The sequence below is a fragment of the Maricaulis maris genome (assembly GCF_036322705.1).
Lineage (GTDB): Bacteria > Pseudomonadota > Alphaproteobacteria > Caulobacterales > Maricaulaceae > Maricaulis > Maricaulis maris_B.
Window position 1 is genome coordinate 457,806 of record NZ_AP027270.1, and the last position, 55,510, is coordinate 513,315.

General features: G+C 65.0%; 54 protein-coding genes and 1 other RNA gene (2 of these 55 only partly in view). 38 read left to right on the forward strand and 17 right to left on the reverse strand.

What is annotated here, in order from left to right; genetic code table 11:
• Positions 1-1,110, forward strand: the 3' portion of a protein-coding gene (locus AAA969_RS01965) for an OprO/OprP family phosphate-selective porin (protein ID WP_338243055.1). 90 nt of this gene lie to the left of the window's left edge; 1,110 of the gene's 1,200 nt are visible here — the last part of the coding sequence; the start codon falls outside the window, past its left edge; its stop codon occupies positions 1,108-1,110.
• A gap of 57 nt (positions 1,111-1,167) precedes the next feature.
• Complete coding sequence (locus AAA969_RS01970; RefSeq protein WP_338243057.1) at positions 1,168-2,223, forward strand: substrate-binding domain-containing protein; 1,056 nt, start codon at positions 1,168-1,170, stop codon at positions 2,221-2,223.
• Between the two features lie 135 nt (positions 2,224-2,358).
• Here the strand turns inward: AAA969_RS01970 and AAA969_RS01975 are convergent, their stop codons facing one another.
• Positions 2,359-3,426 (reverse strand): glycosyltransferase family 4 protein, encoded by a 1,068-nt coding sequence (locus tag AAA969_RS01975; RefSeq protein ID WP_425325022.1) that lies wholly within the window; start codon positions 3,424-3,426, stop codon positions 2,359-2,361.
• Between the two features lie 474 nt (positions 3,427-3,900).
• Between AAA969_RS01975 and putA the strand changes: the two genes are divergently transcribed.
• The 4 genes from putA (at position 3,901) to AAA969_RS01995 (ending at position 11,561) form a co-directional block, all read left to right on the forward strand.
• On the forward strand, positions 3,901-7,026 hold the full coding sequence (gene putA / locus AAA969_RS01980) for a bifunctional proline dehydrogenase/L-glutamate gamma-semialdehyde dehydrogenase PutA (RefSeq protein ID WP_338243061.1): 3,126 nt from the start codon (positions 3,901-3,903) through the stop codon (positions 7,024-7,026).
• A 286-nt stretch (positions 7,027-7,312) separates the two neighbouring features.
• On the forward strand, positions 7,313-9,223 hold the full coding sequence (locus AAA969_RS01985) for a ribonucleoside-diphosphate reductase subunit alpha (protein WP_338243063.1): 1,911 nt from the start codon (positions 7,313-7,315) through the stop codon (positions 9,221-9,223).
• Positions 9,224-9,471: 248 nt separating this feature from the next.
• Entirely contained in the window at positions 9,472-10,299 is an 828-nt protein-coding gene (locus tag AAA969_RS01990; protein WP_338243065.1) for a lipid A-modifier LpxR family protein, read from the forward strand.
• Between the two features lie 227 nt (positions 10,300-10,526).
• Entirely contained in the window at positions 10,527-11,561 is a 1,035-nt protein-coding gene (locus tag AAA969_RS01995; protein ID WP_338243067.1) for a ribonucleotide-diphosphate reductase subunit beta, read from the forward strand.
• A gap of 684 nt (positions 11,562-12,245) precedes the next feature.
• Here AAA969_RS01995 and AAA969_RS02000 read toward each other — a convergent pair.
• Positions 12,246-14,819, reverse strand: a complete 2,574-nt coding sequence (locus AAA969_RS02000) for a bifunctional aspartate kinase/diaminopimelate decarboxylase (RefSeq protein ID WP_338243070.1) — start codon at positions 14,817-14,819, stop codon at positions 12,246-12,248.
• A 167-nt stretch (positions 14,820-14,986) separates the two neighbouring features.
• Between AAA969_RS02000 and AAA969_RS02005 the strand changes: the two genes are divergently transcribed.
• Positions 14,987-16,453 carry an AMP nucleosidase gene (locus AAA969_RS02005; RefSeq protein ID WP_338243073.1) on the forward strand — a complete coding sequence of 489 codons (1,467 nt, stop codon included), beginning with the start codon at positions 14,987-14,989 and terminating at the stop codon, positions 16,451-16,453.
• A gap of 98 nt (positions 16,454-16,551) precedes the next feature.
• On the opposite strand, the gene AAA969_RS02010 is transcribed toward AAA969_RS02005, so the two are convergent.
• A complete protein-coding gene (locus tag AAA969_RS02010) occupies positions 16,552-17,505 on the reverse strand; it encodes an IS481 family transposase (RefSeq protein WP_338243076.1) in 954 nt (317 codons plus the stop codon).
• A 247-nt stretch (positions 17,506-17,752) separates the two neighbouring features.
• Between AAA969_RS02010 and AAA969_RS02015 the strand changes: the two genes are divergently transcribed.
• The 4 genes from AAA969_RS02015 to AAA969_RS02030 all read left to right on the forward strand — a co-directional run bounded on the left by AAA969_RS02015 (position 17,753) and on the right by AAA969_RS02030 (position 21,374).
• Positions 17,753-18,385: a hypothetical protein gene (locus AAA969_RS02015; RefSeq protein WP_338243078.1), complete on the forward strand. Its 633-nt coding sequence runs from the start codon at positions 17,753-17,755 to the stop codon at positions 18,383-18,385.
• A gap of 107 nt (positions 18,386-18,492) precedes the next feature.
• Positions 18,493-19,263, forward strand: coding sequence for a tyrosine-protein phosphatase (locus AAA969_RS02020; RefSeq protein ID WP_338243080.1), 771 nt, complete (start codon positions 18,493-18,495; stop codon positions 19,261-19,263).
• 12 nt (positions 19,264-19,275) lie between these two features.
• On the forward strand, positions 19,276-20,574 hold the full coding sequence (gene pabB / locus AAA969_RS02025) for an aminodeoxychorismate synthase component I (RefSeq protein ID WP_338243082.1): 1,299 nt from the start codon (positions 19,276-19,278) through the stop codon (positions 20,572-20,574).
• Entirely contained in the window at positions 20,571-21,374 is an 804-nt protein-coding gene (locus AAA969_RS02030) for an aminotransferase class IV (RefSeq protein WP_338243084.1), read from the forward strand. Before pabB ends, AAA969_RS02030 begins: the two co-directional genes overlap by 4 nt.
• A gap of 10 nt (positions 21,375-21,384) precedes the next feature.
• On the opposite strand, the gene AAA969_RS02035 is transcribed toward AAA969_RS02030, so the two are convergent.
• Genes AAA969_RS02035 through AAA969_RS02045 form a run of 3 tightly spaced genes read right to left on the reverse strand, consistent with a single transcriptional unit; the run spans position 21,385 to position 22,987 of the window.
• A complete protein-coding gene (locus AAA969_RS02035) occupies positions 21,385-21,924 on the reverse strand; it encodes a TadE/TadG family type IV pilus assembly protein (protein ID WP_338243086.1) in 540 nt (179 codons plus the stop codon).
• Positions 21,917-22,474: a TadE/TadG family type IV pilus assembly protein gene (locus AAA969_RS02040; RefSeq protein ID WP_338243087.1), complete on the reverse strand. Its 558-nt coding sequence runs from the start codon at positions 22,472-22,474 to the stop codon at positions 21,917-21,919. The genes AAA969_RS02035 and AAA969_RS02040 overlap by 8 nt, the downstream gene beginning before the upstream one ends.
• A gap of 54 nt (positions 22,475-22,528) precedes the next feature.
• On the reverse strand, positions 22,529-22,987 hold the full coding sequence (locus tag AAA969_RS02045; protein WP_338243089.1) for a pilus assembly protein N-terminal domain-containing protein: 459 nt from the start codon (positions 22,985-22,987) through the stop codon (positions 22,529-22,531).
• Positions 22,988-23,259: 272 nt separating this feature from the next.
• On the opposite strand from AAA969_RS02045, the gene AAA969_RS02050 reads away from it, so the two are divergent.
• From AAA969_RS02050 to AAA969_RS02100, 11 genes are all read left to right on the forward strand, one after another.
• A complete protein-coding gene (locus AAA969_RS02050; RefSeq protein WP_338243091.1) occupies positions 23,260-23,418 on the forward strand; it encodes a Flp family type IVb pilin in 159 nt (52 codons plus the stop codon).
• Positions 23,419-23,543: 125 nt separating this feature from the next.
• Positions 23,544-24,041 (forward strand): A24 family peptidase, encoded by a 498-nt coding sequence (locus AAA969_RS02055; RefSeq protein ID WP_338243093.1) that lies wholly within the window; start codon positions 23,544-23,546, stop codon positions 24,039-24,041.
• Between the two features lie 161 nt (positions 24,042-24,202).
• Positions 24,203-25,039, forward strand: coding sequence for a Flp pilus assembly protein CpaB (gene cpaB / locus AAA969_RS02060; protein ID WP_338243095.1), 837 nt, complete (start codon positions 24,203-24,205; stop codon positions 25,037-25,039).
• A gap of 11 nt (positions 25,040-25,050) precedes the next feature.
• Positions 25,051-26,511 carry a type II and III secretion system protein family protein gene (locus AAA969_RS02065; protein WP_338243097.1) on the forward strand — a complete coding sequence of 487 codons (1,461 nt, stop codon included), beginning with the start codon at positions 25,051-25,053 and terminating at the stop codon, positions 26,509-26,511.
• Positions 26,512-26,522: 11 nt separating this feature from the next.
• Positions 26,523-27,203: a CpaD family pilus assembly protein gene (locus AAA969_RS02070; RefSeq protein ID WP_338243099.1), complete on the forward strand. Its 681-nt coding sequence runs from the start codon at positions 26,523-26,525 to the stop codon at positions 27,201-27,203.
• A 12-nt stretch (positions 27,204-27,215) separates the two neighbouring features.
• Positions 27,216-28,730, forward strand: a complete 1,515-nt coding sequence (locus tag AAA969_RS02075; protein WP_338243101.1) for an AAA family ATPase — start codon at positions 27,216-27,218, stop codon at positions 28,728-28,730.
• A 7-nt stretch (positions 28,731-28,737) separates the two neighbouring features.
• On the forward strand, positions 28,738-30,267 hold the full coding sequence (locus AAA969_RS02080) for a CpaF family protein (protein WP_338243103.1): 1,530 nt from the start codon (positions 28,738-28,740) through the stop codon (positions 30,265-30,267).
• Between the two features lie 4 nt (positions 30,268-30,271).
• Positions 30,272-31,267, forward strand: a complete 996-nt coding sequence (locus AAA969_RS02085) for a type II secretion system F family protein (protein ID WP_338243105.1) — start codon at positions 30,272-30,274, stop codon at positions 31,265-31,267.
• A 7-nt stretch (positions 31,268-31,274) separates the two neighbouring features.
• On the forward strand, positions 31,275-32,270 hold the full coding sequence (locus AAA969_RS02090) for a type II secretion system F family protein (protein WP_338243107.1): 996 nt from the start codon (positions 31,275-31,277) through the stop codon (positions 32,268-32,270).
• A 62-nt stretch (positions 32,271-32,332) separates the two neighbouring features.
• Positions 32,333-32,842, forward strand: coding sequence for a hypothetical protein (locus AAA969_RS02095; protein WP_338243109.1), 510 nt, complete (start codon positions 32,333-32,335; stop codon positions 32,840-32,842).
• An 82-nt stretch (positions 32,843-32,924) separates the two neighbouring features.
• Positions 32,925-33,362, forward strand: a complete 438-nt coding sequence (locus AAA969_RS02100) for a hypothetical protein (RefSeq protein ID WP_338243111.1) — start codon at positions 32,925-32,927, stop codon at positions 33,360-33,362.
• Here AAA969_RS02100 and AAA969_RS02105 read toward each other — a convergent pair.
• Positions 33,359-34,153, reverse strand: coding sequence for a tetratricopeptide repeat protein (locus AAA969_RS02105; RefSeq protein ID WP_338243113.1), 795 nt, complete (start codon positions 34,151-34,153; stop codon positions 33,359-33,361). The genes AAA969_RS02100 and AAA969_RS02105 overlap by 4 nt on opposite strands.
• A gap of 102 nt (positions 34,154-34,255) precedes the next feature.
• On the opposite strand from AAA969_RS02105, the gene AAA969_RS02110 reads away from it, so the two are divergent.
• From AAA969_RS02110 to AAA969_RS02120, 3 genes are read left to right on the forward strand one after another with little or no spacing between them, the layout of a single operon-like run.
• Entirely contained in the window at positions 34,256-35,620 is a 1,365-nt protein-coding gene (locus tag AAA969_RS02110) for a leucyl aminopeptidase family protein (RefSeq protein WP_338243115.1), read from the forward strand.
• A gap of 33 nt (positions 35,621-35,653) precedes the next feature.
• The gene (locus tag AAA969_RS02115; RefSeq protein ID WP_338243117.1) at positions 35,654-36,055 is read left to right on the forward strand and encodes a MarR family transcriptional regulator; all 402 of its coding nucleotides are present in this window, start codon (positions 35,654-35,656) and stop codon (positions 36,053-36,055) included.
• Entirely contained in the window at positions 35,995-36,846 is an 852-nt protein-coding gene (locus tag AAA969_RS02120) for a C40 family peptidase (RefSeq protein ID WP_338243120.1), read from the forward strand. The genes AAA969_RS02115 and AAA969_RS02120 overlap by 61 nt, the downstream gene beginning before the upstream one ends.
• A 102-nt stretch (positions 36,847-36,948) precedes the next feature.
• On the opposite strand, the gene AAA969_RS02125 is transcribed toward AAA969_RS02120, so the two are convergent.
• Positions 36,949-37,620 (reverse strand): c-type cytochrome, encoded by a 672-nt coding sequence (locus AAA969_RS02125; protein ID WP_338243122.1) that lies wholly within the window; start codon positions 37,618-37,620, stop codon positions 36,949-36,951.
• A 150-nt stretch (positions 37,621-37,770) separates the two neighbouring features.
• Positions 37,771-38,691: an NAD(+) diphosphatase gene (gene nudC / locus AAA969_RS02130; RefSeq protein ID WP_338243124.1), complete on the reverse strand. Its 921-nt coding sequence runs from the start codon at positions 38,689-38,691 to the stop codon at positions 37,771-37,773.
• A 136-nt stretch (positions 38,692-38,827) separates the two neighbouring features.
• On the opposite strand from nudC, the gene AAA969_RS02135 reads away from it, so the two are divergent.
• From AAA969_RS02135 to AAA969_RS02160, 6 genes are all read left to right on the forward strand, one after another.
• Positions 38,828-39,049, forward strand: a complete 222-nt coding sequence (locus AAA969_RS02135) for a hypothetical protein (protein ID WP_338243126.1) — start codon at positions 38,828-38,830, stop codon at positions 39,047-39,049.
• 44 nt (positions 39,050-39,093) lie between these two features.
• Positions 39,094-39,192: signal recognition particle sRNA small type (gene ffs, locus AAA969_RS02140), an RNA gene on the forward strand.
• Between the two features lie 65 nt (positions 39,193-39,257).
• On the forward strand, positions 39,258-41,090 hold the full coding sequence (locus AAA969_RS02145) for a DNA polymerase III subunit gamma/tau (protein WP_338243128.1): 1,833 nt from the start codon (positions 39,258-39,260) through the stop codon (positions 41,088-41,090).
• A complete protein-coding gene (locus AAA969_RS02150; RefSeq protein WP_338243131.1) occupies positions 41,087-41,410 on the forward strand; it encodes a YbaB/EbfC family nucleoid-associated protein in 324 nt (107 codons plus the stop codon). The genes AAA969_RS02145 and AAA969_RS02150 overlap by 4 nt, the downstream gene beginning before the upstream one ends.
• 16 nt (positions 41,411-41,426) lie before the next feature.
• Positions 41,427-42,032 carry a recombination mediator RecR gene (gene recR / locus AAA969_RS02155; RefSeq protein ID WP_338243134.1) on the forward strand — a complete coding sequence of 202 codons (606 nt, stop codon included), beginning with the start codon at positions 41,427-41,429 and terminating at the stop codon, positions 42,030-42,032.
• Positions 42,033-42,102: 70 nt separating this feature from the next.
• Complete coding sequence (locus tag AAA969_RS02160; protein WP_338243136.1) at positions 42,103-42,822, forward strand: queuosine precursor transporter; 720 nt, start codon at positions 42,103-42,105, stop codon at positions 42,820-42,822.
• 21 nt (positions 42,823-42,843) lie between these two features.
• On the opposite strand, the gene AAA969_RS02165 is transcribed toward AAA969_RS02160, so the two are convergent.
• Both AAA969_RS02165 and AAA969_RS02170 read right to left on the reverse strand, forming a co-directional pair.
• The gene (locus AAA969_RS02165) at positions 42,844-43,971 is read right to left on the reverse strand and encodes a PQQ-dependent sugar dehydrogenase (RefSeq protein WP_338243138.1); all 1,128 of its coding nucleotides are present in this window, start codon (positions 43,969-43,971) and stop codon (positions 42,844-42,846) included.
• Positions 43,972-44,070: 99 nt separating this feature from the next.
• Complete coding sequence (locus tag AAA969_RS02170; RefSeq protein ID WP_338243140.1) at positions 44,071-45,189, reverse strand: GNAT family N-acetyltransferase; 1,119 nt, start codon at positions 45,187-45,189, stop codon at positions 44,071-44,073.
• A 188-nt stretch (positions 45,190-45,377) separates the two neighbouring features.
• On the opposite strand from AAA969_RS02170, the gene rmuC reads away from it, so the two are divergent.
• Entirely contained in the window at positions 45,378-46,841 is a 1,464-nt protein-coding gene (gene rmuC / locus AAA969_RS02175; RefSeq protein ID WP_338243142.1) for a DNA recombination protein RmuC, read from the forward strand.
• Positions 46,842-46,872: 31 nt separating this feature from the next.
• Entirely contained in the window at positions 46,873-47,397 is a 525-nt protein-coding gene (gene def, locus AAA969_RS02180; protein WP_338243144.1) for a peptide deformylase, read from the forward strand.
• 35 nt (positions 47,398-47,432) lie between these two features.
• Here def and AAA969_RS02185 read toward each other — a convergent pair whose 3' ends face one another.
• Both AAA969_RS02185 and AAA969_RS02190 read right to left on the reverse strand, forming a co-directional pair.
• Positions 47,433-48,407 (reverse strand): glutathione S-transferase family protein, encoded by a 975-nt coding sequence (locus AAA969_RS02185; protein WP_338243146.1) that lies wholly within the window; start codon positions 48,405-48,407, stop codon positions 47,433-47,435.
• A 90-nt stretch (positions 48,408-48,497) separates the two neighbouring features.
• Positions 48,498-49,349 carry a pirin family protein gene (locus AAA969_RS02190; protein WP_425325023.1) on the reverse strand — a complete coding sequence of 284 codons (852 nt, stop codon included), beginning with the start codon at positions 49,347-49,349 and terminating at the stop codon, positions 48,498-48,500.
• 157 nt (positions 49,350-49,506) lie between these two features.
• Here AAA969_RS02190 and AAA969_RS02195 point away from each other — a divergent pair, with 157 nt between their 5' ends.
• From AAA969_RS02195 to truA, 3 genes are read left to right on the forward strand one after another with little or no spacing between them, the layout of a single operon-like run.
• Entirely contained in the window at positions 49,507-50,079 is a 573-nt protein-coding gene (locus AAA969_RS02195) for a hypothetical protein (RefSeq protein WP_338243150.1), read from the forward strand.
• A 49-nt stretch (positions 50,080-50,128) separates the two neighbouring features.
• The gene (fmt, locus tag AAA969_RS02200) at positions 50,129-51,058 is read left to right on the forward strand and encodes a methionyl-tRNA formyltransferase (protein ID WP_338243152.1); all 930 of its coding nucleotides are present in this window, start codon (positions 50,129-50,131) and stop codon (positions 51,056-51,058) included.
• The gene (truA, locus tag AAA969_RS02205; RefSeq protein ID WP_338243154.1) at positions 51,058-51,807 is read left to right on the forward strand and encodes a tRNA pseudouridine(38-40) synthase TruA; all 750 of its coding nucleotides are present in this window, start codon (positions 51,058-51,060) and stop codon (positions 51,805-51,807) included. Before fmt ends, truA begins: the two co-directional genes overlap by 1 nt.
• Here the strand turns inward: truA and AAA969_RS02210 are convergent.
• Together AAA969_RS02210 and dapE are read right to left on the reverse strand one after the other, a co-directional pair.
• On the reverse strand, positions 51,804-52,379 hold the full coding sequence (locus AAA969_RS02210; RefSeq protein ID WP_338243156.1) for a hypothetical protein: 576 nt from the start codon (positions 52,377-52,379) through the stop codon (positions 51,804-51,806). The genes truA and AAA969_RS02210 overlap by 4 nt on opposite strands.
• A complete protein-coding gene (dapE, locus tag AAA969_RS02215; protein ID WP_338243158.1) occupies positions 52,376-53,545 on the reverse strand; it encodes a succinyl-diaminopimelate desuccinylase in 1,170 nt (389 codons plus the stop codon). Before dapE ends, AAA969_RS02210 begins: the two co-directional genes overlap by 4 nt.
• 50 nt (positions 53,546-53,595) lie before the next feature.
• Between dapE and AAA969_RS02220 the strand changes: the two genes are divergently transcribed.
• On the forward strand, positions 53,596-54,060 hold the full coding sequence (locus AAA969_RS02220) for a cupin domain-containing protein (protein ID WP_338243161.1): 465 nt from the start codon (positions 53,596-53,598) through the stop codon (positions 54,058-54,060).
• Here AAA969_RS02220 and AAA969_RS02225 read toward each other — a convergent pair.
• Positions 54,054-54,533: a GNAT family N-acetyltransferase gene (locus AAA969_RS02225; RefSeq protein WP_338243163.1), complete on the reverse strand. Its 480-nt coding sequence runs from the start codon at positions 54,531-54,533 to the stop codon at positions 54,054-54,056. The genes AAA969_RS02220 and AAA969_RS02225 overlap by 7 nt on opposite strands.
• A 20-nt stretch (positions 54,534-54,553) precedes the next feature.
• Entirely contained in the window at positions 54,554-54,895 is a 342-nt protein-coding gene (locus AAA969_RS02230; protein ID WP_338243166.1) for an aspartate decarboxylase, read from the reverse strand.
• A gap of 127 nt (positions 54,896-55,022) precedes the next feature.
• Between AAA969_RS02230 and AAA969_RS02235 the strand changes: the two genes are divergently transcribed.
• Positions 55,023-55,510, forward strand: partial view of a TIGR03862 family flavoprotein gene (locus AAA969_RS02235; RefSeq protein ID WP_338243170.1) — the 5' portion only. 751 nt of this gene lie beyond the right edge of the window; 488 of the gene's 1,239 nt are visible here — the first part of the coding sequence; it begins with the start codon at positions 55,023-55,025; its stop codon lies off the right edge, out of view.

Genomic DNA, 55,510 nt, shown 5'->3' on the forward strand with positions numbered 1-55,510 from the left:
TGGGAATTTGACGGCGTACCGTCCTGGTCGAACCCGGACAGCGGTGACAGCTTCACCTTCCGTGGCCGCGTCTTCCTCGACTATGGCGATATCGATTTCACGTCGGGTGGCACCCGCACCGGCTTTAACGACAGCGAGCTGCGCACTGCCCGCCTCGGCGTCACCGGCAGCTTCCGCGGCGTTGACTACGTGGCCGAGTTTGACTGGATCAACGAGGAAATCGCTGCCAACGACGTCTATCTGACGTTCGATGCGGGCAATTTCGACGTGATGGTCGGTCACATGAAGACCACCAACTCGGCCGAGGAAATCACCTCCTCGCGCTACATCACCTTCATGGAGCGCGGCCTCGGCACCGACCTGTTCGGCCTTGATCGCCGGGTCGGCGTCACGGTGATGCACAGCGGTTCCAATTACAGCCTCGCGGCCGGCATCTATGGCGGCCGTCCGGGCGATCTGTCCCAGACCCTGGAGCTTGGTGACAGCTCGGCGATCTCGGCCCGGGCCACCCGTGCCTTCGTCGGCGAGGGGACCACGGTCCATCTCGGCGCTTCGGTTCGTCACCTTGATTATGGCGGGGCCGGGACCCGCGTCCGCGTCCGTCCGCAGACCCATATCACCGACCGCATCGTGACCGCCGACTTCCGCCCGGGCCGTCCGCTCGGCGAAGCCGACACCTCCTTCTTCTGGGGCCTCGAAGCCGCCGTCATCCACGGACCCTTCCATGCGGAAGCCGAGTGGATGAACATGACGGTCGACGGCCCGGCCGGTAATCCGGACTTCAACGCCCAGTTTGCCAATTTCGGCTGGTTCCTGACCGGCGAGACGCGCAGCTATTCGGCCGGCTCCGGCAAGTTCGGCCGCACCCGTCCGACGACCACGGTGTCGGAAGGCGGGCCGGGCGCCTGGGAAGTCGCCGTCCGTCTGGACCGCGCCGACCTCGACACCGTCGCGGCCGGCGAACTCACCAATTTGACCCTGGGTGTGAACTGGTACCTTGAGGACCATTTCCGCATCATGGCCAATCTCGTCGATGGCACGCTCTCGGTTCCGGGCGCGAATGACACCGACGTGTCGGGCGCACAAGTTCGACTGCAATGGGATTTCTGATCAACGCGGGCCCGGTCATGCCGGGCCTGCATCGTTTAGTGGCAAGGAATTGAAGACATGAAACTCCACGCTCAACTCGCCGTCGCTGTGGCGGCCCTGGCGATCGCCGGTGGTGCCCAGGCACAGCAGCGCGACCAGATCCGCATCGTCGGCTCGTCGACCGTATTCCCGTTCTCGACCGCCGTGGCTGAAAGCTTCGGCGCCAAGACCGGCTTCGCCACCCCGGTTGTCGAATCGACCGGGTCGGGCGGCGGTCTGCGCCTGTTCTGCTCCGGTGTCGGCACCGAGCACCCGGACATCGTCAACGCCTCGCGCCGCATGCGCGGCTCGGAATACGAGCGCTGCCAGGACAATGGCGTGCGCGAAATCACCGAAGTGCGTATCGGTTTCGACGGGATCGTCCTGGGCTCCGCCGACCGCTCCATGTCGGAAGTGGACATGACGCTCGAGCAGGTCTGGCTGGCCCTGTCTGCCGAAGTGCCGGCGGACGAAACCTGCTCCAGCTTCATTCCCAACCCGTATGAGCGCTGGTCGGATATCGACCCGTCGCTGCCGCGTCAGCGGATCGAGGTCTTCGGCCCGCCGCCGACGTCCGGAACGCGCGATGCCTTCGTCGAGCTCGGCATGCAGGACGGTGCCCGTCATGTCGCGTGCATGGATGCTCTGCGTGACAGCGACCGTGACCGTTTCGAGCAGATTGCCAGCCGCATCCGTGAAGATGGTCGCTGGATCGATGCCGGCGAGAATGACAACGCCATTGTCCAGACGCTGGTCAACACGCCGACCGCCTTCGGCGTCTTCGGCTTCTCCTTTCTCGACCAGAACTCTGACCGCATCTCCGCGGTTTCGATCAATGGCGTTCCGCCGGAGTTCGAAAACATTGCCGATGGCAGCTACCCGGTCTCCCGCTCGCTCTTCTTCTACGTGAAGAACCAGCACGCGGCGATCATCCCGGGCCTTGTCGAATACGTCGAGGAGTTCACCTCCGAGGACGCCTGGGGCGAGTTCGGCTACCTCACCGACCGCGGCCTGATCCCGCTCCCCGATGGTGTGCGCGACGAGACCCGTGACCGCGCCGTCAACCTCTCGGCGATGACGCAGTCTCCGGAATAGACCTGTCCTTTTGACGGGTGTGCAAGCGGGGATGGCCAGATGGCCGTCCCCGTTTTCACGTCTGGTCCAAGGCAAAATGGGGCCAGAGCAAATGGGGACAGGTCGGCCTAACCTGTCCCGACTGCGTCGGTGGCCCTAGTAGAGGGACTTCTGCCGCCTCAGGCGGCGCCAGAAGCGACGGCGCTCGGGCTTGGGGTGCGGTGTCAGGTTCTGCACGAAATCGATCGCGCACTGGCGCCAGGAGTGTTTCTCGGCGTGGGCGCGCGGCGCGGCGCGATCAATCTCGAGACAATCGAGGCAGGCCTGGCGCAGGTCATCATTGATGAAGCCGCCGCCGGAGCCGGGGATGATGTCCTTGGGACCATGCGCCGGGAAGGCCGCGACCGGCGTGCCGCAGGCCATCGCCTCCAGGTTGACCAGACCGAACGTGTCGGTCCAGCTGGGGAAGACGAAGACGTCGGCGTCGGCGAACCAGCGGGCGAGGTCATCGCCGAATTTCGGTCCCGGGAAGACAGCGTCGGGATATTTCTCCATCAGCTCTTCGCGCTGCGGGCCGTCGCCCACCACCACCTTGGTGCCGGGCAGGTCGAGCTTGAGGAAGGTCTCGATATTCTTCTCGACCGCGATCCGGCCGACATTGACGAAGATCGGGCGCGTCAGGCCGGCAAAGACATCCTCGCCGCCGACAAAGCGCTTGTCCGGATTGAACATGTCGATGTCGACGCCGCGGGCCCAGGCCGTCAGGTTCTTGAAGCCGCGCGCCGCCAGATCATCACGCATGGACGGCGTGGTCACCATGATCCGACCCGAGGCGTTGTGGAACCAGCGCATGAAGGCATAGCCGGCGGACAGCGGGATGAAGGGGAAGCGGGCGTTGATGTATTCGGGGTATTTGGTGTGATAGCTCGTGGTGAAGGGAAGCTTCCACTTCACGCAAATGCGCCGGGCCGCCATGCCGAGCGGACCTTCCGTGGCAATGTGGATGGCTTCCGGCTCAAAGGCCTTGAAGCGCTGTGCGATATCCTTGCGGGCGCCGAGCGCCAGCTTGATTTCCGGATAGGTCGGCATCGGGATGGTCTTGTAGCCGAGGCCGGGATGGATGACCTCGACCTGATGGCCCATGGCCCGGCATTCCTCGACCGTGCGCGACAGGGTCCGCACCACGCCGTTGACCTGCGGCTCCCAGGCGTCCGTGACCAGCATGATGCGCTGGGGGCGGTCTTCGCCCTCCTGATGGGGTTCCGGGGCCTCGGGCGGCGTTTCGATTGCGTCGGTCATGGCATCCTGTGTTGTGTCGGGCGCCCAGGGCGCCGGGTCGTTCGGGGCACGGTTCTGCGCGTGTAGCGGAGCCGGCCGACAAAGTCAGCCTTTAACATACTGGTGAATGGCGCGGCTTGAAGCGAAGAAAGCGGTTGCCCCGGCTTGCGCCAAAAAAGCAGTGCCGGCGGGGTGGCAGACTTGCTCGGCAGCGCTAGCTGGAGACGCAAGGAAATTGTTGCGGAGCCGGGCTTGCGCCGCGTGCCGCGCAATGTTTGGTTCATAGACGAAGAGCGTTCCCTGTTTGGACCGCTCAAGGTAATTGTGCGCGAAGACAAGAGCGCGGAAGACTTCGCTTGCTCTTGTTAAAAGGCTGGACCATCGTCCGCGCGTTTCATTTGCCGGGTAAGGAGCTCAGCCATGAACATTCAGGCTCGTGAGATGCTGCGGTGGGACGACCTCGACACCGGGAAGTTCGCCGACGAGACGGCAAGCGTGCGCGATCTTGCTGCTGCCACAGGCCTCGACGAGGAGGCGCAGGCGCGTATCCGCGAGGCGGCGATCGCCCTGGTCACGACCGCGCGCAAGACCGTCAAGGCGCGCGGGCTGATGGACAGCTTCCTGCAGGAGTTCTCGCTGTCCAATCGCGAGGGGCTGGCGCTGATGTGCCTGGCCGAGGCGCTCCTGCGTGTGCCCGACGCCGCCACAGCCGACAAGCTCATCGCCGAGAAGATCTCCGACGGCGCCTGGTCCGAGCATATGGGCCGGTCCGAAAGCTGGCTGGTCAACGCCTCCACGCTCGGCCTGATGCTGACCGGCAGCCTGATGGATGTGGACCCCGAGGCGCGCAAGAGCCCGGGTAGCTATCTGCGCAAGCTGACGCACAAGATGGGCGAGCCGGTGATCCGCGCCGCGGTCTATCGCGCCATGGGCATCATGGGCGAGGAGTTCGTTCTTGGCCGGAGCATCAAGGAAGGCCTCAAGCGCGCCGCCAAGGGCGAGGGCGAGCTGTGCTCCTTCGACATGCTGGGCGAGGCGGCCCGCACGGCCAAGGATGCAACGCGCTACTACAAGCGCTACCAGGACGCGATTGCCGCCGTCGGCAAGGCCCGCGGCAAGGGCAGTGTCGAAGCCGTCCATGGTGTCTCGGTCAAGCTGTCGGCGCTCCACCCGAAATACCTCGCGGTCAAGGAAAAGCGCATCCTCGAAGAGCTCTATCCCCAGGTGCTCGAACTGGCGATCGCAGCGAAATCACACGATATCAGCTTCTGCCTCGACGCCGAGGAGGCCGACCGTCTGGTCCTGTCCCTGAAGCTGCTCGACAAGCTGGCCCGGGCTCCCGAGCTGGCCGGCTGGAACGGGCTGGGTCTGGCGGTCCAGGCCTATCAGAAGCGCGCACGCCGGGTCATCGAACAGCTCATCGAGCTGGGTCGGGCCACGGATCGCCGCTTCATGGTGCGCCTGGTCAAGGGCGCCTACTGGGACAGCGAGATCAAATTCGCGCACCAGAATGGCTGGCCGGACTTTCCGGTGTGGACCACCAAGCCGGCCACCGACCTCAATTTCCTGGTCTGCTCGCGGGTGATGCTCGGTGCGCCGGACGCCATTTACGGTCAGTTCGCCACCCATAATGCCCACTCGCTCGCCGCGGTGCGCGAGCTCGCGCAGCAGGCGGGTGTGGAGTCCTATGAGTTCCAGCGCCTGCACGGCATGGGTGATGCGCTCTATGACGCCGACGCCCAGCTCAATGCCGAGGTTCCGGTGCGCGTCTATGCGCCGGTCGGCAGCCATGATGACCTGCTGCCCTATCTGGTCCGTCGCCTGCTCGAGAACGGCGCCAACACCTCCTTTGTGCACTCCTTCCTCGATCCGGACGTCCCGGTCGAGAAGGTGGCGAGCGGTCCGTTCGAGGCTGCCGAGACCATCGACCGTCACAAGTCGATTGCCCTGCCCAAGGATCTTTATGGCGAGGAGCGTGACAACTCGGCCGGTCTCGACCTGTCACAGGCCGCCGCCCGCGAGCGGGTTGCCCGCGCCTTCGAGGCCTTCAATCGCGAAGACCAGCTGATGGCGTCACCCTTGGTGGCCGGCCATGCCGTGGATGGCGCGGCGCACCAGGTCATGTCGCCGGTGGACCTGGCGCGCCAGGTCGGCTCTGTGGTCGATGCGTCCGTGGATGATGTGAATACGGCCTTCGACAGCGCCGTCGCGGCCCAGCCCGGTTGGGACCAGCGCGGCGGCAAGGCCCGCGGCGCCATCCTGCGCGCCATGGGCGATGCGCTCGAGGCCGACATGGACCGCCTGCTGGCGATCATGTCGATCGAGGCGGGCAAGACCCTGGCCGACGGTATTGCCGAAGTTCGCGAGGCGGTCGACTTCTGTCGCTATTATGCGGCCCAGGCCGAGCGTGAATTCGATACGGACATCCGCCTGCCGGGGCCGGCTGGCGAGACCAATCATTTCGGCATGAAGGGGCGCGGTGTCTTCGTCACCATCAGCCCGTGGAACTTCCCGCTGGCCATTTTCACCGGTCAGGTTGCGGCCGCCCTGGCGGCCGGCAACACGGTGCTCGCCAAGCCGGCCGAGCAGACGCCGCTGATTGCCTTCGAAGCCGTGAAAATGTTCCAGGCGGCGGGTCTGCCGGCTGATGTTCTGCATCTGGTGCCGGGGCGCGGCGAAATTGTCGGCGCGGCCCTGACCACCGACCCGCGGACGGCCGGCGTGGCCTTTACGGGCTCGACCGAGGTTGCGCGCCTGATCAACCGCTCGCTGGCGGCCCGTGAAACGGCAATTGCGCCATTGATCGCGGAGACCGGCGGGCTCAACGGCATGTTCGTCGATACGACCGCGCTCAAGGAGCAGGTCATCGACGATGCCATCAACTCCGCCTTCGGGTCGGCCGGTCAGCGTTGTTCGGCGCTGCGCATCATCTTCCTGCCGGAGGATACGGCCGACGACATCATCGAGGGCCTCGCCGGCGCCATGGACGAGCTCCAGATCGGTGATCCGAGCGATCCGGCCACCGATGTCGGTCCGGTAATCGACAATGAGGCGCGCGAGATCCTGCTGCGTCATCTCGAGCGCATGGAGGCGGGCGCCAAGGTGATCAAGCAGATCGATATCGGCGACAAGTTCGAGAGCGGCTGCTTCTTTGGCCCGACCCTGGTGGAGCTGCCGTCACTCGACCTGCTCGAGCGGGAGGTGTTCGGACCGATTCTTCACGTTGTGCGCTACAAGCGGAAGGAATTGTCGGCCATTGCCGCGGAGCTGGCGGGCAAGGGCTATGGCCTGACCCTCGGGGTGCATTCCCGCCTGACATCTTTCCACAGGCAAATACAGTCGCTGGTTCCGGCCGGGAATATCTACGTCAACCGCAACATGGTGGGGGCCGTGGTCGGGGTCCAGCCATTCGGTGGCGAGGGCTTGTCCGGCACGGGTCCCAAGGCCGGTGGCCCGCACTATCTGCATCGCTTTGCCGGCGAGCGGACGGTCACGATCAACATCGCGGCCCAGGGTGGCGACCCGGAATTGCTGAACCTCGACTAGGGCCAGGGTTAACGACTGTTAAGCCTTGTTGGATGCGGCGATGCGCCCCGTTAACCAAGTGTGACGGGGCGCATTTCTTATTAGCAGTTCGTTAACCAAAAAATCCGCTCAAGGACCATTCTCCCCGTTGACCAGTGCCCCGCCTTTGATCCACTATATGTTGGGTCGGCTGGTAACGGCGACACACTATACAGATTTTTAAACGACCTTTGGGTTTGTTCGGTGCGCCGCATTGGGGCTGGCGCAACAGGGATTTTTTGCCTCGGGCTTGGGGAGTAGACTGACCATGACGCCACTGGATACAGCCGCGAAACAAACACCGGACACGGCCCGGCAGACGGTATCGACGACTCGTCGCGGCAAGCCCAAATCGGCTGGCGCCAAGGGCGAGGCGGCGACCCATCTGCGCGTCGTCGAAAGCGTCAAGGTCGACCGCTCGCGCGATGCGCTGCTCACCGAGTTCGGCAAGAAGACGATGGAAGATCGCTACCTCCTGCCGGGCGAAAGCTATCAGGACATGTTTGCCCGGGTGGCGACGGCCTATGCCGACAATACCGAGCACGCGCAGCGTCTTTATGATTACATCTCCCGCCTGTGGTTCATGCCCGCCACGCCGGTCCTGTCCAATGGCGGCGCCGATCGCGGCCTGCCGATTTCCTGCTTCCTCAATTCGGTCGGCGACAGCCTCGACGACATTGTCGGTACCTGGACGGAAAACGTCTGGCTGGCCTCCAATGGCGGCGGCATCGGGACCTATTGGGGTGACGTCCGTTCGATCGGCGAGAAGATCGGCGAGATCGGCCAGACCTCCGGCATCATTCCCTTCATCCGCGTGATGGACAGCCTGACCCTGGCCATTTCCCAGGGCTCGCTGCGCCGCGGGTCGGCAGCCGTCTATCTCGACGTGCACCACCCGGAAATCGAGGAGTTCCTCGAAATTCGCAAGCCGTCCGGCGACTTCAACCGCAAGTCCCTCAACCTGCACCACGGCCTGAACATCTCCGATGCCTTCATGGAAGCCGTCCGCGATGATGCCGAGTTCGAGCTGAAGTCTCCGAAGTCCGGCGAAGTCGTCAAAACCGTCAATGCCCGCAAGCTGTGGCAGAAGATCATCGAGCTTCGCCTGCAGACCGGCGAGCCCTACATCATCTATTCCGACACGGTAAACCGCGCCCTGCCGGCCCACCAGCGCAAGCTCGGTCTCAAGGTCCGCCAGTCCAACCTGTGCGCCGAGATCATGCTGCCGACCGGCTTCGACAATAATGGCAAGGAGCGCACCGCTGTGTGCTGCCTGTCCTCGCTCAACGCCGCGAAATACACCGAGTGGAAGGACGAGCCGGACTTCATCGAGGACATCTACCGCTTCCTCGACAATGTCCTGCAGGACTTCATCGACCGCGCGCCGGCGGAAATGGACCGCGCCGTCTATTCGGCGATCCAGGAACGCTCGGTGGGTCTCGGCCTGATGGGCATGCACACCTTCCTGCAGCAGATGAATGCGCCATTCGAGAGCGCCATGGCCAAGTCCTGGAACCTCAAGCTCTTCAAGCATATCCGTACGGCGGCCGATGCCGCCTCGGTGAAGCTGGCCGAAGAGCGCGGGGCCTGCCCGGACGCCGAGGCCTCTGGTGTGAAAGCCCGCTTCTCGCACAAGCTGGCGATTGCCCCGACGGCATCGATCTCGATCATCTGCGGCGGTGTCTCCGCCGGCATCGAGCCGATCCCGGCCAATGTCTACACCCACAAGACCCTGTCCGGTTCGACCACGGTCAAGAACCCGCAGCTGGAAGCCCTGCTCGAGAGCAAGGGTCTCAACACGCCGGGTATCTGGGCCTCGATCCTGGAAGCGGAAGGCTCCGTCCAGCACCTCGATTGCCTGGACGAATTCGAGAAGGCGACCTTCAAGACCGCCTTCGAGATCGACCAGCGCTGGGTCATCGAGCATGCGGCGGACCGCACGCCCTATATCTGCCAGTCGCAGTCGCTGAACATTTTCCTGCCGGGCGATATCAACAAGTGGGACCTCCACATGCTGCATTGGACGGCCTGGGAGAAGGGCGTGAAGTCGCTCTACTACTGCCGCTCCAAGTCGATCCAGCGGGCCGCCTATGCCGGCTCGGAGAAGAAGGCCGACGTCGAAGTCTCGATGGCCGACGCCGCGCCGACCGACTACGAGGAATGCCTCGCCTGCCAGTAGGCGGGACCCAACACCGCCGGTCCTTCGAGGGGGAGAGACCGGCCGAAAAAGGAGCGCGGCAAGGCGCTCCTTTTTTGTATCCGGACCCGGCGGGACGGAGACGTCCTTGTCGCACCGCAACACGCCTTTCATTGGACCGCTGCGCCGGCCGCCATTAACCTTTTCGCGTGAGGGGTGAATCAGCATGCGCAACCCGCACTGATCTGCACTCTGATGCGCTGGGGCAGTCACGCGAGGGGAGAGGCGTGATGAGAATGGGACGGACCGCAGAGGTCATGACTGCCGGGCTGATAGCGCTCGGCGGCGTGTCCTGGGTGTTCATGCAGGCGGGGGAAGCCGAGTCTGACTGGGTGAGCACGTCGCAGATGATCCGCCAGAGCCTGGCGGCCGAGGGCGAGGTCCAGCCACTGTCGCCGGAAGCGGCGCGGGTGGCCCTGTCAGCCCTGGCACTCGATGAGGACCCGCTCGCGGGCGCTTCCCTGGCCGGCCTGACCCCGAGCGGAGGCACTCGCTTTGATCTCGGCCGCGCCGGCGTGATCGAAGTTGCGGTGCTCGAGGATGACCGGCCCGACCGGGCCAACCGGCTCTTCGCGGCCCGGGCCAATACCTATTCTCCGGTCGTGCTCGAGCGCGGCCAGCGCGAGGCGACGGTGGCTGTCGCCTATCAGCGCGCCTTCGAGGCTGCCGGGGCCGGCTCGGAGCTTGATGTCAGCATCACACCGCGCGCCGCCGTCAGTCTGGGTCCGGATGGCTCGGCCACCAGTGCCGGTGCCGAGGTTCGGATCGGTCAGTATCTGCGGAGCAGCCTCGCGGAAAGCCCGTCCTGGTACGTCTTTGCCGGTGCCGACCGCCGGACCCTGCAATATGACCCGGGCGCCGGGGTCGATTTCCGGAACGCCATGTCGCTGACCCAGCGCGAGGTCGTCGGCGACGCCCAGGCCGGTATCGCCCTGCGCCTCGGCGAGGCGGATCTGTCGCTCGCCTATGTCCGCCGTGAATACCGCCATGTCGCCGGTGTCCGCGCCTTCGACGAGAGCGAGGAATTCGCTGCCGTCACGGTCAATTGGCGCTGGTAGCGACTGGACCGCGCCGGACCGGGATCTATCTGCTGACTGACAGAAAACGTGATGCGCCCAAGCCTGCCCGCAGGCTCGGGAATCTGGCACAGTCCACAGGTGAGGCGTCTGGCCACATCATCAAGCTGTAGACGATTTGGAAACCACGACCACAATATGTGGTGTACATCGCATTGATTCGGGCGCGGGCCATTTGGGTTGCCGTCGCCAGGCAGGAGAGCTGAGACATGAGCACTGAAACCGCCACCCTTCCGGGCCTGCTGACGACCAGTCATTCCTACAAGCCGTTCCGCTATCCGTGGGCCTATGACTTTTGGAAGAAGCAGCAACAGGTCCACTGGATGCCGGAAGAAGTTCCGCTCGGCGAGGACTGCAAGGATTGGGCGACCAAGCTCAATGATGGCGAGCGCAACCTCCTGACCCAGATCTTCCGCTTCTTCACCCAGTCCGATGTCGAGGTGAACGACAATTACATGGAGCGCTACAGCCGCGTCTTCCGCCCGACCGAGGTGAAGATGATGCTGTCCTCCTTCTCCAACATGGAGACGATCCACATCGCCGCCTACGCGCTCCTGCTGGAGACGATCGGCATGCCGGACAGTGAGTTCTCGGCCTTCATGGAATACCAGGCGATGGCCGACAAGCATGACTACATGCAGCGTTTCGGCGTCGAGGACGATGCCGACATCCTGCGCACCGTGGCCATGTTCGGCGCCTTCACCGAGGGTCTGCAGCTCTTCGCCTCCTTCGCCATGCTGATGAATTTCCCGCGCTTCAACAAGATGAAGGGCATGGGCCAGATCGTGACCTGGTCGATCCGCGACGAGAGCCTGCACTGCGAGGGCATGATCAAGCTCTTCCACGCCTTCGCCGAGGAGACCGGCGCCCTGACCCAGGAGGTCAAGGACGACATCACCGAGTGCTGCCGCACCGTGGTCGGCCTGGAAGACAAGTTCATCGATCTCGCCTTTGAAGCCGGCGAGATCGAGGGCATGACGCCGGACGACATCAAGAACTATATCCGCTACATCGCCGACTGGCGCCTCGGCCAGCTCGGCCTGCCCAAGATCTACGGCGTCAAGGAGCACCCGCTGCCCTGGCTGTCGGAAATCCTCAACGGCGTCGAGCACGCCAACTTCTTCGAAGCCCGCGCCACCGAATACTCCAAGGGCGCCACCAAGGGCGACTGGCACGGCGATGAAGGCGTGTGGGGCATGTTCGACAAGATGAAGACGGAGAAGACGGAAGAGCCGGCGGAGTAGTCGGAGCTCTACGGCTGACACATGATCAAGGCCCTCGGCAGATGCCGGGGGCTTTTTTCATGTTGGCGCCAACGCGCACAACCACCCATAAACCTCATGCCAGCAAGCGGGCCGTATCGGGTTCTTCAGGTCAAGGGCGCGTCGCGCCGCTTCGCGGTTGAAACCCTTGAGCTGAAGAACCCGATACGGCGAACTCCCGGCAAGGGGTTCAAGGCTGGGACCGCGCCGTGCGCGCCTGTCCCGAAACCCGAACGTCTCCACACCATTTTTCCCGGACGCGCGGCAGCGCGATCCGGGACCCACGGGAGACTCATCGCTCGCCGGCCAGGCCGGTTGGTCCCGGCTCTGCGCCCCGCTGTTGCGGGGCTTCGGCCGGGAAAAATGGTTTTCGGTGTCGGGATGTGAGCGTGGTGGGACGGTGAAAGCTGGCATCACGAACTTCCGGCGAGCGGTTTAAGGTGCAGCTCGCCCCGCGCGCGCCTCTTCCGAAACCAGTCCCCATTCATTTTTCCCGGACGCGCGTCCGCGCGATCCGGGACCCACGGGAGACTCATCGCTCGCCGGCCAGGCCGGTCGGTCCCGGCTCTGCGCCCCGCTTTCGCGGGGCTCCAGCCGGGAAAAATGGTTTTCGGCGTCGGGGTGTGAGCATGGCGGGACGGTGAGAAAAGACGGGAAGGTCGCCCCCTAAATCACCGCCTCACCCGCGGGCTCGCGCATGTTGTAGCTCGATGCCATGACGCGGCCATAGGCGCCGCCATTGCCGATCAGGATGACATCGCCCTCCTGGGTTTCCGGCATCAGGCGCTGGGCGCCGAGGCGGTCGGCGGTTTCGCAGATCGGGCCGACAATGTCGGCGACATAGGCCGCCGGCTCGTCGAGCCGTGTCAGGTTCACGATCTCGTGGCGGGCGCCGTAGAGCGCCGGGCGGATCAGCGAGTTCATGCCGGTATTGATGCCGACAAAGCGCGCATCCGGCGTGTGCTTGAGCTGGGTCACCCGGGCCAGCAGCACCCCCGATTCCGCCGAGATATAGCGGCCCGGCTCGATCCAGAGCTGGTAATCCGGGTGCGCCGTCTTGAGGTCGGTGAGGACCTGGTCGAGCGCGGCCATGTCGATCCGGCGTACGCCGGAGGCCTCGTCGACCGACAGACCGCCGCCCAGATCGAGGATTTTCACGTCCGGCATGTCGCGGGCGGTCTCGACCAGGAAAAGGCCGACGCGACGCCAGTGGTCCGGGTCGGAAATGCCCGAGCCGGAGTGCACGTGCAGACCGTTGATGATGGCCCCGGCATCAGCGGCCAGCTTGCGGGCTTCGACCAGCTCGTCGGCATGCAGGCCGAACTTGGCTTCCGGCCCGGCCGTGCGGACATGCTTGTGATGGCCTTCCGGGCGCTGCGGATTGATCCGCAGCGTGATCTTGCGGCCCTTGAAGATCTCCGGCCAGGCGCGCAGCGGGTGCAGACCGTCGAGCGTGACATGCACACCCATCTCGAGGGCTTCGGCGTATTCAGCCTTGGGTGCGAAATTCGGGGTGAAGACGATGCGGTCGGCATCCAGTCCCGGCACAGCCTTGCGGGCGGCATGGACCTCATTGATCGAGACGCATTCGACGCCGAGCCCGGCTTCGACCGCGGTACGGATCATGTCGGGATGGCCATTCGCCTTCATCGCATACCAGCCGCGATCGAGATCCTTCAGGCCGGCGACCGCCAGGGCCCGCTCGCGGACGGTGGCGAGGTCATAGACATACAAGGCCCCATCGACCGGGCAGAGATCGAGCAGGGCCTGGCGCTTGGCGCGCCACCAGGTGCCGGTACCGACGGGGGTGGTCCCGGTGAGGTTCTCGCCGATCTCGCGCCAGGACGGGCCGAAAGTCTTGTCCAGCGGGCGCGGCTGGATCAGCTGGTCATGCAGGCGGCGACAGAGCGGCTTGCCCTGGTCGCCATCGACGACGACGGTGAGGTTGAGGTCATTGGCAGCCTGGGAGACCAGGCGCACCGGATAGTGGGCGAAGGCCTCCATCGCCGGGCCGAACTGGGCCAGCAGGGCGCGCACGCCGCGTCCGACCAGGCTGACCGCGGCACAATTCTCGATGATCTCGACACGCGCAATCTTGCCAAGATCATCCTCCAGCGCCGCGAGCACGTCGGGCGTCAGGCCGGGATCATCGTCCAGCGAGACCGTGACCGAGGTCTCCGAAGTCGAGACCAGGTCGATCGACACGCCATGGCGGGAAAAGGGTTCAAAGGCCGTCGCCAGGAAGCCCGAGGCGCGCCACATGCCGTCGGTCTCCAGCGTGATCAGGCGCACGCCCTGTTTGACCGAGACCGCTTTCAGCCGCGGCGCATCTTCCGACGGCGTCTCCGAGATCGTGGTGCCCGACATGTCCGGGCGATGGGTACACAAGACCTGCATCTCGATCCCGGCCTTGCGTACCGGGCTGATGGCGCGGGGATGCAGCACGCCGGCGCCCATCGAGGCCAGCTCCTGGGCTTCGGCATAGGCGAGGGAGCGGATCTGCCGGGCAGCGCCGGTCAGCCGTGGATCGGCCGAGAAAAAGCCGGGCACATCGGTCCAGATCTCGATCCGCTCGGCGGCCAGCTTGGCGGCGAAATAGCTCGCCGAGGTATCGGATCCGCCGCGACCGAGCAGGGCCGTGTCGCCATCCTCGCGCCGGGCAATGAAGCCCTGGGTCACGACAGCGCCGGCCAGACCGGCGCACTGATCGCGCAGACGGTCATCCCGATCATGGGCACAATCTACCGCCAGATAGCCGCGCGCGCCTGAAGCGGGCAGGGCGGCGAGATGGTCGCGGGCGTCGAGCCAGGCCGAGGCGACCCCCGTCGAGGCCAGCCAGGCCTGGCCAAGCCGGGTCGCCATCAGTTCGCCCTGGGCCATGATCCGCGCTTTCAGGCGCGGGCTGGCATCGCCGGTCAGGGCGAGGCCGGCGCGCAGCCGGGTGAGGGCGTCGAAATGCGGCGCCAGCAGGGCCTCGCCGTCGACACCCAGCTCCTCGGCCAGCGCCAGATGACGCGCCTTGATGGTCTCGAGTTCAGCTTCGCCTTCGCCGGAAACCGCCTTGGAAACAAGCGTGTCGAGGAGATCGGAGATGGTCGCGATGGCCGAGTGCACGACGAAGGCGCGCTTGCCCTCGGCCTGCACGGCTTCGATGCGTTTGGAGATCACACGCCAATCAGCCAGCGATTTAACGCTGGTGCCGCCAAATTTCAGGACGACCCAATTTTGCGCATGTTCCATGTCCAACTCTCCAATTCCCTGCCCCTGTGGGGCAAGGCGCGTGCATATCTGCTTGCAGTCGGATCGCCAATCCCCTGCAAGACTTGTCATGGAGTTTTGGCAGTCTGCAGACGCGGGGCGCGGGTTTGCCCTTTATCCGCGACGCAAATTCAGGCATGAGAGCGGCGATGAAAAAAGACTATAAGGTCGCAAAGACACCCGCTGAAGCGGTGGAGCAACTCGAAGCGCTCTACCAGACGTCCGTTGAACGCCTCCAGATCGCGTTGAAATCCTTCCTCGATGGCGGACCGCCGCCATCCGACGAGGAACGCAAGTCGGGGGCGTTTGTCTATCCCGAACTGCGCGTGACCTATTTGCCGGACGGCCCGCCGCCGCCGGTCAGCCGCGCCTTCGGCAAGTTCACCGATACCGGCTTCTACGCCTCCACCATCACCAATCCGGCCCTGTTCGCCGATTACCTGATCGAACAGCTCACCCTGCTGCTCGACCAGTATGAGATCACTATCGAGACCGGGCCGTCGGACACCGAGATCCCCTTCTCCTACGTGCTGGACGGGGCGGATGACCTGGACATGGATGCGGCCTCGCCGGCCGAGCTGGTCCGTCACTTCCCCTATGCTGACCTGTCCAAGGTCAATGATGACCTGCCCAACGGGCTCAAGGTTAGCCAGCAGGAAGCGGTCAAGCCGCTCTCCCTGTTCGAGGCGCCGCGGGTCGATTATTCGCTGCAGCGCCTGCGCCACTACACCGGCACGCCGTATGAGGACACGCAGCAATTCATCCTCTTCACCAACTACCACCGCTATGTTGACGCTTTCACGGCCTGGGCCATCCGCCAGCTGAAGGAAGACAATCACTACGAGGCTTTCTCGGCGGCGGGCAATGTCCGCGTCGATGCCTCGACGCCGAACGCTCATGCCGTTGTCGAGGGCGCGCCGTGGCGCCGCTTCCAGATGCCGGCCTATCACCTGATCGCCCCGGGCGGTCGCGGCATCACCCTGGTCAATATCGGCGTCGGCCCATCCAATGCGAAGACGATCACCGACCACCTCGCCGTGCTGCGCCCGCAGTGCTGGCTGATGATCGGCCATTGCGGCGGCCTGCGCCACTCGCAGCGCCTCGGCGACTACGTGCTGGCCCACGCCTATCTGCGCTATGACGCTGTGCTCGACGAGGATTTGCCGCTGGAAGTCCCCATCCCGCCGATCGCGGAAATCCAGATCGCCCTGGAGCAGGGCGTCGCCTCGGTCTCCGGTGATAGCGGCGAGACGCTGAAATCCCGCCTGCGCACCGGCACGGTCGCCACCTATGCCGACCGCAACTGGGAACTGCGCTACGCCGCACAGGCCAAGCGCATCAACCAGTCACGCGCCATCGCGGTGGACATGGAATCGGCGACCATCGCCGCCAATGGCCTGCGGCTGCGGGTGCCGTACGGGACCCTGCTGTGTGTCTCCGACAAGCCGCTGCATGGCGAGCTGAAACTGCCCGGCGCGGCCAATCTCTTCTACCAGCGCTCGGTGTCCGAACACCTCGCCGCCGGGATCGAGACCATCGAGATCCTCAAGCGCGATGAGGGGGCAGCCCTGCACTCGCGCAAGCTGAGAAGCTTCGACGAGCCGCCGTTCAGGTAAGGAAGCCGCCTCCGACGTCACCCTCCACCGCTTCGCGGTTCCCCTCCCCATGAAATGGGGAGGAAAGGTGGGGCTGGCTTTTGGCGCTAATCCGAGCGCTAGGTGTCGTTTCTCAAGACGTTGTTCAGCAGGTCGTTGAGCCTATTGGCTGGCGATTGCTTGGCGAGAGCATAGTGCGGTCTGGCGGTGTTGTACCAGTCGAGATAGCGCTGGAGATCGAGATTTCGGCTGTCCGATGAGCGGTAAGGGATGGCATAAGCCCATTCTCTGAGCAGGGTCTGGATAAAGCGCTCGGCCTTGCCGTTGGTGCGCGGGGTGTAAGGCCGGGTACGGATGTGGCGGATCTTGAGCCAGCCCAGCACCTTTGCGAACAGGCGCGAGACGTAGGGGCTGCCATTGTCTGTCATGATGCGTTCGACGATGATGCCGCGCGCCTTGAACCAGCGCAGCGCCCGGACCATGAAGCCGGTCGTGGTGGCGCGTTTCTCGTCGGGCAGGACCTCGACATAGGCCAGCCGGGTCGCGTCATCGATGGCGACGTGGACACACTCCCAGCCGGCACCGCGATTGCGGTTGCCCTTGCGCTGTCCGGTGACGCGATGACCCGGTTTTTCGAAGCGTCCCAGCTTCTTGATGTCCAGATGGATGAGCTCGCCAGGCCTTTCGCGCTGATAGCGGATTACCGGCGCACGCGGTGTCAACGCGCCCAGCCGGCCCAGGCCGAGCCGCTTGAGCCAACGGGCCACGGTCGAGCGCGCCAGCCGCAGCCGCTCGGCGATCTCGGACGCCGTCATGCGGTAATCCCGGCGCAGCTGCGCGGCCGCCTCAACCCACCAGTTATCGTAAGCCCCGGCAGGCCGGGCGGGCGCGCTTGCGCCATCTTCAAGCGCCGCGCACCCGCCCTCGCGGTGACGCGAAATCCACTTGTAGACGGTGCGGACGGAGATGCCCAAAGAGGCGGCAATCACCTCAACACTCTCGCCCGACAGTCGGCGTTCGACAATCAGGGCTCGCGAAAACGGTGTGGTTCTGGCATTTCTATGGCTGTTCATCGGGGGCGATCCTCCTGCTGATTGTGTCGCAACAACCAGTCTCAAGGACTCAATCCCGATGAACAACCTTATGAGAGTTCACAGCTAGGGCGCACACCTGACCTCAAGAACCGGAGACGGCCCGCTGGCTGACAAGCGATTTAAGGACGCCTCTGCGCCGGGCGCAGTACGAGCACGCAGCGTCCTTCCGGTTGTTGTCACACCGCAAGTCTGCGTAGTCTTGCCTGAAACAACACCGGACCTGCCCATGTCGACCACCAAGACACCCTCCCTGCCATCCTGGTTCGGCCGCGCCGTTGTCGAGGCGGCGCTCATCGTGTTTGCGGTGGTGCTCGGTTTCATTGTGAATGAATGGCGCGAGGGGGTGGCCGACAGGCATGCCGCCAATGCGGCGATGGTGCGCGTGGTCGCCGAAATCGAGGGCAATATCGAGCAGCTGGAGTCCGTGGTCGATTATCACGAGGCCGTGGTGCAACGGATTGATGAGCGGCTGGCCGAGATCGCGCTGGCGCCGGAGACCGGCCGGGGCGTTCTGTTTGACGCGTTTCCGGTGATCCTGCCGCGCGGGGTCAACGCGCCCGGCCTGAGCCGCTTTGCCTGGGACCATGCCCAGCAGCATGGCAAGCTGGATGTCCTGCCCTATGAGCAGGTCGCCGGCATTGCCCGGGTCTATGCCCTGCAGGACAGTGGTGTCGAGGCGACCTGGCGGCAGATTGTCGAGCTGATTTTCGCGGGTCCCCAGGTGATGCGCGAGCAGGAGCTGGAAGCCAGCCTGCGCTTCACCCGCATCGGTTTCGTCGAACTGGCCGCCCAGGAACGCTTCCTGATCGAGCGATCCGGCAGGCTGCTGGACGACTTGCGCGCGCAGATCGACAATTAGGTCCTCCTCGCCGCAAGCCTGCTCGAACGGGCCGCAAAGCGGTGTCTCAACGGCAAAAACGCGGTTCCGGACTTGCCGGATACGGAGTGAGTGCGTACCTCCGTGGCATGACCCGTATTACTCCGCTCGCAGGCGTTCATAATTTCCGGCACTTCCATGGCTATGACGGCCTCGATGGCGCGCGGGTGAAAGAGGGGCTGTATCGCTCCGGTCATTTCAGCCGCGCCAGCGAGGAAGACTGGAGCCATATCGGCGGGCTGGGTATCCAGGTCGTGGCCGATCTGCGCAAGCCGCGCGAGCGAAGCAATGAGCCGTCGAACTGGCCCGAGCCGATCGCGCCGCGTGTGCTGGCGTCCGACAAGGGCGATAGCGGCGAGCCGCCGCATCTGCGCTTTCTGCGCACCGGGGTGCATACCGCCGAGGGTGTCCGCGACTACATGCTGTCGGCCTATCGACGCATTCCGATGGAAGCGGGCAATCAGGATGTCTATCGGGACGCCTACCGGGCGCTCGCCACGGGCGAGGCCGAGACCGGCTTTCTCGTCCATTGCGCCGCCGGCAAGGACCGGACCGGCATCTTTTGCGCCCTGATCCTCGACGAGCTGGGTGTCGATCTCGATACCGTCATCGCCGACTATGAGATGACCAATGAGGCGGTCGATTTCGACGCGCTCATTCCGCGTATCCGCGAACGTGTCATGGCCGAGCATGGCCAGGCGATGGAGCCGTCGATGATGCGCATCTTCCTCGGGGTGGATGGTGATTATCTGCGCCAGGCCTTCGAGACGATGGGCGGGGTGAACCATTATGTCCGAGAGCATCTGGGGATTACCGAGGACGAGCGGGCGGCCTTGCGGGCGCGCTGGCTGATCGGCTAGCCCGACCCCGTCATGGCTCCGACATCCCACGCACACGAAATCGGCCTCGCCTGGCGTGATCCGCTCGCCGTGTTCGAGCCTTGGGCCGGAACACCGAACGCACTTCTCCTGCATGATGGTCGCCAGGGCCGGGCCCGGATCTTCGTGTCGCCGGATGCGGTTATGACCGGCGCCGACCGGGTGAGCTTTGATGCGCTGGCCGCATCGGCGCGGGCGGGGGGCGGCGTCTGGGCCGGCCTGTTCGGCTATGACCTTGCGGCCGCCTTCGAGCGCCTGCCCCATCTTGATCCGCGCTGGCCACCGCTGGCCCTGGCCCGCTATCCGGCCTGGGCCGAGTTTGACCGCGACGCCGCAACGCTGCGGGTGCGCGGCCAGTCCGCCGATGCCGTCGCAGCGCTGGCCAAGGCGATCGAGGCATCGCCGCCGGAGCTTTCCGCCCCGGTCGAGGTGCGTGCCGCTGACTGGTCGGCCCGCTGGGATCGCGACACCTATCTCGCGGCCGCGGGCCGCGCGCGCGACTATGTCCATGCCGGCGATGTCTTCCAGGTCAATCTTTCACAGGCTTTCGATGTCCGGCTCGGAGCCGCGGATACGCCGTGGCAGGTTTTCCGTCGTCTTTGCGAAGGCTCGCCAGCCCCGCACGCCGCCTATCTCTGCCTCGATCCCGATCACATCGTGCTGACCAATTCGCCGGAGCGCTTCCTGCGGGTGGCGGCGGGGCGGGTCGAGGCGCGGCCGATCAAGGGCACCCGGCGCCGTGCTGCCGATCCGGTCGAGGACGCGGCGCTCGCTGCCGAGCTGTCTGCCAGCGCCAAGGACCGGGCCGAGAACCTGATGATCGTCGATCTCATGCGCAATGACCTGTCGCGGGTCTGCCGGCCCGGCTCGGTCAGTGTGCCGGTGCTGTGCGAGATCGAGAGCTATGCCAATGTCCACCATCTGGTCTCGGTGGTGGAGGGGGAGCTGTCGGGCGGGCAGGATGTCTTCGACCTGCTCGCGGCCAGCTTTCCGCCCGGCTCGATCACCGGCGCCCCGAAAGTACGGGCGATGGAGATCATTGCCGAACTCGAGGGCGAGCCGCGCGGTGCCTATTGTGGTGCTCTGGGCTGGATCGACATGGCGCGCGGCGATATGGACCTGAACGTCATGATCCGCACGGCGGCGCTGCGTCGCGATGAGGGCCGCGCCTGGCGCGCCAGCCTGCGATCGGGCGGCGGGATTGTCGCCGACAGCGAACCGGTGGCGGAGTATGAGGAAACCCTGACCAAGGTCTCGGCCTTGCGCCGGGCGCTGGGGGCGGCAGATCAATGACCAACGGTATCGCTTTCAAGGATGGCGCCTGGGTCGAGACCGGCCGGACCGGCTGGGCGCTCGGGGATCGCGGCGGTCTCCTCGGCGATGGCCTGTTCGAGACCATGCATGCGATCAAGGGCAAGGTCGCGCGCTTCGACCGCCACATGACGCGACTGGGACGCAGCGCGACGGAACTGGGCCTGCCGGGACCGCGCGAGGCCGAGGGCATTGCCGAGATCATCGGCGAGCTGGTCGCGCGCAATGCGCTGAAGGACGCCATTGTGCGCCTGACGCTGACCGCCGGTCCCGGGCCGCGCGGCCTCGATCGGCCGGACGAGATGGTGCCGTCACTCACCCTGACAGCTGCGCCGCGCGCGAAGCCGCCAGCGTCAGTCAGTCTGGCGCTCAGTGAAATCCGGCGCTCACCGGCCAGTCTCGCGGCGCGCCACAAGACGCTCTCCTACATTGATAACGTGCAGGCCCGTCGGCAGGCGCGCGGGCAGGGGTCAGACATGGCGCTGCTGACCGATACCCGCGGCCACCTGTCCGGCTGTGACAGTGCCAACCTGTTCTGGCTGCGCGGCGGCGAGGTGTATACGCCTGCAACCGCGTGCGGCGTGCTTGCCGGGACGGTTCGGGCCGAGATCCTCGACTCGATGCCGGTTGAGGTCGGCGCCTATCCGGTGGAGATGCTGGAGGAGGCCGAAGCCGTCTTTGTGACCAATGCCGCGTTCGGCGCTGTCCCCGTGACGACGCTCGACGGCCGGCCGCTGGGAACGGGTGAATTGCCGGCCCGGATCCAGGCCCTGTTCAGCTAGCCTGGTCCGGCTAGCTTCGTGTCACCACGATGGAACGCCGCGGGCGCAGGTAGAAGACTTCCGAGATATTGAACTGGTTGACGCCGAGCTCGCCGAACATGGTGTCGTACTGGTAGTCGACCTCGACCATGATCACCGAGCGATTGCGTTCGAGCACACCGCTGGGCATGGAAATCGAGCTGCCTTCGGTATGGGGTGCCATGCCCGAGGCGTCCGACCATTGGACTTCGATCGAGCCATCACCGGCCATCAGCACCGAGGTGATGCGGATTTCCAGCGGTGTGGGGTCGAAGGGCGCCACAATGACGGCGCCGGCATTGAGAATATCGGCAATCTCGTCATCGGTGATGATGTCGTCCTGTGCAACAAGGTCGGCCAGGGCGCTGGAGATGCTGGTGATCTTGCGGTCGATCGACAGGGCCAGGCTGATCTCGACCGAGCCGAGATAGAGCAGGATCATGAAGGGCGCGATCAGCGCGAACTCCAGTGCGGCGAGGCCGCGTCGGTCATCGCGCAGGCGCCGGAGGGTCTGAAACAGCGACTTAATCATCGAAGGGCTCGTTGCGGAACACCGTCGCCGCCGTGATCAGGCGCTGGTTGTTCTCCATGTTGGAGAGGGCGCCGCCGAAATTCGGGGTCATCAGGGACCAGCGATAGAAGACACGGACCAGCACGATGTCGCCGGCATCACCGGGCGCCCAGCCAAAGCCGTCTGTATTGACCGAGCCATCGCCCTGGATCGGGCTGGTCTGGTCGACCGTGTCGAAATCCTCGAACACCTGGACGTCGATTTCCAGATTGTCGCAATCGGCGACGGCGGCGATGAGGTCGCAGACTTCCTGGCGGAAGCCGGCCTGGGTCATGCCGCCGGCCTGGGCTTCGCCGGTGCGGATCTTGCGGGCCGCCTCAAGCACGGCGTTTTCCAGAACGGTTCCGGTAAAGAAGACAGCCGCGATCTCGATCATCGCAAAGAGCAACAGGAAGAACGGCGCCGCGATCATCGCGAACTCGACGGCCGTTGCGCCCGAGCGGTCGCGCCCGAAGCGGAAAATCCGGCTATGGGTTCGGGACCTGGTCTTGGCAGCGGGTGCGGCGGTCATGATGGGAACCTCGTGGCGAGATCCGGCTTCGGGCCGGCTCTGCCTTGCCTCCTGTTACTGCGGGCTGTCGCCGGCCATCGCGGCATCGGCCGTCGTCAGGCGGGCATTTTGCTGCTCGGTCAGAACATCCGTGCGGGCGGCGTCGCCACCGACGCGCGGGACTTCATCGCAGACAGCACCGCAGGAATAGGTCGACTGGTTCGGGCCGCGGAAGAGGGCAACCTGGCCCTCGACCGGATTGGAGACGACGATATCGCGCTCATAGATCACCCGGCCAATACGATCGAGGGCGATCACATTGGTGCGGCCCTGCAGGCGGCCGGTCACGATCAGGGTGCGGCCGTCATGGACCATGGCGTCGGCGATCGACGGATTGCCGACGACGATGGCGGAGGCTTCGGCCGGCAGGCGGACGACCTCGGCGTGCTCGACCGGGATTGCAAGGTCGTGGGCCGCGACGGGGGCGACGCAGACAATCGCCAGGGTGAAGGCTGTGGCAATCCGGTTGAACATGGCAGGGGCTCCGAGCCGCTTCAGGAAACTGGAGGCCATCCTCGCGCGCGCGTCTGAATCTTTTCTAAACGCAACTGAGAATATTTGAGTTCTGAATTCGCCAAGCTTGTTATTCAAGTGTTAACTATAGCGGAGGTTCCCGCATTTATATATTTTGTTAAGCACGAATTTTTACTTCGCCGAAATCCTTCTCGTGTTTATTGATCATCATTCAGGAGGGGTCGGGACGGATCGGCTCCTGATGGTTGGGAAAATTCACGGGAGTAACCAAAATGAAAATGATTTCTCGCTTCTTCAAAGACGAATCTGGCGCCACCGCAATCGAGTACGGCCTCATCGCCGCCCTCATCGCCGTTGTGATCATCGGCGCAGTGACGACCCTCGGTACGGGCGTCACCGACAACTTCAACACGGTTGCCGGCGCGATGTAAGCGTCCGTCACACGTGACCAAGACAAGCGGGGTCGCTCCTTCCGGAGCGGCCCCGTTTCGTTTTGCCAACTGCTCATTAAGTTTCGCCGGTCACTGTGCCGACTGACGACGAAACGGGGGCACGCATGGTGTTGCAGATCACGATCCTGGTCCTGGCCGGCCTGATGCTGGCGGCCGCGATCTTTGATGCCGGCAAATTCATCATTCCGAACTGGCTGTGCGGGCTGGTCCTGCTGACCTTTCCGGTCGCCGCGCTGGCGGCCGGGCTCGGCTGGCCGGAGGTCGGCAATCATCTGCTCGGCGGTGCGGTCGCCCTGGTGATCGGCTTTGCCCTGTTTGCACCGGGCTGGATTGGCGGCGGGGATGCCAAGCTGTTCGCGGCCGCGGCGCTGTGGTTCGGCTGGCCTGAAATCCTCGCCTTTCTTATCCATACCGTGTTCGCCGGAGGGGCGTTGGTGATCATCCTGCTGGTCCTGCGCTGGCTGGCCCCGCGCATCCCGGCCCTGGCCGGACGAACCGATGGCACTGCCCTGGCCAATAATGCACCGGTTCCGTATGGAATTGCGATCGCGGCAGGGGTTTTCTGGAGCCTGCCCAACACGGTTTTCTGGAGCGCGTTTTAGACGCATTTGCTCCATGTTTTAGCGGTGTTTTAGAGGTGTTTTAGCGGCTCTGAGAAAAGCGGACCTTAGACCGCATTCTCCCTATAGCATTAACGCGACTTTGAGGAATTCAGGGTCTCCTGTCACGCGTATCCGTGTGCCTGAGAGGTTCGAGACGCCTGATGAACGCCGTCCGCATCGCCATTTTGCTCGCCGCCGGCCTTGCCGCCGTCGCCGTGGCCTTTTTTGTCCGCCAGGCCACGTCCAGCAACGAAATTGCGCAGGTCGTCCAGGTCGAGGAAGCGCCGTCTGTACGCATTCTGGCCGCGCGCCGCGACGTCGCGATCGGCGAGCGAATCAGTGCCGCCGACTTCTACTGGCAGGCCTGGCCCGATGAGGCCCTCGCGCCCGGCTATATTATCGAGAACCGCGGCCAGACGATTGCCGACTTTGCCGGCTCCGTTGTTCGCGCCCCGATCAGCCAGGGTGAGCCGATCACCGGTCGCCGTCTGGTCCAGCCCGGTGATGCCGGTTTCATGGCCGCCGTGCTGACGCCCGGCATGCGCGCTGTCGCGGTTCCGATTTCCGCGGAAACCGGGGCCGGCGGCTTCATCCTCCCCAATGACCGCGTCGATGTCATCGTCTCCTTTGAAGAGGAGTCGGAAGGGCGCCGCGGATCGAGCCGAGCCTTCGTGGCCCGGACCATCGTCGAGAACGCCCGCGTGCTGGCGATCGACCAATCCTTTTCCAGTGACGAAGATGACGAGGTTGCGGTCGGCGAGACGGCAACGCTCGAGCTGACCCCGGACCAGGCCCGTGCGGTCTCGGTCGCGGTCGCCCGTGGCGAGATCGCGCTGGTTCTGCGCAGCCTGACCGACAATACCGGCGAGCCGGTTCTGGTGTCAGGCGGAGAGCTGCCGGAAGCGCCCTCGCAAAGCTTTGACGAGCGGCGCTCCAGCTCTGTCACCCTGATCCGATATGGCCGCGCCCAGCAAGTCGCGCTGGGTGGGGACGAATGAGGACCATGATGATGATCCGAACCCTCATGCTGCTGGCCAGCCTGGCCGTTGCCGCCCCCGTCGCCGCCCAGCCGGCTGACACCGAACGCGGCAATACGATGCAGGTCTATATCCGTGAGCCGGGCAATGGCCCGGTCTCCGAGAGCCTCGACCTGCCCTTGTCGAAAGCCGCCGTGGTGCACTTGCCGGTCGATGTTGCCGATGTCCTGGTGACCAACCCGTCGGTCGTGGAAGCCATCGTGCGCACGCCGCGCCGCGCCTACATCATGGGCATGGGGATCGGTCAGACCAATGCCTTCTTCTTCGACGCCAACGGCCAGCTGATCCTGGACCTCAACCTGCGTGTCGAGCGCGATCTGTCGCCGCTGCAGGAATCGATCACCCGCTTCCTGCCAAACGCACGGATCGAGGTTGAGGCGATGAATGATCACATCGTGCTGTCGGGCCGCGCGCCAAGCGCCGCCGATGCCGATGCCGCCCTGCGCATCGCCCAGCGCTGGGTCGATAATCCGGACCACATCCTGTCGATGATCACGGTTGAAGCCCGCGAGCAGGTCATGCTGCGTGTCCGCATCGTCGAGATGCAGCGCACCATCGTGCGCCAGCTCGGCGTCAACCTGTCGACGGCCGGCACGACCGGCGAGTTCGGCTTCGGTGTCTCGACCAATCCCGACTTCTCCCGCGTCGGCCGCTTCCTCGGCGGCACCAGTGCCACGCTGGACTGGATCAGCGGCAATACCGGCGGCGTCGAAAATGTCAGCGCCATGCTGCAGGCGATGGAGCGCGTCGGCCTGGTCCGTACGCTGGCCGAACCGAACCTGACCGCGATCACGGGCGAGAGTGCAAACTTCCTTGCCGGCGGCGAGTTCCCGGTCCCGGTCGGTCGCGATCGCGATGGCAATATCATCATTGAATACAAGCCTTTCGGTGTCGGCCTCGGCTTCACGCCGGTGGTCCTGTCGGAAGGCCGCATCTCGTTGCGCATCTCCACCGAGGTCTCGGAGCTGACGAGCCAGGGCTCGCTCACCTTCCAGTCCAATAATGTGACGGATGACAATGGCAATATCATCGGCACGGTGCCGGGCCTGACCATTCCGGCCCTGAATGTGAACCGCGCCGAGACCACTGTGGAACTGCCCTCTGGCGGCAGCCTTGTCCTGGCCGGTCTGATCCAGGAAGAGACGCGCCAGAATCTCGATGGCGTTCCCGGTGTCCAGAATCTGCCTGTCCTGGGCTCTCTGTTCCGCTCGCGGGACTATGAAAACCAGGAAACCGAGCTGGTCGTGTTGGTGACGCCTTACCTGGTCGATCCGACGAACCCGAACCAGATGCAGACGCCTGCGGACGGATTCCGCGATGCCAGCGAGGCCTCCGCCCTGCTCTTTGGCCGCATCAATCGCGCCTATTCGGTCCCCGGATCGGATACGGGCGATCGCGGCTGGAGCGGACCGGTCGGTTTCCTGTTCGAGTAGTGGAGTTGGTGATGGTGGCGTACAAAAAAACAATCGGTGCCCTGATCGGTCTGGCCGGACTTGTGTCGCTCGGCGCGTGTGCGTCGACGCCGACCGGACTTGGCGTGCCGCAGGCCAGCGCGGTCGCGGAAACCTATCGTGCCGCCTTCGCTGTCGATCCGCGCGACAATGGTCTGACCTCGGCCCAGCAAAGCCTGCTGGCCTCGGTGGCCTCCGAGTACAAGGCGCGCGGTCATGGTCCGCTGGTGATCAGCTACCCGCAAGGCGCCGCCAATGAGGACGCCGCGATCGGCGCGATCGCCGAGGCGCGCTCCTATTTCTATGACCAGGGCATTGACTGGCGCCTGATCGCCGGCGGCGCTTATGACGCCCGGGGCCAGCAGGCGGGTGACCTGATCTTTTCCTTTACGCGCTATGCCGCCCAGGCGCCCGCCGAGTGCGATGGCAGCTGGGATGATCTCGCGGTCGAGTTCGACAATCAGCATCACAGCAATTTCGGTTGCGCCATGGCTGTGAACCTTGCCGCCATGATCGCCGATCCGCGCGATCTGATCGCGCCGCGTGACATGGAGCCCGGTGATACCGGCCGTCGCCAGACGGTGCTCGACGGCTATCGCGCCGGTGAATCAACCGCCAGCGAGCGCAGCGACTACGAGAGTGGCGCGGTGTCTCGCGTCGGCAATGGCAATTAGGGAGGGCTGATCATGACGGATGGCAATCGCGCACTGAAGCAAGACCCTTTCCTCGACGGGGATGATCCGTTCCTGGACGCGGCCGATGTCGAACGCCTGCTGCTGGGCGAAGCGACCCGCGAGGACATGAACCATACGGCCGCGGCCCGCCCTGCAGCGCCCGATTTTGATGATGATTTCGGCGACGCGGATCCTTTCCTCGCCGAGACCGACCTGGCACCGGCCCCGCAACCGGCCGAGCGCGTGGTCGATCCGATCTTCGAGGATCTGCAGGATGAAGTCGCCGGTCTGTCGGTCGGCGAAACGCTCTACGGTGAAGTCGGCAATGAGGTCTCGGACCAGCCGATCCCGCGGATCTCGATCGGGGCTTTCTGCGAGCGCCCGGAGACTGGCGCGCTGATCCACAATGCGGCCAATGACCGCCGCCTCGCCAAGGCCCATGTGACGGTCGAGCTGGGCGGCCTGCCGGCTGCCATCGAGCGCTATCACGACGAAACGACGCCGAACCTGCTGATCATCGAGAGCGGGATGCGCGGTCGCGGCCTGTTCGATCAGCTCGAGGAGCTGGCCGGCGTCTGTGACCCGGACACCAAGGTCATCATCGTCGGTGCCTCCAATGATATCGGTCTCTACCGGGAACTGATGAAGCGCGGGGTCAGCGAATACCTCGTGCCGCCGATGACGCCGATGCACGTCATCCGCACCATTTCCGAGCTCTTCCTCGATCCCGAACAGCCTTTCGCGGGCAAGACCATCGCCTTTATAGGCGCCAAGGGCGGTGTCGGCTCGTCGACCGTCGCCCATAATTGCGCCTGGGCGATGACGGAAGGCCTGCAGTCCGACGCCGTTCTGGTCGATCTCGACCTGTCCTTCGGCACCGCGGGTCTCGATTTCAACCAGGACCCGGCGCAGACGCTCGGTGACGCTCTGGCCGAACCGGACCGTCTCGACGACGCCTTGCTGGACCGTCTCCTCGTTCGTTGTACTGACCGCCTGAGCCTGTTCTCGGCACCGGCCACGCTCGACAAGGAATGGGATTTCAATCCACAGGCCTATGAGATGGTGCTCGAAAAGGTTCGCCGCCAGGCGCCCTTCGTGGCCCTCGACCTGCCGCATCTGTGGATGCCCTGGGTCAAGCAGACGCTGCTGGCAGCCGATCAGGTTGTCGTCACCGTGGCGCCCGACCTGGCCTCATTGCGGAACGCCAAGAATCTTTTCGACCTCGTGGCGGGCGCCCGTCCCAATGACGAGCCGCCGCGTGTGGTCATCAACATGGCTGGCATGCCCAAGCGGCCGGAAATCCCGATCAAGGATTTCGCCGACGCCCTGGGGACGCCGCCGACGCTGGTGCTGCCCTTCGAGCCGCAATTGTTCGGCAAGGCTGCCAATAACGGCCAGATGATCACCGAGCTCGATCCAAAGTCGAAAGCCGCAGACGGCTTCTCGCACCTCGCAAGCCTCGTCTCCGGCCGGACACCGGTGGCGATGCCGAAACGTTCCTTCATCGCGAAACTATTCGGAGGCTAGACAGCCCATGTTCGGCAAGCGCGCCGGAGGACCGACACCCACAACTGCCCCGATGACGCCGCCCGCTGCGGCGCCAAAGGCGGAGGCGCGCCCGGATCCGGCCTCCCGCCGCGAGGCCCTGTCAGCGCCGGCATCGCGGCCTGCCGCCAAGCAGGCCGCCGCTGCAGCCGCGCCGAAGCCTGTCGCGAAGCCCGCGCCGGGTGCCTATACCGGGCCCAAGGCCGCCAAGCGGACCGTGCGCGCGGCCGAGCCCAACGGGCGCTCGGAAGAGTACTATGCGATCAAGACGACCATCTTCAACGCCCTGATCGACACCATCGACCTGGGCCAGCTGGCGCGTCTGGACAACGAGACCGCGGCCGAGGAAATCCGCGACATCGTGACCGAGATCATCTCGATCAAGAATGTTGCCATGTCGATCGCCGAGCAGGAACAGCTGCTCCAGGACATCTGTAATGATGTGCTCGGTTTTGGCCCGCTCGAGCCGCTTCTGGCCCGCGATGACATCGCCGATATCATGGTCAACGGGGCCGACAAGGTCTTCATCGAGGTCAATGGCAAGCTCGAGGAAACCAATATCCGCTTCCGCGACAATGCCCAGCTGATGAATATCTGTCAGCGGATCGTCAGCCAGGTCGGGCGTCGGGTCGATGAAAGTTCGCCGATCTGTGACGCCCGCCTGATGGACGGTTCCCGCGTCAACGTCATCGCGCCGCCGCTGTCGCTGGATGGCCCGACGCTGACCATCCGGAAATTCAAGAAGGACAAGCTGCAGATGCAGAACCTGGTGGAGTTCAACTCCATCACGCCGGAAGGCGCCAAGGTCCTGTCGATCATCGGCGCGTCCCGCTGCAACGTCCTGATCTCGGGCGGTACCGGTTCCGGCAAGACCACGCTGCTCAACTGCATGACCGGTTTCATCGAGGAAGACGAGCGCGTCGTGACCTGCGAGGACGCCGCCGAGCTGCAGCTGCAGCAACCGCATGTGGTGCGGCTCGAGACCCGGCCGCCGAACCTGGAAGGGTCCGGTCAGATCACCATGCGTGACCTGGTCAAGAACTGCCTGCGCATGCGTCCCGAGCGGATCATCGTGGGTGAGGTGCGTGGCCCGGAGGCCTTCGACCTGCTGCAGGCCATGAATACCGGTCACGACGGCTCGATGGGCACCTTGCATGCCAACTCACCGCGCGAAGCCATGTCGCGGATCGAGTCGATGATCACCATGGGCGGCTATAATCTGCCGGCCCGGACCATTCGCGAGATGATTGTCGGCTCGATCGACGTCATCATCCAGGCGGCCCGCCTGCGCGACGGCTCCCGCAAAATCACCCACATTACCGAAGTGATCGGCATGGAAGGCGATGTGATCGTCACGCAGGATCTCTTCCTGTACGAGATCAAGGGCGAGGACGAGCACGGCAATATCATCGGCCAGCATGCCTCGACCGGAATTGCGCGTCCCAAATTCTGGGACCGGGCCCGCTATTTTGGTCTGGAACGTGAGCTCGCCAACGCCCTCGACGCGTCGGAGGCCTGACGCGATGAACGGTGATCTGGCCTTCATTCTCGCTGCCGCGGCCGCCTTCATGGCGGTCGGGGGAGTTGGCTGGGTTGCGGTCGGTGCGGCCGGCGATGCGCAGTCCAAGAAGCGCATCAACCGCGCCGTCGGCCCGGGCAGCTTGCAGCGCGGCCGCCGGCACACATCAGCGCTCGATCAGGCCGCCCAGCGCAAACGGCAGGTCCAGGAATCGCTCAAGGATCTCGAGCAGCGTCAGCGCGACCGGCACAAGAAGTCACTCAGTATCAAGGCCCGCATCCAGCAGGCCGGCATGTCCTTTACGCCGGCCGTGTTCTGGATGGTGTCGGCCGGCATGGCCGTCGGGGGCCTCCTGATCGCCTTCATCACCGGCCAGAACCTCTATGTTACCGCCGCAATCGGTGTGATCTCCGGGCTTGGACTGCCGCGCTGGTGGCTCGGCTTTCTGCGCGGGCGACGCCAGAAACAGTTCTCGGCCGAGTTCGCCAACGCGCTCGACGTCATTACCCGCGGCGTCAAATCCGGCCTTCCGCTCAATGAGTGTCTGAAAATCCTCGCCCATGAGAGCCCGGAGCCGGTTCGGACCGAGTTCGAGAAGCTGGTCGAGGGCATTGCCGTTGGCGTCGCCCTTCCCGATGGCCTCGATCGCATGTGCGAGCGCATGCCGCTGCCGGAGCTGAACTTCTTCCGGACGGTTCTGATCATCCAGCAGAAGACCGGTGGCAATCTGGCGGAAACGCTCGGCAATCTCTCCACCGTGCTGCGCTCGCGCAAGATGATGCGCGAAAAGATCGGGGCGCTGTCCTCGGAGGCCAAGTCCTCGGCCGCCATCATCGGCTCTCTGCCGCCCGGCGTGCTCGGCATCGTCTATGCGACAACCCCGTCCTACATGGGCCAGATGTTCACCGATCCGACCGGCCAGCTCATGCTGCTCGGTGGCGTCACCTGGATGTTCATCGGCATCATGGTCATGCGCGGCATGATCAACTTCAAGATCTGAGGCGGGCATGTTCGGCATTGGCTTCACCGATATACGCGATTTCCTGACCGACCCGGCGTCCCTGATTGCCCTGCTGGCGGCCGCTCTGGTCTTCGCGACGATCGTGACGCTGTCGGCTCCCGCGATGAGCACCGACCGGCTCGACAAGCGGATCAAGTCGGTCAACAACCGCCGCGAGGAAATGCGCCGCAAGAACCGCGAGGCCCTGGAGGCCAATGCGCGGGGCGGGAAGGGATCGATCCGTGGCGCCGAGGCCAAGGGGCTGGTCCACACCGTCGTCGATGCGCTCAACCTGCAAAAGGCCTTCGAAGACCCGGCATTGCAGGAAAAGCTCGCCCAGGCCGGGATGCGGGGCAGCCGGCCGGCGGTCACCTTCTATTTCTTCCGCCTGCTCTCGCCCTTCATCCTGTTCGGCATGGCCCTGTTCTATGTCTTCATGATCAATGATTTCGGCCTGCCGCAGGTCACCCGCGTGTGTTTCTCCTTCGGGCTCGGCCTGCTGGGCTATTACGCGCCGAACCTCTACCTTTCCAATCTCGCTGCGAAGCGCCAGCAGTCGATCATGGGTGCCTTCCCGGATGCGCTGGACCTGTTGTTGATCTGTGTCGAAAGCGGCATGTCGATCGAGGCGGCCTTCCACAAGGTGTCCAGCGAGGTTGGTTCGCAGTCCATTGAACTGGCTGAAGAATTGTCGCTCACCACCGCCGAGCTCTCCTATCTGCAGGAGCGGCGGGCGGCCTATGAGAACCTCGCCAAACGGACCAACCACCCCGGCGTCAAGGCGGTGGTGACCTCGCTCATCCAGGCGGAGCGTTATGGTACACCGCTGGGACAGGCGCTGCGCGTCATGGCGAAGGAAAACCGCGACATGCGACTGGCGGCAGCCGAGAAGAAGGCGGCGTCCCTGCCGGCCAAGCTGACCGTGCCGATGATTGTGTTCTTCCTGCCGGTCTTGTTCGTGGTCATCCTCGGCCCGGCCATCATCCGCATCAATAGCATGTGACGAATCCGTTCTGGCGCGCTACTTGAATAGCCAGGTGGATGTTGAACAGGTGGACACAGCCCATGTTTTCCGGGCGCAAGACAGCCGAAAAGCTCCGCGAGGAAATCCGCAGCGCCGATGCCGCTGTGGGTGAGGCGATGAGCGCGCTGGCTGCCAGTGATATCGACGCCGCCCGCAAGGCGCTGTCGCACGCGCCGAAAACCCATTTCGTCGACATGGGATGGAAGGTCGCGCTGGCCGCCGCGATGATCGAGTTGAAGGCGGGCAAGCGCAAGCCGGGCCTGCAAAAGCTGATCGCCGTCTGTTCACGCCTCGAAGACACCTCGCTGTCCCGGGATGACAAGAATTATCTCCACCTGTACGCTCTCTATCGCGGCAGTGAAGCCAGCAAGGATGGTCGTGCGCCGGTCGAGCTGCGCGAGCTGGTCGAGGATTTCCGCTTCGATCACACGCTGGTGACGCCGTTGCTGCGCAAGGATTTCCCGCTCAAGGTGGTTGATGACATCGAGGTCGCGCCGCCACCGCCGCCACCGCCTCCGCCGCCGCCGCCGGTTCCCAGCGAACCGGGCTGATATTTTCCCCTCACGCTGGCGCTCGTACTTGCGCTAAAATGATGACGAGCGAGGCGACGATGCCGGTCTGCGGGATCACACAATGAAGATAACACGCGCGGCTGCGCTGTACTGGGGAACCGTTCTGCTTTGCGGATACGGGGCGTTCACCTATGGCCGCTGGGCTGTTCTCGAACTCCTGGTGCGAACCCGCACCTGGCCCTCTGAGTGGTTCAGTTTTGACGCCTATGGTTATGTGGCCAGCATGTCGGTCGCGCAGGAAGTGGTTTTCTGGATCGCGGTGATTCTCGCGGTGGCGGCGCTGGTCATGTTGTTGCGGCGTTCGAAATGGTCCGCCTTCGCTTATGGCGGGTTCTTCATGGTGTCGCTGGTCGACTGGCTGATGCTGGTCGGCAACCCGTTCATCGGCATGGGCATGAACGGCTATCTGGGGGTGACCGTCAATGTCATCGCCCTGTCGGCCGTGGTCATGATCACCGTGCTGGGTGTTCTCGGGACGCCCCCGCCCCGCCGGTCCTAGTTCTCGCGAACGGCATCATACCGCCGCCGCGATGTCAGCATGGCGCGGATATAGGCCATATTGGCCTCCGCCATCTGCGGCGAGACATCGACGCGGGCCAGTTCCTCGGCTTCGGCGAAGCGGCCCTGCAGGGCAATCACCAGGGCCAGATTCTGGCGCACGGTGGCGTCGGCACCGGGACGGACCATGGCTTCGCGCAGCATGCGCTCGGCTGTGTCCGGTTCGCCCATCGTCACATAGGACATGGCGAGGTTCGACAGGATCGAGGGTTGCCCCGGCGACAGGGTCAGGGCGTCGCGAAAGGCGCCGCGCGCGGCTTCGCTCTGACCGGCCTGTTCGAGGGCGATGCCGAGGGCATTCATGATCTGCCAGTTCGTGGCGTCGATCTGGCTGGCCCGGCGCAGTGATTCGACACCGGCTGCCCCGCGACCGGCGGCAGCAAGGGCGGTGCCGTGGGCCAGCAGGAGATCGGCATTGTCGGGGTAGAGCGCGAGCGTCTGCCGGGCGACTTCGCTGGCGCGCTGGTAATTGCCAAGCTGGCGAAGGGTGCGAGAAAGTTCCAGCGCCGCTTCAAGGTCGGACGGGTTGAGCTCGTGCGCTTCGGCCCAGAACGCCGCCTGGGTCAGCACATCCTGGCTGCGCACGGCCTGGCGCTCGCTGGCCGAGGCCGGCACGATGCTGTTGGCGTTCATCGAGTCGATGACGGCCTGTTCCTGTTCGGTCGGCGCGGTGGTCGCGCAGGACGCGAGAAGGAGCGCGCTGATCGGAGCGAGAGCGAAGACATTACGCATGGTATGAACCGGGCCACTGTTAAGCATGACTTGAATCTGGGCTGTGCCGGTCAAGAATGCGTTAATCCGCCCGATCCCTTCGGGTCCATGAAAGGAAGTGCCATGACCGCCCTGATCCAGACCGCTCCCAATGCCCGCATGCTGCGCCTCGTCGGCGAGGCCGACGCGGCTGCGGTGATCGCCGATCTGCCCGCTGATCAGCGCGGCCTCGGGGCCGGTTTCAAGGGTAAGCCGGGGCAAATCGTGCTGCTGCCCGACGGCGGTGAGGCGTCGGCCCTGTTGGGCATCGGCAGCGGCAAGGACGCTTTCGTCCTCGGCGCGGCGCCGTTGACCCTGCCGGAAGGCGACTGGCAGATCGAGGCGCTGCCCGCGGCGATGGATGCGACCCTCGCCACGACCGCCTGGGGACTGGGGAGCTACAGCTTCACCACCTACAAGCCGGCGCCGCGCGAGGCCGCCCGCCTGGTCGCGCCGGAAGGTGCCGACCTTGAGGAAGCCCGCTCGATTGTCCGCGCGGTCCATCTGACCCGTGACCTCGTCAATACGCCGGCTGACCGGATGGGGCCGGAAGGGCTCGAGGCTGCCTTCCGCGCTCTGGCCGAGACGTTTGGCGCGACCGTCCGGGTCACCCGCGGCGATGATCTGCTGGCCCAGAACTACCCGATGATCCACGCGGTCGGCCGGGCCGCCGGCGAAGCGCCGCGCCTGCTCGAACTGGAATGGGGCGAGGCGGACCATCCGCGTGTGGCGATTGTCGGCAAGGGCGTCTGTTTCGACTCTGGCGGTCTCGACATCAAGGCCGCTCAATTCATGCGTCTGATGAAGAAGGACATGGGCGGTGCGGCGAATGCCATGGGGCTGGCCCGTATGATCATGGCCGGCAAGCTGCCGGTCCGTCTGCACCTGCTGGTCCCGGCGGTCGAGAACGCGATCGGCGCCGACGCTTTCCGGCCCGGCGACATCCTCGACTCCCGCAAGGGCCTCACGGTCGAGATCGACAATACCGATGCCGAGGGCCGACTGGTGCTGGGTGACGCGCTGGCGCGGGCGACCGAGGAGCCGTGCGATCTCCTGCTCGATTTCGCGACCCTGACCGGGGCAGCCCGTGTCGCCCTTGGACCTGAAGTCGCGCCTTTCTATACCGATGATGATGGCGTCGCCGAAGCCTTGGCCAAGTGTGCGGGGGCTGTGTCCGACCCGGTCTGGCGGATGCCACTCTGGGACGGCTATGAAAGCGAAATGGACGGCGAGATCTCGGATCTGGTGAACAGCGCCGCCACACCGATGGCCGGCTCGATCACTGCGGCCCTCTTCCTGCGCCGCTTTGTCGGTGATGCGCGCTGGGTCCATTTCGACATTTTCGCGTGGAACCCCAAGCCGCGCCCCGGTCGCCCGAAAGGCGGCGACATGCACGCCGCGCGCGCCGTTTACCAAATGCTCAAGGAGCGATTCCAGAATAAGGGCTGATCAACCCGATCAGGCCGCCCCTGGAGTTTCGTCATGCCGTCACAGGCGATGACATCGCTTGAGATGATGCGTCGCGTGTCCGCGGACGCTGTCCGCGGGGCTGCGGCCGATCTGACCGCGCGGCAATTCGCCTTGCTGCTCGCCATTTTCATGAAGCCGGGACCGCATGCGATCCGGGATCTCGCGCGTCAGCTCGACCTGCCCAAGCCGGCCGTCACCCGGGCGCTTGACGTGCTCGAACGCCAGGGTTTTGTGCGGCGCAAGCGCGATCGCGCGGACGGGCGCGATGTTTCGGTGCATCGCACTGTAAAGGGAGCGGTTTTCCTGTACGATTATGGCGAAGCCGTCGCTCATCGTGCCGAGGAAACGCGTTCATGTCCCAGCTGGATCCCCGTCTTACGCCAGCCCGCCCCGATCTCGCCGCCACTGAATTGAAGGGCCGCGTCGAGGCGGAGCGCTATGTCGATCCGGTTGACTATCAGGTCGTCATTCCGGCGGCGCCGATCCGCAAATCCGCCGACGCCCATGCGGCAATGGACGATCAGCTCCTCGCCGGTGAAGTCTTTGCCGTGCTGGAGACGGTGGATGGCTGGGCCTGGGGCTTCTCGCGCGCCGACGGCTATGTCGGCTGGGTCGATCTCGCCGGCCTGTCTGCCGAAATCCATCCGGTCGACCGCCAGGTCAGCGTGTTGCGCACCTATGCCTTCAGCGAACCGAGCATCAAGACCGCGCCCAACCATTTGCTCAGCCTCAATGCCCGCTTCCGGGCCGGCCGTCGCGACGGGCGCTTTGTCGAGGCTGTCGGGCTGGGCTGGGTGATCGAGGCCCATACGGCGCCGATTGGCGAGACCGCCGGAGATTTCGTGGCGGTGGCCGAGGCCTTCCTCGGCGCGCCCTATCTGTGGGGCGGCAAGGAGAGCCTCGGGCTGGACTGCTCCGGGCTTGTGCAAATGGCGCTGCAGGCTGCCGGTCAGATCATGCCGCGGGATGCGGACCAGCAGGAGGCTGCGCTGGCGGCGGCCTGGTCAGATGTCACGGGAGTTTCCGAGCGTCAGCGCGGCGATATCGTGTTCTGGCCCGGCCATGTCGGCATCATGACCGATAGCGAGCATCTGTTGCACGCCAATGCCAGCACCATGGATGTTACGCTGGAGCCCTTTGTCGAAGCCGAGGCCCGGATCCGGGCGGCTGAAAATCCTGTCCGGGCGATCTACCGACCGGTTTGAGTATCGGCCGGGTGGTCGCCGCGAGGTCAGGGTCGGCTCCCCGCGCAAGAAAAAAGCCCCGGCCAATGACCGGGGCTTGATTCTGTCCGCTGGAGGCGAAGCCTACTGGCCGTCGCCTTCCGGCATGTCCTGGGCGGTTTCGCCCATGTCTTCAGCATCGTCCGACATCGTGCCCATGGCGTCGTCGACATCGTCTTCCGATTCCATCTCGGCCAGCGGGGCCGGCAGCGGCATCGGATTGTCCGACAGCGAGCGGAGATAGGCGATCAGCTCATGACGGGTATCGTCATTGCCGAGGCCGCGGAACGACATCGCCGTACCCGGAGCGTAGCCGGCCGGATTTTCGATGAAGGCGTCAAGCGCCGCATAGGTCCAGCTGCCTTCGAGGCCCTGCAGGGCGCCGGAATAGCTGAACCCGGCATGGTTGGCGATGTCGGCGCCGACAACACCCCAGAGATTCGGGCCCACGCCATTGGCGCCGCCCTGCTCGAAGGAGTGACAGGCTGCACAGCGGCGGGCCGCGCGCTCACCGGCGCCGATATCGGCGGAAGCGAGGACGAGGCCGTAATCAGTCGGGCCTTCTTCGACCACAGCTTCGCTGCTGGCACCGCTTTCAAGCGCAGCCCAGTCAACCGGGTAAGCCGTGTTCTCGGCCGTCAGTTCGTCTGCGGCGTGCGACGGAACCAGGAGATGCCCCAGTTCGGTGATCGCCAGGACACCCAGCACTGTTGCAAGCACGACGCCGGCAACCTTGTTCCAGAAGAGTTCGCCCATGGACGCCCCCAAATTCAATCAGGTTGAAAAATCGACTTGTGTTTGGCACGGGCCGCGCGGACAGGCAACACCGCAACGCGCTCTTGTGCATGCGTTATCACGACGCACGGGCAGTTTTGCACGGGATAGCGGTTCTCGGTGAGACCCCGATCAGATCACCTCATCGGCCCAGAGCTCGGCCAGGCGCCGGGCAATCGCGATCGAGGCCGGCATGGCGGCGTCCGGATGCCGGGCGGCCAGCATGTCCCGGACCTCGTCGCGGGTGAACCAGCGCGCCTGTTCCAGCTCGTGCGGGTCGACGCTGATGGTCGCGTCTGTAACGGGGGCCACGAGGCCGATCATCAAGGAGGAGACGAAGGGCCAGGGCTGTCCCATGACGTAGCGGATACCGGCAATGTCGACCTTGACGCCGGATTCCTCCTCGAGCTCGCGGGCGCACGCTTCTTCCAGCGTCTCGGCGGGTTCGACGAAGCCGGCCAGCGCCGACCACATGCCGTCCGGCCAGGCGCTCTGGCGGCCCAGCAGGCAGCGATCACCATCGGTCGCCAGCATGATCACGACCGGATCGACCCGGGGAAAGTGCTCGGTTTCGCAGCCGGTGCAGATCCGGCGCCCACCGCCGGACTTGATACGGGTGGCCGTCCCGCACGCCGGGCAGAAGCCGTTGCGGGCATGCCAGCCGAGCAGGGCCTTCGCCTGGGCATAGATCGCGGCCTCGTCATGGCTCAGGGCCATGGCGGCCTGGCGGGCCGGGACGATCTCGCTACCCAGTGGCAGCATGTCGGCCTGTGTGATTGTGGCAGCAAAGCAGGGCGAGCCCTTGTAGTGCCCGAGGAAGAGCCCGGCCGCCATGTCAGCCAGGGACGCAATCTCGCTCCGACGGAACCAGTACAGCCCGCTTTCGCCCTGAAAAACCGGGTCGCCCTCGACAACGCCCATCCACCAGCCCTCATCGCCGGCGAGAAGCGCCTCGACACGGGCCTCGTCGCGACGCAGCTGGTCGCCACGATCGAGCGGGGAGCCGGCGAAGACGAGCGGGTCCCGGCCGGCGAGCAGGCTGCGATCATTCATGGCGTTCTCCGTCGGACAAACCGCGACGCCGGAGCGCCGCCTTGCTCGCAGGCATAGCCAGCTCCGGCATGGGCAGCAATATGGGGCTTGTTATTGAGAATGATTCTCAATAAGGCTGATGCCAGGAGGAAGGATCATGAAGTCTGATAATGGCAGCAGCTGTCCGACGAGAGCTATCCATACCCGGATGGCGGTGCGGGACTGGCTGGAAACACAAGCCCGGGTGACCGGCTATTGGCGTGATCTCCTGCTTGAGGCGGGTGATGATGCGGGCCTTGTCGAGGCGCTCGATGAGCATGTCCGTTTCCTGCGGGCGGCGGCGCTGTGCGGTGAGGGCGATGTCCTGCAGACACAATGACGGCACGCCTTGCACACCAGCCTCTGGCGGGCGATATAGGGGGCGGAAGATCGGCGGTGGACGAGCGCCTCGCCAACCCGGTCAGGTCCGGAAGGAAGCAGCCGTAACGAGTTTTCGTTCGGGTCGCTGTCCGGTCTTCCACCTTCTCTGCGCAGCGCGGCTCACGCCCGCCGGCGCGGCCCTGGAACCGCCAACCCGATGAGCTGTCATGGATGATACGCCGCTCCCGACTGATGCCGACGGAGCGGGCGACGTCCTTATGCCCGGGCTGGACCTGCCCGCGACCGAGCCGGGAGCCGGCCCGGCGCCGGGTTATCAGGTGCTGGCGCGCAAATATCGGCCCAACACCTTCGAGGACCTGATCGGCCAGGACGCGATGGTCCGGACGCTGACCAATGCCTTCGCCGCAGGCCGCATTGCCCACGCCTACATGCTCACCGGTGTTCGCGGGGTCGGCAAGACCACGACCGCGCGCCTGATCGCGCGGGCGCTCAACTTCGAGACCGATACGGTCGACGCGCCATCCATGGCGCTGGGTGAGACGGGCCGTCATTGCGACGCCATTGCCCGCTCGGCCCATGTTGATGTGATGGAGATGGACGCTGCCTCGCGTACCGGGGTCGGCGACATTCGCGAGATTCTCGAGGGCGTGCGCTACGCCCCGGTCTCGGCGCGCTACAAGGTCTACATCATCGATGAGGTGCACATGCTCTCCACCTCCGCCTTCAACGCCCTGTTGAAGACGCTGGAGGAGCCGCCCGAGCACGCCAAGTTCATTTTCGCCACGACCGAAATCCGCAAGGTCCCGGTGACCGTGCTGTCACGCTGCCAGCGCTTTGACCTGAAGCGGATCGACCGCGAGGTCCTGACCGATCACCTCGAGCGGATTTGCGGTCTTGAGGGCGCGTCGGTCGAGCGCGACGGCCTGTCGCTGATCGCGCGCGCCGCCGAGGGCTCGGTCCGTGATGCGCTCTCCCTGCTCGACCAGGCCATCGTTCAGGGCAGTGATGCCGATGGGCCGGTCAGCGCACCGCAAGTGCGCGACATGCTCGGTCTCGCCGACCGCGCCCGCGTGCTCGACCTGCTTGAACAGACCCTGACCGGCAAGACGGCAGCGGCGCTGGGGGAGCTGACGTCGCTGCACGATGCCGGCGGTGACCCGGTGGTGATTACCCGCGACCTGCTCGACTATGTCCATGCCACCGCCCGTGTAAAAGCAGCTGGTCCTGAAGCCGATCTGGGCGAAGCGGCGGACACCGTGGCGCGCCTCGTCGCACTGGCCGAAAGCCAGTCGCTGGGTCAGCTGACCCGGATGTGGAAAATCCTGCTGACCGGGCTCGATGATGTGCGCGCTGCGCCGGATGCGCTGGCCGCTGCCGAGATGACGGTGCTGCGGCTCGCCTCCGCCGCATCCCTGCCGCCGCCGGAGGATGCCGCCCGCGTGCTCGCGGGCCTGCCGCGCGCTGCTGCGCCTGCGGAGGCGCCGGGAAAGCCTGAGCCGGCCGCTGCGCCGGCCCCGCCGGATACACCGCACGCTGCTGCTGCGGATGGTCCGTCCGAACCGGCCCCCCATCGCGCCCTTACCGAACCGGAACAGGTCAGTGCGGTCGAGCAGGAGGCGCCCGCCATCTCGGGGCCCCAGACCTGGGAAGCCCTGATGACAATGCTGCGCGAGAAGCGCGATATCGGTCTGCAATCCGACATGGAACGCTATGTCCGCCCGGCGGCCTTCAAGCCCGGCTCGTTCAGCTTCCAGCCGCTGGAGGACGCACCCCGCGACCTCGCCCAGCGCCTGTCGCGCCGTCTGCTCGAATGGACCGGCGAGCGCTGGATGATCCTCGCGGATGGCTCACTCAAGGGCGGCGAGACCTGGGCCGAGCGCCGCGAGCGCCTGAAGGCCGAGCGGCTCGAGGAAGCCCGCCGTGATCCGGCGGTGACCGAAGCCTTGCGGCTCTTCCCGGGGGCCGAGATCATTGCTGTCCGCGATCCCGTGACGGATGACGAGACGGCCAGCGACGCAACAACGGAGAAACGCGCATGAAAGACCTGATGGGCCTCATGAAACAGGCGCAGGCCATGCAGGAGAAAATGGTCGAGGCGCAGGCCCGGCTTGGCGAGACCGAGGTGACCGGCGAGGCCGGTGCCGGTCTGGTCAAGGTCGTGCTGACGGCCAAGGGCGACATGGTCTCGATCGATGTCGACAAGAGCCTTCTCGATCCGGAAGAACCGGAAATCCTCGAAGACCTTCTCAAGGCGGCGCATGCCGACGCCCGCCGCAAGGGCGATGCCGCCCAGCAGGAGATCATGAAGGAAGCCGCCGGCGGCCTGCAAATGCCGCCCGGCATGCAGATGCCGTTCTGAGCGCGCTGTCTCCGCGATGAAATCCGCCTCTGCCGGCCCTGAAATCGAACGCCTGATCTCGCTGCTCGCGAAGCTGCCCGGGCTTGGTCCGCGCTCGGCGCGGCGCGCCGCCCTGAACCTGCTCGGCAAGAAGGACGCGCTGATGCGTCCACTCGCCGATGCACTGGCTGACGCGGCCGACAAGATCCGGGCTTGCAGCGAATGCGGCAATCTCGATGTGGCTGACCCCTGCACGGTCTGCGCTGCGCCCAACCGGCTCGATGCCGCCATCTGCGTGGTCGAGACCGTTGGTGATCTGTGGGCGCTGGAACGGGCCGGGGCGTTCAAGGGGCGCTACCATGTCCTCGGCGGCGTGCTGTCCGCGCTCGACGGCGTCCGTCCGGAGGACCTCAACATCACCAAGCTGGTCGAGCGGGCGGCGCGGGACGAGGTCACCGAGATCGTGCTGGCGCTCAACGCCACCGTCGACGGCCAGACCACAGCACATTACCTCGCCGATCGCATGGCCGGCTGCGGGGTCTCGATCACGTCCCTGGCGCGGGGCGTGCCGGTCGGGGGTGAGCTGGACTATCTCGACGACGGGACACTCGCCGCAGCCTTCCGCAGCCGGTCTAGCGTTTGACCGATCCTGTTCTCCGGGAAATTTCGCCCTATCCTTTTCATGAAATGGAGGGGATTTCGGGGTGAGGCCGATGACCAATCAAGACGCCGGTGGGCCGGAGACGCTGCGCGTGACACCGCGCACCTTCATCCTGTTTTTCTGCACCGGCCTGTTCATGGTCGCGCTGGTGCTGGCCGCGATCACCTCGGTCAAGATCCAGGCCTTTCATTTCGGTCCATTGACCGTGCTCGTGCCTGCCGGAACCATCGCCTTCGGCCTGACCTATCTGGCGACGGATGTGATCTCGGAAGTCTGGGGCCGCGCCTATGCGCTGTGCGTCGTGATCGTCGGCGTTCTGATGCGCTTCCTGATCCTGCTGCTCCTGCTCTACGCCATGCACGCGGAAGACGTCTTCCCCTTCATCACGGCGGCGGGTAACTGGACCGAGGTCCAGCAGGCCGCCTTTGTCGATGTCTTCTCGTCGGGGAACCGCATCAACCTTGCCGGCATGGTTGCTTTCGGTCTGAGCGCGCTTGCCGACGTGCTGATCTTCCATCACCTGCGTCAGAAGGATGCCGGCAAGAACCGGCTCTGGCTGCGCAACAACATCTCGACCATGGCGTCGCAGATCTTCAACAGCATGATCTTCGTGACCGTCGCTTTTGCGGGCACCCAGGGCTGGTCGGTGATTGGCAGCCTGATTCTCGGTCAGATCATCGTGAAGCTTCTGGCCGCCGCCTTCGATACGCCGTTGGTCTACCTTCTGCGCAATATCGCGGAAGGCCGGAAACTGACCGATCTGACGGGGTGATCGCGGTGCCGGGCGGCCGGCTCAGGGAATGACCGGGACCAGACGCAGAACGGCACCTTCCAGATCATCGGTCAGCAGGTAGAGATTGCCATCCGGGCCGGTCGCGACATCGCGAATGCGCTCGCCGCGCTCGACCAGCAATTCCTCACGCGAGATGATCCGGTCACCTTCGACCTCGAGGCGGACCAGCATGGAGCCGGCGAGGGCGCCGACAAAGGCATCGCCCTGCCAGTTGGCGAAACCATCACCGGTATAGAAGGTCAGGCCGGACGGCGCGATCGACGGATCCCAGAACCAGATCGGCTGTTCCAGGCCTTCGCCATGGGTCGCGTCGGAGACCGGTGTGCCGTTGTAATTAATCCCGTAGGTGATCAGCGGCCAGCCGTAATTATTGCCGGCTTCCAGGATGTTGATCTCGTCACCACCGCGGGCGCCGTGCTCATGTGCCCAGACCGACCCGGTCTGCGGGTTGATCGTGATGCCCTGCACATTGCGGTGGCCATAGCTGTAGATCTCCGGCTGGGCGCCGCGAGCACTGGCAAACGGATTGTCGAACGGGACGGTGCCGTCGTCATTCAGGCGGATGACACTGCCCAGATGATTGCCGAGATTCTGCGCTTCGTCGCGATGCAGGCCGCCATCACCGAGCGTCAGCAGCAGGGTGCCGTCGGGCAGGAATTGCAGTCGCCCGCCGAAATGGAAGCCGCGCTCCTTGTCGAAATTGACCCGGAACAAGGTCTCGACGCTTTCCAGCGTGGACGCATCATCGCTGAGCCGCCCGCGCGCGAGCGCAGTATGGTTGGCATTCGCACGGCCTTCGGCATAGGCGAAATAGACCAGTCGGTTGCTGGCAAAGTCCGGGTGGACGGCGAGGCCGAGCAGCCCCCCCTGTCTCTCGACGAGGATATCCGGCAGGCCGCTTATCGCGTCGGCGCGCATCGTTCCGTTCTCGATCAGCCGCAGCCGGCCCTCGCGCTCGGAGACAAGCATGTTGCCATCCGGCAGGAAGGCCATGGACCACGGGAATTCGAGCCCTTCGGCGACGGTCTCGACCCGGAAATCCGCCTGTTCGGTCTCATGAATGTCCGATTGTGCCAGGCCGGCCGATGTCATCACGGCCGCAGCCGTCAAGCCCATGAGGAAACGCATGCGATACTCCCTGCTCCACGCGACAGCACACAAACTAGCGCATTGGCGCGAGCGGGGTAGGCAGGCATGCACCTGATCCGCCGATTTTTGGCGGTGTTGTTAAAGCGCGATTGAGCCGGCAAAGCTGGCGAGGCGGGGCGCAAGTTGCGGCTGGAAGGCGCTGACCTGGGCCCAGCGCCGACGCAGGCGCCCGGGCAGGGCGCCGATCTTGCCCGGCACATGTTCGACGGTCTGTTCCGCCAGCTCCCAGGTCCGGATGCCCAGGGCCGCGAGGCCCGGCGACAGGACGCGGCCCTGCCCGAGGGGCACTGTGTGGCTGGCATAATGCTTCTTGTAATGATCGCCGCCGGTGCCGAGATCGACGCGACGAATGCCGCGCGCCGGGGCCTGTTCAAACAGGCCGTGCAGCAGGAGCAGGCCGGGTGAATAGCGCGACAGCTCCGGATCATAGGCCGGAAACCAGGAATGGTAGATATCGCCGGCAACCAGGCCAAACTCGACTGCAGCCAGGCGATCACCGAACCACAGGGCGGCTGTCAGGCCGGAGAATTCCTGGCCCTCGCGGCGGCGCAGGTCGGTCAGCACGGTCTGGACCCAGTCGATCCCGAACACGTTGAGCTTGCCGGTATCGCGATACTGGTTCTGTTTCCAGGTGCTCAGGGCGCGAAAGGCGCTGCCTTCCGGATCCCCCAGTGTGACGCGGACCGGTCCGAAATCACGCTCGGCAGCGCGGGTCCGGCGGGCGGTCTTCTTGAAATGATCCTTGTGCAGGGCGCGACGGGCTTCGAGGAAGTCCGCGCCATCGGTGCCGATATCGGCGACATGGCTGCCGCTGGTGTCCGCATTGTGGGCGTCGAGGGGCTCGAGCGGACCGTGCCAATTGTCGAAAACGAGTGCCGAACCGCCGGCGGCGCGGACCACCGGCTTGGGATCAATCAGGGACGGGTCGGCGGCGATGATACCCTGATAGTCGCTCATCGGCGCGCCGATCGGCCGGACAATGCCGCCATGGGCCCTGTGATGCGGGAAGAAGCCGATGGTCTTGCCGGCCGTCTCGATCACCGCGACCCGGACGTCGGGGCGGGCGCGGGCCACCGTCTCGGCGAATTCAAAACGCAGATAAGGGCTGATGAGCTTGCCATTCGGGCACGCCCACTTGTTCCACTGCACGACCTGGCTGGCTGAAATGTCCTCGATTGAGACGATTTTCGTCTGCACCTTGTCTCTCCCGCGTTTCCCTGACGGTCGTCAAGCAAGCCGCGTGCCGGGTGCCAGGGCACAAGCCGGGGTTGGGTGACAGGTTTTGTCGCGGGCATCGGGCAGGGTGGGCGCGGATGAGGGCTGATTGCTGGTCCGCTTCCTCCGACTCATCCAGAATGCCCGCAAGCAGGAAAGTGAAACCGACCGTGACCCTCACCGATATTTCTCTCGAGACCTGGCTCATTCTCGGCAGCGTCGCTGTCGTGCTGGTCGTCCTTGTTGTCCTGCTTGTCCGCAAGCCGGCTGAAACGGGTCCGGTCGATACCTCGGAGCTGGATCGGCTGCGCGAGGAACGTGATGACTGGCGCCGTCGCCAGGAAGCCACCGCGCTCGATCTCGCCTCAGCCCGTGAGGCCGCGGCGCGGCTCGACGGCGTGGTCGAGGAGCGCGATCGCCTGCGCGCGACGCTGGAGACCGTGACCGCCGAGCGCAATACGCTCAATGCCCGCCATGAAGCGCTCAAGACCGAGCATGACGCTGCTCAGCGTCATCACGGCGAGAAACTGGCCGAGCTTGAAAAGGCGCGTGAGCGTCTGAGCGAGCAGTTCAAGCTCACCGCGAACGAAATTCTCAAGGCCTCCGGTGCCGAACTCAACAAGCAGAGTACGGAAAACCTGCAGACCCTGCTGAAGCCGCTGCGCGAACAGCTCACCGAGTTCCGCACCAAGGTCGAGACCGACGCCAAGGAGCGTCATGGGCATGCCGGCGAGATCAAGCAATTGATGGAGACGGTGCGCAAGGACGCCTCGCGCATGTCCGAGGACGCCCAGAACCTCGCCAATGCCCTGCGTTCCTCGTCCAAGGTCCAGGGTGACTGGGGTGAGATGGTGCTGGCCTCGATCCTTGAACGGGCGGGTCTGCGCGACAATGAGCATTTCTTCACCCAGTCGACCGAGCGCAATGCCGAGGGCGCCCTGCTGCGTCCCGACGTGATCGTCGAGATGCCGGGCGGCCATCGTCTGGTGATCGATTCCAAGGTCTCGCTGACAGCCTTCGAGCGCTGCGTGAATGCCGACGACGACGAGACCCGCAATGCGGCGCTAAAACAGCACCTGGCCTCGGTCAAGGCGCACATCAAGGCGCTCGGCGACAAGGATTACGCCAAGCTTTATGAGGGCGTCGATTTCACCCTGATGTTCATTCCGCTCGAGGGCGCGGCCTCGCTGGCCCTGCAGAACGATCCGGAACTGTCCAGCTATGCCTGGGACCGCAATGTCATGATTGCCACGCCGACGACGCTGATGATGGCGATGCGGACGGTGGGAAACCTGTGGACGATCGACCGCCAGAACCGTCACGCGATCGAGATCGCCGATCGCGCCGGGGCGCTCTACGACAAGTTCGAGGGGTTCGTTTCCGACATCGATACCGTCGGCAAGCGCATCGACAGCGCCAAGGACGCCTGGAGCGCGGCCAAGGGCAAGCTGGTCGAGGGTCGCGGCAATCTGGTGCGCCAGACCGAAATGCTCAAATCGCTCGGCGCCAATGCCCGCAAATCGCTGCCGTCGGAGTATCTCGATGCGGCCGGTGCCGACGAGAGCGCCGAGACCGGTGGCGCGGACACCACGCCCAAGCCTGCTCTGACAGCGCCGGAAGCGGTCGATTCTTGATCCTTTAAGCCAGTGCCATTATCTAGGCGTCATGGCTATTCGAGATATCCTCACCGTTCCGCACCCGATGCTCAAGGAAGTGTCCCAACCTGTTGATCAGGTTGATGACGCGCTCCGCGAGCTGATGGATGACATGCTGCAGACCATGTATGCCGCCGACGGGATCGGTCTGGCTGCGATCCAGGTCGGCGTGCCCAAACGCATCATCGTGATGGATCTGGCCGGTCGCGACGAGGATCCGCAGCCGCGCTATTTCGTCAATCCGGTGCTGTCGGACCCGTCCGACACGCTCAAGCCCTATGAAGAGGGCTGCCTGTCGGTGCCGACCGTCTATGACGAGGTCGAGCGCCCGGATCGGATCCGCATCCAGTATCTCGATTATGACGGCAACCCGCAGGATGAGATCGCCGAGGGCATGTTCGCCGTCTGCATCCAGCACGAGATGGACCATCTCGAAGGCGTGCTCTTTATCGACTACCTGTCCCGTCTGAAGCGCACCCGTGCGGTCCAGAAGGTCAAGAAGATCGAGAAGGGCAAGGACCGCGACGCGGCCTGACGCTCCCCGGTCGCTGGCCTCGCCTTGCCTCCGGCCTAGCCCCGCCCGTGCGGTTCCGCGAAATTGACCATCGGTCCGGCCGGTACGATCCGGGTCGGATTGATCATGTCGTGGCTGGCGTAATAATGCTTCTGGGCATGCTCGAAATTGCACGTCCCGGCGATGCCGGGCTGCTGGTAGAGATCGCGCGTGTAGGCCCACAGGTTCGGGTAATCGACCAGTCGCCGCAGATTGCACTTGAAGTGCCCGTGATAGACGAGGTCGAAGCGCAGCAGCGTCGGCAGCAGGCGCCAGTCGGCCTCGGTCGGCGTGTCGCCGGTCAGATAGCGCTGGCTGGCGAGAAGGGTTTCCAGGTGATCGAGCGTCTCGAACAGCGGGAATACGGCCTCTTCATAGGCGGCCTGGCTGGTCGCGAAGCCTGACAGATAGACGCCGTTATTGACGGTGTCATAGATGCGCGCATTCAGGGCATCGATCTCGGCTCGCTTGTCCTCGGGGTAGTAATCACCCGGCGTGGCACCAATCCCGTCAAAGGCGGAATTGAACATGCGGATGATTTCCGAGCTTTCGTTCGAGACGATGCGTCCGGTCTGCGTGTCCCACAGGACCGGCACCGTGACGCGGCCGGAATAGTCCGGCTCGGACTGCAGGTAGACCTGGTACATGAAGTCCTTGGCGAAGAGGTGGTCGCCGACCAGACCGTCTTCGTCCGCATCAAAGGTCCAGCCGTTTTCGGCCATGTACCAGTGCACCGCCGAGACCGGGATCATGTCCTCGAGACCCTTCAGGGCCCGATAGATCAGCGTGCGGTGGGCCCAGGGGCAGGCGTAGGAGACGTAGAGGTGATAGCGGCCCGGCTCGGCCTTGAAGCCGGCGCGACCGGTTGGTCCGGCGCTGCCATCGGGGGTTATCCAGTTGCGAAGCTGGGCGACCGAGCGCTCGAAGCGGCCTTCCGATTTGGCGGTATCATACCATTTGTCATGCCACTTGCCGTCAACGAGCAGGCCCATGGGTCACTCCAGTCATGTCTGGGGGTAGTCGGGAAACGAGGGGGTAGACCTGCCCGGCACCGGGGCCGGACAGGTCCGGGGGGAGGGATCTCAGAATTTGCCGGCCTGGAAGTCGCGAACCGCCTGGTGCAGCTCGGCTTCGGTATTCATGACGAAGGGGCCATAGCGCGCGACCGGTTCATTGATCGGCTTGCCGGCGACCAGCAGAAGGCTCGCCCCCTCCGGGCCGGCCTTCAGTTCGATGCGGTCACCATCTTCCAGCACGCCCAGATCGGGATCCCGAACCTCGCCTTCGCCGGACGAAACGGCGCCCTTGTAGACCGCGATGAAGGCGGTGTGGCCGGGGTCGATGGCTTCTTCCAGGGTGGCGCCGGGCTCGAGCACAATGTCGATCAGGGTCGGCTGGATGGCGACCGAGGTCGCCGGGCCGGTCACGCCGGTCGAGCTCGATCCGGCCAGAATGCGCAGCGTGGCCCCGGTGCGGGTTTCCACAGGGATTTCGCTCTTGTCGTATTCCTGGTAGCCGGGATCGGTCATTTTCAGCTTGCCGGGCAGGTTGACCCAGAGCTGGAAGCCCCACATGCGGCCGTCTTCCTGCTCGGGAATCTCCGAGTGCACGATGCCGCGTCCGGCGGTCATCCACTGGATGCCACCGCCTTCGATGACGCCGGAATGTCCCTTGTTGTCACCATGCCGCATCTTGCCGTCGAGCATGATGGTGACGGTCTCGAAGCCGCGGTGCGGGTGATTGGGGAAGCCGGCCATATAGTCCGAGCTGTCGTCCGAGCGGATCTGGTCAAGCATCAGGAAGGGGTCGAGATCCATCAATCCGCGATGACCGAGCATGCGGGTGAGTTTGACGCCGGCGCCATCCGAGGTCGGCATCCCGCGCGACACCTTGGTGATGCGGCGGGCCTTGGCGAGGGTGTCGGTCGCGGTCATGGTCATCTCGACGTGCTCCTGTCCGGACAGCCTTGGACGAGCTGTTTCAGGCCACAAGATAAGGATTTTCCGGGCCGGTGCCATGGCGGGCTGCGAAAGTCATTGTTTCCAACATGGAAGCGATAGGGCAGACTCAGGTTCAATCGAGGAGACCATCATGCAGAAAGTTTGGCTGGCAGCGCTTCCCGTGGCTCTTGTGGCGTGCTCGCCGGCGGAGCAGCCGACAGAGAGCACGCTCTTCGCGTCCTTGTCCGAGCTCTGTGGTCAGGCCTTCGAGGGGCGCGTGGTGAGTGATGACCCGCGCGATGCCGACTGGGCTGCCGAGACCCTGGTCATGCATGTGCGAACCTGCACCGAGGACCAGATCCGTATTCCGCTGCATGTCGGCGATGATCGCTCCCGGACCTGGGTGATTACCCGGATGGGCGACCGGCTCGAGCTGAAACATGATCATCGCCACGAAGATGGCAGTGAGGATGTCGTGACCCAGTATGGCGGCACCACGCACAGCGTGCTGACCGCCAGCCGGGCTGAATTCCCGGCGGACCCGTTCTCGCGCACCCTGTTTGACCGCGAGGGCATCGCCGTCTCGATGTCGAATGTCTGGTCGATCACGCTTGAGGACGGGCGCTTCACCTATGCCCTTGACCGGCCCGACCGCCATTTCGCCGCCGAGTTCGATCTGACCGAGCCGGTCGACGCCCCGCCACCACCCTGGGGCTCGCAATAACGTCAATCCGGCTTGACGCGGGCCCCGTGTTCGCGCTCAAACCCGCGCCATGACCTTACGACTTGCCTTCATGGGCACGCCCGACTTTGCGGCCCGCTCGCTCGCTGAAATCACCGCCGCCGGACACGAGGTGGTGCGCGTCTATACCCAGCCGCCGCGGCGTCGCGGCCGTGGCCAGTCCGAGCAGAAGACGCCGGTCCACCAGCTCGCCGAGGTGCTGGGCATTCCTGTTTCGACGCCGCAGAGCTTCCGCGACCCGGATGTAATCGCCGAGTTCGCATCGCTCGAGCTGGATCTGGCGGCGGTCGTCGCCTACGGCCAGATCCTGCCGCAGGCGGCGCTCGATGCGCCGCGCCTGGGCTGTCTCAACCTGCACGCCTCGCTACTGCCGCGCTGGCGTGGCGCGGCACCGATCCAGCGGGCCATCATGGCCGGTGATGATCTGACGGGTGTTCAGCTGCAGCAGATGGAGGCCGGTCTGGATACCGGACCGATCCTGCTCTCCGAGACCGTCCGCATCGCCCCGACTGATACAGCCGCCAGCCTGCATGACAAGCTGATGGACGCCGGCGCCCTGATGTGGCCGCGCGCCCTGGCCGCGCTTGAGCGCGGAACGCTGGAAGCCGTGCCGCAGTCCGAGGCCGGCGTGACCTATGCCCGCAAGATATCGTCCGACGAAGCGCGTATCGACTGGACCCGCCCGGCCCGTGAACTGGCCGATCATGTCCGTGGCCTGTCGCCCTTCCCGGGCGCCTGGTTCGAGCTGCCCACCGAAAAGGGCCCGGTCCGGGTCAAGGTGTTGATGGCCGAGCGTGGCGAGGGCGGTGGTGCGCCGGGGACTGTGCTGGCCGGGCTGACCATTGCCTGCGGCGAGGGCGCGCTTTCGCTGACCCGCCTGCAGCGCGAGGGCAAGGGTGCGATGGACGCCGAGACCTTCCTCAACGGCAATACCGTCCCGCCGGGAACGGTGCTCGGCTGATGCCCCGCTACAAGATCACCGTCGAATATGACGGCACCCCGTTCGCCGGCTGGCAGCGACAGGACAATGCGCCTTCGGTCCAGGAAAGCCTCGAACGGGCGGCCGAGGCACTCGATGGTGGGCCGGTGCTGGTCTATGGCGCCGGCCGGACCGATAGCGGCGTTCACGCGCTGGGCCAGGTTGCCCATCTCGATCTCACCAAGGACCTCGCCGCCGACAAGGTGCGCGACGCGATCAATTATCACCTCAAACCCGATCCGGTCGCGGTCGTCGAGGCGGAGCGGGTCAGCGAGGACTTTCATGCCCGTTTTTCGGCCACCCAGCGCCACTATCTCTACCGCATGATTGACCGCCGGGCGCCGCTGACGCTGGATCGCGGTCAGGTCTGGCGGGTTCCGCGCAAGCTCGACGCCGAGGCCATGCACCATGCCGCCCAGGCACTGGTCGGCCAGCATGACTTCTCCACTTTCCGCGATGCCCAGTGCCAGGCTGAAAGCCCGGTCAAGACGCTCGATATGATCTCGGTCTCGCGCTATGGCGACGAGGTCCAGCTGACCTGTTCGGCGCGCTCCTTCCTGCACCGCCAGGTCCGCTCGATTGTCGGCTCGCTGGTCGAGGTCGGGGTCGGCAAATGGTCGGCGCGCGACTTCAAGCGGGTGCTGGACGCCGCCGATCGCAGCCGCTGCGGTCCGGTCGCCCCGTCGGACGGGCTCTACCTGACCGCGGTTGATTATCCGCCCGCCGACTAGCCTGCGACCGGGGTCACCGCAAAAGCCTGGCTGATCGCGACCAGCACGATGTAGGAGACCAACGCCGGCACGGCGGCGGTGAAGGCCGAGGTGATGGTTGGCACTCCCAGCGTCACATAGGCGATGCGCCAATGCACCAGGATGCGCAGATAGCCGTAGATGAAGAACAGGAAGTCGCGGAACTCGGCATTGATGATGCCGGCGACCTGTAGCGACCAGATCGCGGTGATGATGGCGTAGAGCCAGACCACGCCCCAATTGTGCAGGATGACCCAGGCCAGGTAGCGATGGCGCGCGCCGATAATGGCAACCGATACCGCGGCCGCGATCGGGAAGCTGATCCAGGTGCCGAAATAGATCAGGAAGTACTGCAGCCCGTTGATCGGCAGGTTGAGGTGTTCGCGCTCCAGCAGAACCAGGATCGCCAGTGGCAGGGCAAACAGGACGGCAGCAAACGAGCGCCAGAAGCCCCGCACAGAGACGTCGAACATCGCCTCGCCGCCGGACCGGAAGGTCATCAGCCGCAAGGCGCCCTGCATGCCGCGCCAGCCTTCTGAAATCAGACCGATCATGCCGGGCGGTCCCTGAAATACTGGCTCAGGATGCGGGTATAGATCGCGGTCAGGGTCTCGATATCGCTGACCGGGACCCGTTCGTCGACCTGGTGCATGGTGGCACCGACCAGGCCGAATTCGGCGACCGGGGCGTAGAGCTGGATGAAGCGGGCATCGCTGGTTCCGCCGCCGGTGGTCAGGGCGGGGCGACGGCCGGTCTCAGCCTGGATGCAGTCCTGCAGCAGGGTGGTGAACGGGCCGGCCGGCGTCAGGAAGGCCTCGCCGGTGACATGGATGTCGGCGGTGATGCTACCGTCGAAGTCGAGATCGACCATCGCCGCTTCCTCGCGGATCCAGGTGGACAGCTGATCGCCGGTATGGGCGATGTTGAAGCGGATATTGAAGCGGGCGGTCGCGCTTGCCGGGATGACATTGGTGGTCGGATTGCCGACATCGATCGAGGTCACTTCCAGATTGGACGGCTGGAAGGGCGAAACGCCGTCGTCGAGCTTGCGGGCGAGCAGGCGGTTCAGCACGGTCAGGAGGGCCGGGATCGGGTTCTCGGCGCGCTCGGGATAGGCGACATGGCCCTGGCGACCGGTCACGGTCAGGGTACAGTTCAGGGAGCCGCGGCGTCCGGACTTGATGGTATCGCCCAGCACATTCGGATTGGTTGGTTCGCCGACCAGGCAGTGATCAAAGCGTTCGCCCTCCTCGGCCAGCGCGGCCAGGACGGCCTTGGTGCCATGGATGGCCGGGCCTTCCTCGTCGCCGGTGATCAGGAAGGCGATCGAGCCGTCCGGTTCGCCGCTCTCATCGAGCAGGCGCTGGACCGAGGCCACCATCGCCGCGATGGCGCCTTTCATGTCGGCGGCCCCGCGGCCCCACAACATCCCGTCATCCCCCGCTTCGGCAGCGAAGGGCGGTTTTTGCCAGTCGGCCTCGGCACCGGGCGGAACGACGTCGGTATGCCCGGCGAACAGGAAGCAGGGCGAGGCTGTGCCGCGACGGGCATAGAGATTATCAACCTCGCCGAACGGATAGCGCCGACAGGCAAAGCCGAGCTGCTCCAGGGCCGCTTCCAGCACACCCAGCGCACCGGCATCGGCCGGCGTGATCGACGGGCGACGGATCAGGGCCTGGGCGAGGGGCAGCGGGTTGGCGAGATCTTCAAGCGTGTTCATAACGGAAACATAGCCGGTTCGTTTCACCAAGCCAGATCAAGGACGCAGCCATGCCCAAATTCTCCATTGCCGAGATCGAGGAAACCGGCGGGACCGGTTATCCTCCCGAATTTGCCGGTGTTGTCGATGGCCGTCTGGTGCGCCGTTTGACCGACCCGGCCGGCCTCACCCAGTTCGGGGTCAATCTGGTTCGCCTGAAGCCGGGCGCCTGGTCCGCCCAGCGCCACTGGCACACGCATGAGGACGAGTTCGCTGTTGTGATGGAGGGCGAGGCCATGCTGGTCACCAATGCCGGCGAAACGCCGATGCGGGCGGGGGACTGCGTCGGCTTCCCGGCGGGTGAGCCGGACGGGCATTGCCTGATCAACCGGTCGCAGGCTGACTGCGTCTTCCTGGTGGTTGGCGGGCGGCTTGACGCTGACGGGGCGCACTATCCCGATATCGATCTGGAAGCCAAGCCCGGCCGCTATTCCGGCCCCGGCCGGTTCACGCGCAAGGATGGCACGCCCTATTGAGGGGCGAGCTGCTTTTCCATTGCAAAACGCTTGAAGATTTCGCCGCGCAGCTCGACCTCTTCCGGAGCCGTCACCGCAAAGCCGACCGCAGCGAAGGCGGGCCTCGCCATCAAGCTGGCATGGACGGTGAGGCGGACCTGACCGTTTTCACGGGCGATGGCCTCGACAGCGTCGTAGAGACGGCGGAACAGGCCGCGGCCCTGCCGGTCCGGCCGGATATAGGCGAAGTCGACATAATCGGGTGGCGCAAGCGTCATGAAGCCGATGATCTCGCCGCCGGCTTCCGCCACGACGATCCTCTGGCCCGACAGCCGCGAATCCCACTCCGTACCGCGACGCGGTTCGGGCACCCAGGCGACCTGCTGGGCCGGTGTGTAGCGGCTTGGCCCATTGCGGACTGCCGCGTACATTACCTCGCCCAAGGCCACATGATCCGTCGGCATGCCCCGACGGAGGATGATGTCATCGGTCATGATCGTCCGGTCCGGACAGGCTAGTGCGAGCGGCCGTGCGTCTCGCGGAAGCGTTCCATGGAGACCGAGATCTTGAAGGTCTCACGGTATTTCGGCGAGCCGACCGGACGCGGCGGCTTCTGCGAGGTCAGGGCCAGGATGCGCTCGAGCGTGTCGTGTGCGGCGCCGGACTGGCCGGCCCCGATATAGGCATGCAGCTCGACCAGGGCGTCGGACAGCGGGTCGCCGCCGCGGATGATGAAATAGGGTTCGTCCGACCCCATCCGGTGCAGCACGTCGAATTCGGACGGGTTGTCGGCCGAGCCATAGGGAGCAGCGGGATCCTTGGCTGCCGGCTTGTCGGTGGTCTTGTCTTCGCTCATGGCGCGCCCCTTGTGTGTGATTTGCCCCATGTGACCAGATTCGACGACAAAGCGGTAGCGGCGCATCAGCGCAGCACGCCCTGTCATGATGATGGCGGGCCGGCGCGGCGCGCGCTACACAGACCGCATGACCCCCACACCCTCCCGATCGATCATCATTATCGGCGCCGGCCCGTCCGGCCTGATCGCCGCCGAACAGCTCGCCACTGCCGGGCATCGTGTTGATGTCTATGAGCGGATGCCGACACCGGGCCGCAAGTTCCTGATGGCGGGGCGCGGCGGGTTGAACCTGACCCACTCCGAGCCTCTGCCCAGCTTCCTTGGCCGCTACCGCGAGGCTGGAGACTGGCTCGGGCCTGTCCTGATGCAGCACGACCCGTCGGCAGTGCGGGCCTGGTGCGAAGGCCTCGACCAGCCAACCTTTGTCGGCTCCTCGGGCCGTGTCTTCCCGGATGCCATGAAAGCCTCGCCCCTGCTGCGCGCCTGGCGGACCCGGCTGGAAACGCTGGGCGTCGCTTTGCACCTGCGTCACCTGTGGACCGGATGGGATGAAGGCGGAGCCCTGACCTTCGACACACCGGACGGTGCCGTCACGGCTCGGGCCGACGCGACCCT

Bases quoted from the DNA above. Each gene is read 5' to 3' on its own strand.
- AAA969_RS02030 (WP_338243084.1), top strand. From the start codon at position 20,571: ATGACCAACGGTATCGCTTTCAAGGATGGCGCCTGGGTCGAGACCGGC.
- AAA969_RS02065 (WP_338243097.1), top strand. From the start codon at position 25,051: ATGATCCGAACCCTCATGCTGCTGGCCAGCCTGGCCGTTGCCGCCCCC.
- AAA969_RS02020 (WP_338243080.1), top strand. From the start codon at position 18,493: ATGACCCGTATTACTCCGCTCGCAGGCGTTCATAATTTCCGGCACTTC.
- AAA969_RS02055 (WP_338243093.1), top strand. From the start codon at position 23,544: ATGGTGTTGCAGATCACGATCCTGGTCCTGGCCGGCCTGATGCTGGCG.
- AAA969_RS02010 (WP_338243076.1), bottom strand. From the start codon at position 17,505: ATGAACAGCCATAGAAATGCCAGAACCACACCGTTTTCGCGAGCCCTG.
- AAA969_RS02150 (WP_338243131.1), top strand. From the start codon at position 41,087: ATGAAAGACCTGATGGGCCTCATGAAACAGGCGCAGGCCATGCAGGAG.
- AAA969_RS02005 (WP_338243073.1), top strand. From the start codon at position 14,987: ATGAAAAAAGACTATAAGGTCGCAAAGACACCCGCTGAAGCGGTGGAG.
- AAA969_RS02230 (WP_338243166.1), bottom strand. From the start codon at position 54,895: ATGAGCGAAGACAAGACCACCGACAAGCCGGCAGCCAAGGATCCCGCT.
- AAA969_RS02045 (WP_338243089.1), bottom strand. From the start codon at position 22,987: ATGTTCAACCGGATTGCCACAGCCTTCACCCTGGCGATTGTCTGCGTC.
- AAA969_RS01995 (WP_338243067.1), top strand. From the start codon at position 10,527: ATGAGCACTGAAACCGCCACCCTTCCGGGCCTGCTGACGACCAGTCAT.
- AAA969_RS02095 (WP_338243109.1), top strand. From the start codon at position 32,333: ATGTTTTCCGGGCGCAAGACAGCCGAAAAGCTCCGCGAGGAAATCCGC.
- truA (WP_338243154.1), top strand. From the start codon at position 51,058: ATGCCCCGCTACAAGATCACCGTCGAATATGACGGCACCCCGTTCGCC.
- AAA969_RS02105 (WP_338243113.1), bottom strand. From the start codon at position 34,153: ATGCGTAATGTCTTCGCTCTCGCTCCGATCAGCGCGCTCCTTCTCGCG.
- AAA969_RS02160 (WP_338243136.1), top strand. From the start codon at position 42,103: ATGACCAATCAAGACGCCGGTGGGCCGGAGACGCTGCGCGTGACACCG.
- AAA969_RS01985 (WP_338243063.1), top strand. From the start codon at position 7,313: ATGACGCCACTGGATACAGCCGCGAAACAAACACCGGACACGGCCCGG.
- AAA969_RS02220 (WP_338243161.1), top strand. From the start codon at position 53,596: ATGCCCAAATTCTCCATTGCCGAGATCGAGGAAACCGGCGGGACCGGT.
- AAA969_RS02110 (WP_338243115.1), top strand. From the start codon at position 34,256: ATGACCGCCCTGATCCAGACCGCTCCCAATGCCCGCATGCTGCGCCTC.
- def (WP_338243144.1), top strand. From the start codon at position 46,873: ATGGCTATTCGAGATATCCTCACCGTTCCGCACCCGATGCTCAAGGAA.
- AAA969_RS02035 (WP_338243086.1), bottom strand. From the start codon at position 21,924: ATGATTAAGTCGCTGTTTCAGACCCTCCGGCGCCTGCGCGATGACCGA.
- AAA969_RS02090 (WP_338243107.1), top strand. From the start codon at position 31,275: ATGTTCGGCATTGGCTTCACCGATATACGCGATTTCCTGACCGACCCG.
- fmt (WP_338243152.1), top strand. From the start codon at position 50,129: ATGACCTTACGACTTGCCTTCATGGGCACGCCCGACTTTGCGGCCCGC.
- AAA969_RS02075 (WP_338243101.1), top strand. From the start codon at position 27,216: ATGACGGATGGCAATCGCGCACTGAAGCAAGACCCTTTCCTCGACGGG.
- AAA969_RS02125 (WP_338243122.1), bottom strand. From the start codon at position 37,620: ATGGGCGAACTCTTCTGGAACAAGGTTGCCGGCGTCGTGCTTGCAACA.
- AAA969_RS02120 (WP_338243120.1), top strand. From the start codon at position 35,995: ATGTCCCAGCTGGATCCCCGTCTTACGCCAGCCCGCCCCGATCTCGCC.
- AAA969_RS02000 (WP_338243070.1), bottom strand. From the start codon at position 14,819: ATGGAACATGCGCAAAATTGGGTCGTCCTGAAATTTGGCGGCACCAGC.
- AAA969_RS02015 (WP_338243078.1), top strand. From the start codon at position 17,753: ATGTCGACCACCAAGACACCCTCCCTGCCATCCTGGTTCGGCCGCGCC.
- AAA969_RS02190 (WP_425325023.1), bottom strand. From the start codon at position 49,349: ATGACCGCGACCGACACCCTCGCCAAGGCCCGCCGCATCACCAAGGTG.
- AAA969_RS02050 (WP_338243091.1), top strand. From the start codon at position 23,260: ATGAAAATGATTTCTCGCTTCTTCAAAGACGAATCTGGCGCCACCGCA.
- pabB (WP_338243082.1), top strand. From the start codon at position 19,276: ATGGCTCCGACATCCCACGCACACGAAATCGGCCTCGCCTGGCGTGAT.
- AAA969_RS02070 (WP_338243099.1), top strand. From the start codon at position 26,523: ATGGTGGCGTACAAAAAAACAATCGGTGCCCTGATCGGTCTGGCCGGA.
- AAA969_RS02040 (WP_338243087.1), bottom strand. From the start codon at position 22,474: ATGACCGCCGCACCCGCTGCCAAGACCAGGTCCCGAACCCATAGCCGG.
- AAA969_RS02165 (WP_338243138.1), bottom strand. From the start codon at position 43,971: ATGCGTTTCCTCATGGGCTTGACGGCTGCGGCCGTGATGACATCGGCC.
- AAA969_RS01975 (WP_425325022.1), bottom strand. From the start codon at position 3,426: ATGCTGGTCACGGACGCCTGGGAGCCGCAGGTCAACGGCGTGGTGCGG.
- AAA969_RS02195 (WP_338243150.1), top strand. From the start codon at position 49,507: ATGCAGAAAGTTTGGCTGGCAGCGCTTCCCGTGGCTCTTGTGGCGTGC.
- cpaB (WP_338243095.1), top strand. From the start codon at position 24,203: ATGAACGCCGTCCGCATCGCCATTTTGCTCGCCGCCGGCCTTGCCGCC.
- AAA969_RS02085 (WP_338243105.1), top strand. From the start codon at position 30,272: ATGAACGGTGATCTGGCCTTCATTCTCGCTGCCGCGGCCGCCTTCATG.
- AAA969_RS02225 (WP_338243163.1), bottom strand. From the start codon at position 54,533: ATGACCGATGACATCATCCTCCGTCGGGGCATGCCGACGGATCATGTG.
- AAA969_RS02115 (WP_338243117.1), top strand. From the start codon at position 35,654: ATGCCGTCACAGGCGATGACATCGCTTGAGATGATGCGTCGCGTGTCC.
- AAA969_RS01990 (WP_338243065.1), top strand. From the start codon at position 9,472: ATGAGAATGGGACGGACCGCAGAGGTCATGACTGCCGGGCTGATAGCG.
- dapE (WP_338243158.1), bottom strand. From the start codon at position 53,545: ATGAACACGCTTGAAGATCTCGCCAACCCGCTGCCCCTCGCCCAGGCC.
- nudC (WP_338243124.1), bottom strand. From the start codon at position 38,691: ATGAATGATCGCAGCCTGCTCGCCGGCCGGGACCCGCTCGTCTTCGCC.
- recR (WP_338243134.1), top strand. From the start codon at position 41,427: ATGAAATCCGCCTCTGCCGGCCCTGAAATCGAACGCCTGATCTCGCTG.
- AAA969_RS02100 (WP_338243111.1), top strand. From the start codon at position 32,925: ATGAAGATAACACGCGCGGCTGCGCTGTACTGGGGAACCGTTCTGCTT.
- AAA969_RS02185 (WP_338243146.1), bottom strand. From the start codon at position 48,407: ATGGGCCTGCTCGTTGACGGCAAGTGGCATGACAAATGGTATGATACC.
- AAA969_RS02080 (WP_338243103.1), top strand. From the start codon at position 28,738: ATGTTCGGCAAGCGCGCCGGAGGACCGACACCCACAACTGCCCCGATG.
- AAA969_RS02145 (WP_338243128.1), top strand. From the start codon at position 39,258: ATGGATGATACGCCGCTCCCGACTGATGCCGACGGAGCGGGCGACGTC.
- AAA969_RS01970 (WP_338243057.1), top strand. From the start codon at position 1,168: ATGAAACTCCACGCTCAACTCGCCGTCGCTGTGGCGGCCCTGGCGATC.
- putA (WP_338243061.1), top strand. From the start codon at position 3,901: ATGAACATTCAGGCTCGTGAGATGCTGCGGTGGGACGACCTCGACACC.
- AAA969_RS02135 (WP_338243126.1), top strand. From the start codon at position 38,828: ATGAAGTCTGATAATGGCAGCAGCTGTCCGACGAGAGCTATCCATACC.
- AAA969_RS02210 (WP_338243156.1), bottom strand. From the start codon at position 52,379: ATGATCGGTCTGATTTCAGAAGGCTGGCGCGGCATGCAGGGCGCCTTG.